This is a genomic window from Rhodococcus sp. (in: high G+C Gram-positive bacteria) (genome assembly GCF_049286785.1).
GTDB lineage: Bacteria > Actinomycetota > Actinomycetes > Mycobacteriales > Mycobacteriaceae > Rhodococcus_F.
The window spans coordinates 1-50149 of sequence record NZ_JBAQEO010000890.1 but is presented as its reverse complement, the minus strand read 5'-3'; the positions used below and the strand labels follow the sequence as shown (position 1 = coordinate 50149).

Sequence of the window (50149 nt, the reverse complement as noted above, 5' to 3'; positions counted from 1 at the left end):
ACCCCAGCTTGGCCGCGATCTTCTGGCGGTCCTGTTCCGGAACCGCAGCGGCATCGACGATGCCGAGCGGGTTGCCATGGCGTCCTTTGTCGTCGGTGAAGACCCGGACGACGTCTACATGGATAGGCATTGACGCACCCTACCGCTCGCCGAAGAGCGAAGAACCCCGCGTGCGGTAATCCGTACGCGGGGTTCTTCTGCTGGAGTGGTGGGTCAGACGGTCGCGGGAGCGAGAGTCTCGCTGGCCTCGACGGCCTGGGCGACGCCCGCCACGATCGACGCGGCGCGGATCGCCTCGAAGATCACCTCACGGTCGACACCTTCCTCCCGGAGGGTGTTCTCGTGAGCCTCGAGGCAGTGGTTGCAGCCGTTGACGGCGGAGACCGCCAGCGACCACAGCTCGAAGTCGGCCTTCTCGACACCCGGGTTGCCGATGATGTTCATCCGCAGTCCGGCACGCAGGTCGTCGTACCTACCGCCGAGGTAACCCTTGGTGCGGTAGAAGACGTTGTTCATGCCCATGACCGATGCGGCACCCAGAGCTGCGTTGTAGGCCTCGGCCGACAGCGTGTCGGCAGCCTCTTCCGCGATCTGCCCGAGGGTGGTCGCCGACTTGGATGCGGCAGCGGTGGCGAGGAGGGTGCCCCACAGCTGCTGCTCGTTCAGAACGGTGCTGCGCGCAATGGAACTCAGGTTGAGCTTGAGGTCCTTGGCGTACTCGGGAAGCGAGTTCTTGAGGTTGTCGACACTCATGCGAGGGCGGCCTTCACCAGGGCACCCGCATCGATGGTCGGGTCGTTCTTCTTCCAGTTGCAGGCGCACAGCTCGTCGGACTGCAGTGCATCGAGGACGCGGAGGACCTCGTCGACGTTGCGGCCCACGGAACCGGCGGTCACGGAGACGAACTGGATTTCGTTGTTGGGGTCGACGATGAAGGTGGCGCGATCCGCGACACCGTCGGCGTTGAGAACACCGGCTGCCGTGACGAGCTCACGCTTGAGGTCCGAGAGCATCGGGAACGGAAGGGTCTTCAGGTCCTCGTGCTGTGCACGCCACTGGAAGTGCACGAACTCGTTGTCGACGGAAGCGCCGAGCACCTGTGCGTCACGATCGGCGAACTCGTCGTTCAGCTTTCCGAATGCAGCGATCTCGGTGGGGCACACGAAGGTGAAGTCCTTCGGCCAGAAGAAGACGACGCGCCACTTGCCGGCGTGATCGTCGCTGGTGACCGTGGTGAAGTAGTCGTCGGGCTGCTGGGCGTCGACCTTGGTGAGGTCGCCACCGATGACGGCCTTCAGGTTGTACGCGGGAAACTGGTCGCCGATGGTGAGCAGAGCCATATTCGTCGTCCTCCTACTTGTCGGGGAAACACGCGGCGCAGCACAACCATGACCGGGGTGATGGTTGTGGTCCGCGTGACCGGAACCGCGGGTCGCATGGGAACGACCGGCGCTTTTCTGGTGTGATTCCATTTTGCACGAAAGTAGTCGAAAGGTAAAGGTGATAGATCGCACTAGACTGATAGGTATGGCTGATCAGAGTTATCACCCCACACTGTCGCAGCTGCGTGTGTTCGTCGCGGTGGCCGAATGTCGCCATTTCGGCACCGCCGCAGCACGTCTGAGTGTGAGCCAACCCACACTTTCGCAGTCGCTGGCGGCTCTGGAAGCGGGACTCGGTGTGCAGCTCATCGAGCGCAGCACCCGCCGTGTTCTCGTCACCGCCGCCGGTGAGCGACTCCTCGGTCAGGCGAAGGCAACCCTCGAGGCGGCGGACAGTTTCGTGGCCACCGCCGCCGGTGTCGGGGACCGGCTGACCGGGCCTCTGCGCATCGGACTCATCCCGACCGTCGCACCCTACGTCTTGCCTGCCGTCCTGCCCGCGTTGCGGGAGCAGATACCTTCGTTGAAACCCCAGGTGATCGAGGATCAGACCGTCCGGCTCCTCGAGGCGTTGCGGACGGGATCACTCGACGTCGCGGTGATGGCGCTCCCCAGCGGAGGTGCGGGACTCGTCGATATGCCCCTCTACCATGAGGATTTCGTGATGGTCGTGCCGGACGGGCACGCACTCGCGGGCCGTACCGACATCTCGCCGCGTGCACTCGACGGCCTTCCGCTCCTACTCCTCGACGAAGGACACTGCCTGCGCGATCAGACACTCGATCTCTGCCGCTCGGCGAACGTCCATCCGGCGGCGGGAGACACCCGTGCCACGTCACTGTCGACTGTGGTGCAATGTGTCGCCGGTGGGCTGGGCGTCACCCTGGTGCCGGAGTCTGCTGTACGGGTCGAGACCGGGAAAGGGCAACTGGCGACCGCTCGGTTCGCGGTCCCGGCGCCGGGACGGACGATCGGCCTCGTCTTCCGTTCCTCGAGTGCACGGGCAGATGCCTATCGCCAACTGGCAGATTTGGTGAAGTCCGTGGCGCCGGGAGAACCTCGGTAGGTTATTTGCGCTTCTTCCGGGCCTGACCCGGACGGCCCTTCGCGGCACCACCCGTCGACCGGACACTCTTGCCGTTCGAGGTCGCGGCTCTGCGTTCACGTTTGAGTCTGGCCTTGTCCGCCGCCTTGAGCGACTTGGCCGGCGCCGATGCCCCCCGGGAACTGTTCGTCGTGCGTCCCCGCACGATGCCGATGAATTCCTCCACCAGGTCGGTGGTTTCGCCCCGGGGCCAGGAGAGCGCGATCACCGACTCCGGTGCATCGGTCACCGTTCGATAGGTCAGGTCCTTGCGATGGTGGAGCCGGGCGAGTGACTGCGGGACGACGAGAAGACCCACACCAGCTGCCACCCACTCGATCCCATCCGCTGTCGTTTCCGGGCGCTCCTCGGCCGGCTTTCCGGGCCGGCGCTCCCATTCGAGCGCGTCGTCGAGGGGATGCAGCATGGTCTCGTCGGCCAGATCGTCGGTGGTCAGCTCCTGCACGGCGGTCGCGACGTGGTCGTTCGGGACCACGACCACCGGTGTCTCCGCATACAACGTAATGGCATCGAGCCCGGTGCGGTCGATCGGCAGCCGGACGAGGGCCATGTCCACGGCGCCCTCGCGCAGGGCGTCGGCGGCGCCCTGCGGTGTTGTCGCGACGAGCGACAGAGCGACATCGGGCAGCCTGTCGTTCCAGATCCGGACCCACTTGGTGGGTGTCACCCCCGGTACGTACGCAAGCCGGAACGAGCGTGGTGCCTCCGCGTCTGTCACTCCGTCAGGCTACTCGGTAGGGGAGCGGGCCCACCGCAACCCTGCGCCGTATCCTGAGGGAATGACGTCGCACAAAACCACCCAGACGATGAAGCCCGCAACCGCGGCGAAGAAGCTGGGTGTGTATCTCGAGGCCACCCCTACGGAGTTCCAGGATGGTGTCGTCTCACGCGACGAACTGGCCGAACTGCAGTCCGACCCACCCCAGTGGCTGCAGGATCTGCGCCGGGACGGTCCGCATCCGCGATCGGTGGTCGCGGCCAAGCTCGGCGTATCCATCGCCGGCCTCGCACGCGGCGGAGTCACCGAAGCGCTCACCACCGAGCAGATCGATGCCCTGATGTCCGATCGGCCCGAATGGCTTCAGCAGGAGCGGGCCACCCAGGCCGAGGTTCGCCAGGAGGCGATCCGAATCAAGGAGAAGACCGCGGCACGGCGAAACCAGCCGCGCCGGTCCCGTTCCTGACCTTCTAACCCGGCACGACGGCGAGAGCGTCGAACACCACCTCACCCGCGGCATCCGACTCGGGGAGGTCGACGACAGCCGTCAACGCCCACCCCTGATCACCCTCGGGGTCCTCCAGAACCTGCCGCACCCGCCAGAACTCGGATTCGACTTCCACCTGGAAGAGTAGCGGTCCACGGGCGGAGGGCCCCGTTCCCAGGGTGTCGTACTCGTCGAAGTACGGCACAAGCTGTTCTTCCCATTCGTCGGCATCGATGCCGTCACCCAGTTCGGCGAGTTCCGCCCACCGTCTCCGAGACGCGAGTTCGATGCGCCGGAACATGGCGTTGCGCACCATCACCCGGAAAGCCCGCGTGTTCGCGGAGATCGGCCGCACGATGTCGGCTCCGAAGGCCACCTGCTGGTCGTCCGACTCGGCTCCCGGATCGGTGAGGGACTCCCATTCGTCGAGCAGGCTCGAGTCGACCTGGCGGATGAGCTCACCCAGCCACTCGATGAGATCATCGAGTTCCTCTGTCCGCGATTCCGTCGGAACCGTCTGACGTAATGCCCGATACGCGTCCGCAAGGTACCTGAGAACCAGGCCTTCCGACCGGGCCAGACCGTAGTGGCTGATCAACTCGGCAAACGTCATCGCCCGTTCCACCATGTCGCGCACCACCGACTTCGGCGACAACGCGAACTCGGTGATCCATGGGTGCCCGCCGCGGTACATCTCGAATGCCGGGAACAGAAGTTCGCCGAGCGGCTTGGGCCAGGTGACCTCCTCGAGCAGTTCCATCCGCTCGTCGTACTCGATGCCGTCAGCTTTCATCTGTGCCACGGCCTCGCCGCGCGCCGAGTGTTGCTGCGCCATGAGAACCTGCCGCGGATCGTCGAGCGTGGACTCGATCACCGAGACGACGTCGAGTGCGTAGGATTCGGATTCCTTGTCCAAGAGCTCCAGTGCGGCGAGGGCGAACGGCGAGAGCGGCTGGTTGAGAGCGAAATCGCGTTGCAGTTCCATCGTGAGCCTGGCCATCCTGCCGTCGGCGTCAGGCTCGTCGAGTCGCTGGACCACGCCCGCATCGATCAGCCCGCGATACAACGACAACGCCTTGAGAATGTGCCCCCGCTGAGCGGGCCGCGACTCGTGGTTGTCCTCGAGAAGGTGCCGCATCGACTGGAAACAGTTGCCGGGCCGTGCAATCACGTTGAGCAGCATGGAGTTCGACACGGAGAACCGCGACGTGAGGGGTTCGGGCGAGGCGGCGACCAGGCGGTCGAATGTTGCCTCGCTCCAGGACACAAATCCGTCCGGCGCCTTCTTGCGTTGCACCTTGCGGCGCTTCTTCGGATCGTCGCCCGCTTTCGCGAGGGCACGGAGATTCTCGACCTCATGCTCGGGGGCCTGCACGACGACGGTGCCGAGCGTGTCGTATCCGGCGCGGCCGGCGCGGCCCGCGATCTGGTGAAATTCGCGCGCCCGAAGATGGCGGGTCCGGGTGCCGTCGAATTTGGTCAATCCGGTGAGGAGAACCGTGCGGATCGGAACGTTGATGCCCACGCCGAGCGTGTCCGTTCCGCAGATCACCTTCAGCAGCCCGTCCTGGGCCAGTTTCTCGATCAGCCGGCGATATTTCGGCAGCATCCCGGCGTGGTGGACTCCGATTCCGTGCCGGACCAGCCGCGAGAGCGTCTTCCCGAACCCGGTGGTGAAGCGAAACCCGCCCAGTGCTTCGGCGATGGCGTCCTTCTCCGCACGGGAACAGAAGTTCACACTGGTCAGTGCCTGTGCACGCTCGAGTGCAGAGGCCTGCGTGAAGTGCACCACGTAGACGGGGGCCTGATTGGTGGTTGCGAGTTCTTCGATGGTTTCGCTCACCGGTGTGGTTGCGTACGAATACATGAGTGGCACGGGGCGCTCGGTCCCGGCCACCACTGTGGTGGGACGGCCCGTCCGCCGTGTGAGGTCGGTGCGGAAGAAATCCACCTCGCCGAGCGTCGCCGACATCAGCAGGAACTGGGCGTGGGGAAGTTCGATGAGCGGAACCTGCCACGCCCAGCCGCGGTCGGGTTCGGAGTAGAAGTGGAACTCGTCCATCACCACCTGACCGATGTCGGAATCCGGTCCTTCGCGCAGCGCCAGGTTCGCCACGATCTCCGCGGTGGCGCAGATGATCGGTGCCCTGGAATTGACTGCGGCGTCACCGGTCATCATCCCGACGTTCTCCGCGCCGAACACCTCGCACAGTGCGAAGAACTTCTCACTGACGAGAGCTTTGATGGGAGCGGTGTAGAAGGTGCGTTTCCCGGTGGCCATGGCATAGAAGTGGGCACCGACCGCCACCATCGACTTTCCGGACCCGGTGGGGGTCGCCAGAATGACGTTGTTACCGGAGACGAGCTCCATGACGGATTCTTCCTGGGCGGGATAGAGCGTCAGACCTCGCTCATCGGTCCACGAGACGAAGGCGTCGAAAACGGAATCGGAATCCGCGTTCTCGGGGAGCAGGTCGGAAAGGAGCACTGCTACAGGCTAGCGGGAAGCCGGTTCGTCGCCGTCCGGCGAACACGACGCATGCCCTACGTCGCGCTCCGCTCGTCGGAGCCCATCGCGTCGAGCACCGCCATCCTGGTGGACGCGCTGCCGGTGATGGTGTCCTCGCCGACACCTGCGGTGAGTAGTTGACGCCACTTGTTCTCGTCGAACACCAGCGGATGTGTGTCGGCGAGAAAACCCTCGAGAGTGCGCAGGAACCGCAGAGGATCGTCGCGGAAGGGAAAGTGACCGGCACCATGGAAAACTTCGAGATGCGAGTGGGGCATCGCCGCGTGGGCCAGATGGGCGTGGCTGACCGGTATGACGGCATCCTGATCACCCCAGATGATCTGAACGGGAAGGTCTTCGGTCAGATAACAGCGATCGAGCATCGTGACCACCTGCCCGCGCCAGTCCACGACGGCCCGCAAGGTACGCAGGTACGCCGCGTACGCGGTGGGGTCGGGTAGTTCTTCCAGGACCCGCACCAGATCCGGCGTGTCGTGCAGGATGGCGCCCGGTCGTAGAGGCGTTCCGTTCAGCTGGCTGAGCACATTGCCCAGCAACCGGACGGTGGGCATCGCCCCGGGAAGGCGCAGGATCTTCAGTGCCTCGTTGAACACCGGAACCGACGCCAGTCGCAGGAGGGGATGCACATCCTTGGTGACGCCACCGGACGAAACCAGAACGAGCCGATCCACCATGTGCGGGAACTGATAGGCGAACTGCATCGCGACACCGCCGCCGAGGGAGTGTCCGACGACGGTGACATGGTCGATACCGAGCGTGGAGAGCAGATCCCGCATCCCGTTGGCGTAGGCGGCCACGGAGTAGTCGGCGCGGGGCTTGTCGGACCGTCCGTGACCGAGGAGATCCGGTGCGATCACGGTGTACTTCTGCGCGAGGTGAGGAATGATCTCGGTCCAGGTGGACGAGTTGTCACCGATCCCGTGCAGGAGGAGCACTGCAGGACCGTCACCCGCCATGCGGAACGCGCGGCGGTACCCATGAATCGTACGGAAGATGATCCGCGTTTCGGCATCCGGAACGGGCCTGAGCTTGCGTACGCGAGTACCGCTCATGTCGCCTCCTTACTTGGGTGCGTCCACCGGATGTCGAAGCAGCGATCACTTGCTCGGAACGACGCTATTGCACCGGGGCCTCACCAACAACCGCAGCGGGCGCAGCAGGCACAGGGCTGCGCCAGGCATGCGGTCAGGCGTCGTCCCTCGTGCCGTCCGCACCCGTCTGGTCGCCGTTACCGTCCTGCCGGGATTGTTCGGCGAGGAAGCGCTCGAATTCGGCGCCGAGTTCGTCGCCGCTCGGAATGTTCTCCTCGCCGGCGAGGAGGGTGGACTGCTGTTCCTGTGCCGTCACGTAGGCGTCGTACTGCCGTTCCAGTGCATGAACGACGGTCTGCACCTCTTCGCTTCCGGCGATGTGCTCGTCCACCTGTTCGCGTACGCGCGCCGCGGCCTCGCCGAGCGCGGCCAGGGGCAGATTCAGATCGGTGACCTCACTCACGTTCTCGAGCAACGTCTCCGCGGCGCCCGGGTAATCGGTCTGGGCGAGGTAGTGCGGAACGTGAACGGAGAAGCCGATCGATTCGTGTCCGTGCTGGGCCATCCGCAGTTCGATCAGCGAGGACGCGCTGCCGGGCACCTGAAGTTCTCCGGTCCACCGCTGGTGATCCTTGATCAGCTCCTTGTTGGTGGAGTGCGCTGTGACGCCGAGAGGACGGGTGTGGGGAATCGCCATCGGGATGGCATTGATCCCCACCACCCGACGTACGCCCAGTTGCTCCGCGAGCAGCCGGACGGCGGTGGTGAACCGTTCCCACCGCAGGTCCGGCTCCATGCCCGCCAGCAACAGGAACGGTGTGCCGGCGGTATCCTCGAGCGCATAGAGATTGAGCTCGGGCTGGTCGTAGTCCGAGAAATGGTCGGACTTGAACGTCATGGTGGGACGCCTCGATCGATAGTCGATGAGGTCGTCGACCGCGAAGGACGCCACCAGTTCCGACTCGAGGCTCTCCCGGAGATGTTTGGTGGCCAGCTTGACGGCGTGACCTGCGTCGGAGAAGCCCTCGAGACCGTGTATCAGTACGGGCCCCTGACCGTCCGCGGAAGACAGTTGCGGTGCCGGAAACTCCAGTTCGTACATCTTCGACTGCTCGTCCATTACAGACCTCTTCTCCTTTGTGCCTGGTCTCCAGTGTCCACTATCGGGGTCCGGCGTCGATACGCCGCACAGTCGAGTGGGAGGACATCCCTGTGTCAACGACCCGGAGGCGCCTGATATTTCCGCGTCCGGTGGGGTTTGTTCGTCGTCGACAGCGATCATGACGGGTCGGCCGAAACCCCGCCCCCTTTCCTCTGCCTCCCGGCCGCCCCGGGGCCGGCGTGGCAGAGTGTGAAGAGGCTCGGATCTTCGAGCGTGCCGCGAAAACCGACCGGGAGGTCCATCTTGAGGTCTCGACGCACACCGGTGCCGGCGGCGGTCGTCGTGCCGATCCTCTCGGTGTTCGCCGCCGTCTCCGTCCTCACCGGGTGTTCCTCGACGGTGTCGGGTGTGGCGCAGCCGCACACGGTAGTGAGGGCAGGCTCGGTCTCGGAGAAGGGCCTGTCGAAGCTGCTGATCGAGCCGTCCGAGTTCCCGGCACCGTACGAGGCGATCGTGCTACCACCGCAGGCGGTGTCGATGGCAGCCCCCGATCTCACCGGTGTGCCGCAGGGCGCGGTGGTCGATCCGCTGGAGTGTATGCCCCCGGCGCAGGACTACGGGCCGACGGGCACGGCCATGGCCGTCGGGACCGACAACGCGAGACGGTCGACCATCTCGGTGGAACTGATGAAGACCGACGCCCCTCTCGACGAACTCGCAGCGCAAACGGAAGAATGTGGAGAAATCACCGTGACCGCGAGCGGGGCCGAATCCACCGTCACCACCGAGATCACACCTGCCCCGCCGATTCGGGCCGACGACTCCCTCGCGTTGCGTCGAACCGTCAAGTCCGGCAAAGGCGGCGACAAGGTCACGCAGTCGATGCTTACCTTGTTGGCGCAGGTGGGTGACGTGCGGGTGTCGGCGACGCACATGTCATTCGGTGACGCGAAGGCGGACACGGCGGCGCTCGACGAGGTATTCACCGCGGCCGTCCTGAGGGTGCAGAACCGCTGACGCGCGCTCTAGCACAGGGTTATGACCCGAATGCCGTCCGATCGCCGGTGCGGTGCACGCCGCGGGATGGTTGTCCACAACCGGCCGCCCATCCACAGCCCGATCTGTCGTCCCAGGTCGTGCGTCGGAGTCGCTCCGTCACCGGGCAAGAGTCGGGGCATGACGATTCCCTCATATCCGCACGGTTTCGAGTTCTCCGACGACAGCCACACGAATGCGGACCAGTGGCGGGGGCCCGCCCGGGTACGACTGTCGGATCCGGGTGACCTGCTCGCCGCGGTTCCAGGGCTCCTCGGATTTCCCCCGGAACGCTCGATCGTGGCCGTGTGCCTGTCCGGTCGGCCCGTCTCCACGCTCGGCGCGGTAATGCGTCACGACCTGGTCCTGGGCTGCAGCGGAACCCCGACGGCATCGATGAGGGCGGCGCTGGAGCATTTCGGCTCGGTGTTCGAGCGGGAGCAGGCCACCGGCGTCCTCGTCGTGGTGGTCGACGACCGTTTCGCGTACCCGGACGAGATGACCTCGCGGCGCGAACTGTGCGCTGTCATCGAGTCGCTCGAGAATCTGCTCGCGACCACCTCCACCGAACTGCTCGATGTCTTCATCACGGCCGAAATAGCCGAGGGAGCCGAATGGTTCAGCTATTTCGGGGATGGGCGCGGGTTGCAATCGGATCCCATGGCTTCTCACATCGCGCTGGCACGGGTTCTGGAGGGACGGGCGATCCGGTCCTCCCGCGAAGAACTCGAGGCGACGGTCGAGGCGGGACCGGCGCTGGAACGCAGGCACATCGCAGAGCTGATCGAGATCATTCGCGAATCGGTCGATCTCCGTCGAGAACTCGCGCGCCGTTCGAACCCCCTCCGGGGCGATCGCCAGGAGCTCGAATCCGTGCTGGCACACATCGCGCGGGTGTCCGCAGGGGAGCCGCTGCTCGCCCCCGAATGCGCCGAACTGGCACTCGCATTGACCAACCCTGCCGTGCGGGACAGTCTCCTCGCTCTCGCGGTCGGAGACTTCGCGGACGATGCGGAACAACTGTGGACGTTCCTCGTCCGCTGTCTACCGGATCCGGAGCGGGCAACGGCGGCAGCACTTCTCGGATACAGCGCCTATGTGCGCGGCGAAGGCCCCATGGCGGGCATCGCCCTCGCCGCCGCGCTCGAGTCCGATCCCGACCACGGTCTCGCCCAATTGCTCGACACGGCACTGCAATCGGGCCTGCGGCCGGTCCAGGTCAGAGAGTTGGCGTCGATGGGGTTCGACCGGGCAGCCGAACTCGGGGTCGCCCTGCCGCGGGCAACGGATGACTGAACGGGTGTCACCGTGCGGCGGCGTGGGACCTGTCGCCGAGTTGCTGGAGGAACGCCCAGGCGTCGGCGACTATCTCGTCGAGGTCGGTGTGCTCGGGGTGCCATCCCAGTTCGGCGATCGCGCGATCACTCGAGGCGACCAGTATCGCTGGATCGCCGGCCCGGCGCGGTGCGTCCTCCGCTGCGATCGGACGACCGGTGACCCGGGCACACGCCGAGATGACCTCGCGCACACTGAACCCTGCGCCGCTTCCCAGGTTGTAGATGCGATGCCGCCCCTCCACCGAGGACTCGAGTGCCAGGAGGTGCGCCTCGGCGAGATCCAGAACGTGAATGTAGTCGCGAATCGCGGTGCCGTCCGGAGTCGGCCAGTCGGTTCCGAAGATCGAGATCTTCTCCCGCTGTCCGAGCGCCACCTGCAGCACGAGTGGAATCAGATGCGTTTCGACAACCCGATTTTCACCGGCTCCCTTGTACGCACCCGCGACATTGAAGTAGCGAAGGCTTGTCGCGGCAAGGGAATGCGCCACGGAGTACGACGTGATTGCGTGGTCGATCGCGAGTTTGGTGGCCCCGTACGGATTGGTCGGGCGGGTGGGATCGGCTTCGGTGATGGGCGAATGCTCGGGTTCGCCGTACGTGGCGGCGGTCGAAGAGAACACCAGACGCCGTGTTCCCGACAACCGCATGGCCTCGAGAAGTTCGAGAGTGGTGACCACGTTGCCGCGCCAGTACTTTTCCGGGTGCTCGACGGATTCGCCCACCAGAGACTGTGCCGCGAAGTGCAGAACCCCGTCGAAGCGTGGTGCACTTCCCGTGCCGAGCACCTCGTGTATGACCGTCGCGACGTCACCCTCCACGAAGTCCGCCCCGAGAGGAAGCGCGTCCGCATTCCCGGTCGAGAGGTCGTCGATGATGACGACATCGTGACCGCGTTCGAGCAGAACGGTGCTGCAGGCGCTACCGACGTACCCGGCACCGCCGGTAACAAGAAGCTTCATCGATTATCCCTGAGCCTGCTTGACCTGTACGGCGTGTGCCATTTCCTCGGACAGTTCGAAGCCGCTGTGGCCGGGCACACCGATCGTGACCGAACCCGGTCTGGTCTCGACTGTCACGCGCGCATCGGGGACGACACCGGCCTCGCGGAGCCGGCTGATGACGTCCGGGTCCGATTGGACGTGTTCCGCAAGACGTCGTACCACCACCGCGGTCGGTGCTCCGTGCGGCACATCCGTCAGCCGGATCAGTGTCTCCGGGGGATCCACCGGCCGATCCAATCCCAGTTGCGACAGTCCGGGAATCGGGTTGCCGTACGGGGATGTGGTGGGGTTGTGCAACACCTCCACCAGGCGGCGCTCGACTTCCTCACTCATCACGTGCTCCCAACGGCAGGCCTCGGCGTGGACGTCTTCCCACTTGAGTCCGATGACGTCGACCAGGAGTCGTTCGGCGAGGCGATGCTTGCGCATGACAGACACCGCCAGTTCGCGTCCCTTCTCGGTCAGTTCCAGGTGGCGATCGCCCGCCACCAGGAGGAGTCCGTCGCGCTCCATTCGGGCGACGGTCTGGCTCACCGTCGGCCCGCTCTGCTCCAGTCTTTCGGCAATCCGAGCTCGAAGAGGAACTACTCCCTCTTCCTCCAAGTCGTAGATCGTCCGGAGATACATCTCCGTGGTGTCGACCAGATCCTTCACGCTCACACCCCTTCGTCGGGCATGATTCTACCGGTGATCACCACTGTCCGGTCCCGTCACGTCGGGCAGCGCGTCGGAGTGCGTTCCGGGTGGGTCTGCTCGCGCCCTCCCGGGCCGACCAGTAGCGTGAGTTCATGACCGCGTCGATCAGTTCCGGAGAGGACCCGACCGCATTCGACTCGCACCGTGTAGTCGTGTGGAGCCCGGACTATCTCAGCTATCGGTGGAGTACGGACCATCCGATGAATCCCACCCGGTTGGAACTGACGATGGCGCTCGCGCGCAGCATCGGAATCCTCGAGGGTGCCGAACTGCTTCGTCCCGACCCGGCGTCGGATGCCGAACTCCTGCGGATCCACACACCGGCCTATGTCGAGGCCGTCAAAGAAGCCGGTCACTCCACGAGGTCCGGAGTGCTCGGTGCGAGCGCACCGCACGGGCTCGGCACCGAGGACAACCCCGTGTTCCCGCAGATGCACGAGGCAAGCGCGATCCTGGCGGGCGGCACGCTCGCCGCGGCCCGCGAGATCGCTGCGGGACGAACGCGTCGGGCGGTCAGCATCGGGGGAGGCATGCACCACGCCATGCCCGACTGGGCGTCGGGATTCTGCGTCTACAACGACGTCGCGATCGCGATCTCCTGGCTGTTGGACAACGGCTTCGACAGAGTCGCCTACATCGACGTCGATGCGCACCACGGCGACGGCGTCCAGCATGCGTTCGCCCACGACCCGCGCGTGCTCACTATCTCGATGCATCAGCATCCCGCGACGTTGTGGCCCAACACCGGCTGGTCGAGTGAGGTGGGTGCCGGTGCCGGTGAAGGTACCGCGGTCAATCTTCCCGTCCTCCCCGGTACCGTCGATGCCCTGTGGCTGCGCGGCTTTCACGCCGTAGTCCCCGGCGCCATCGCGGCGTTCCGTCCGCAGATCGTGATCAGTCAGTGCGGGGTCGACAGCCACCGCGAAGATCCGCTCGCCGACCTCGCGCTGACGGTCGACGGTCAACGGGCCTCTTTTCTCGCCATGCGTGAGCTTGCGGACCGGTACGCCGAAGGCCGCTGGCTCGCAGTGGGTGGTGGCGGCTACGGCCTTGTGCGCGTCGTTCCCCGTGCGTGGACGCACCTGATCGCCGCGGCGCTCGATCGTGAGATCGATCCGACCCGCGTGGTGCCCGAGGACTGGCGGCAACGCGCGCATGCCATGGCGCCCGCAGTCGACCTTCCGGCCACCATGGGAGACGGCGGCGATGTCGACTACCTACCGTGGGACGGCCCCGGAGGCACGCCGGAAACAGGTGTCGCATCGGTAGATCGGGCGCTGACACGGATAGATTCGGCGGTCGCTGCCACCCGCCGCGCTACCTTCCCCCTGCTCGGACTCGACCCGGAGGATCCACGTGACTGAGTCGACGGACGGCGCCCCTCAGCCGACGACCGGCGGGGACGAGGAGAGCCTGGACGCGGCGCACAATTATCCGCCGCACTGGGTTGTCGACGTCCTCGCCGCGGACGGCGGGGCCGTGGCACTGCGGCCGATCGTGCCCGAGGACGCGGACAAACTCGTCGCGTTCCACTCGAAGCTGTCCGAACGCACGCGGTACCTCAGGTACTTCGGTCCGTACCCGACGATGTCGAAGCGTGACATAGTTCATTTCACGACGATCGATCATCACGATCGGGTGGCATTCATCGCCGTGCTCGGCGACGAGATCATCGCCGTCGGCCGCTACGAACGACTCACGAACGAGGGCGACGGCAGATCGGCGGAGGTGGCGTTCGTTGTCGCGGACGCGCACCAGGGACGCGGACTCGGTCCTATCCTTCTCGAACACCTCGCCGCCGCCGCAGCCGAGAACGGGTTGACCATGTTCGTCGCCGAGGTGCTCGCGGAGAACCGGAACATGGTGACGGTCTTCCGGGAAGCCGGCTACCAGGTGAGCCGTAGTTTCGAAGGTGGTGTGCTCAGGCTCGAATTCGCCATCGACCCCACCGAAGCCATGGTCTCCGTGCGGAATTCGCGTGAGCGGGCAGCCGAGGCCCGGAGTGTGCGTAATGTGCTGAGCCCGCGCTCGGTTGCTGTGATCGGTGCGTCGAGCGACACGTCGAAGGTGGGAAGCGCCGTGCTTCTCAACCTGCTGAGGTCGGGTTTCACGGGTCCGGTGTATCCGGTCAACGCCGAGCACCGTTCGGTCCACGGGGTGCGGGCGTACCCCACGGTCCGTGACATCCCGGACGAGGTCGATTTGGGCGTGGTCGCCGTTCCTGCCGAATCCATCAACGCGGTTCTCGACGACTGCCTGGCCAAGGGTGTGAAAGCACTGGTGGTCGTGTCCTCCGGGTTCGGCGAGACCGGTCCGTCCGGACAGAACTCGGAAAGACGCCTCGTGCATGCCGCGCGGGCGCACGGAATGAGGCTCATCGGTCCCAACGCTCTCGGCGTGGCCAACAACGACCAGGCGGTCTCACTGAACGCCACCCTTGCGCCGGTGCTGCCCAGCCCTGGAAACGTCGGATTCTTCTGTCAATCCGGCGCTCTCGGAATTGCCATCCTCGACGAGGCGGCTCGCAGCCGAATCGGATTGTCCGTCTTCGTCTCTGCCGGCAACCGTGCCGACGTGTCGGGCAACGACCTTCTCCAGTACTGGGATTCGGATCCGGCGACCGAGGTGGTGTTGCTCTACCTCGAGAACTTCGGTAATCCGCGCAAGTTTTCACGTATTGCCCGTCGCGTGGCGAGAAACAAGCCGATCGTCGCGGTCAAGAGCGGCCGGCACGCCGTCCCGCCGGTTCTGGCCGCGACCGGTGTGGAGATGGACGATTCGATCGTGCGCGCCCTGTTCGAACAAGCCGGTGTCGTCCAGGTCGGATCGATCTCACAGTTGTTCGACTGTGCACTGCTGTTCGGTTATCAACCCCTGCCTGCCGGCCCGCGACTCGCCGTGGTGGGCAACTCCACCGCGCTGGGGGTGCTCGCGGCCGACGCCGCTCGCAGTGAAGGGCTGCAGGTCGGTGAACCGGTGGACCTCGGGCCGCAGGCGGGTCCCGAGGAGTTTGCGACGGCGGTACGGGATGCCTTGGCGTCCTTCGACGTGGACTCCGTGATCGCCGTGTTCGTTCCGCCGGTCGCCATTCCCGTCGAGCCGTTCGCGCAGGCACTCAAAGACGCGGTGCGGGGTGCCGACAAGCCCGTCCTGACCACCTTCCTCGCGGCCGAGGGAGTCCCGGATGTCTTGGCGGTGCGTGGTGAGGAGGGCCACCCGATCCGGGGTTCGGTTCCTTCGTATCCCGGCCCTGAGCGGGCGGCTCTGGCCTTGGCCCGCGCCTGGCGGTATGCGCAGTGGAAGAGCAAGCCGGTATCGAAAGTAGTGCGCCCCAACCGGATCGATCCGGAGAAGGCCAAGGCGCTTGTGTCCGGCTGGCTCGAGGCGTCGCCGGGGCGCTGGCTCTCGGACGTCGAGTCCGCGCAGTTGCTCGCGTGCTATGGGGTCGAGGTGGTGGAGTTTCGTTCCGTCACCGACGAAGACGAAGCGGTGGCCGCCGCGGACGAATTGGGATACCCGGTGGCAGTGAAGGCGACCGGTGAACTGTGGCGGCACCGGCCCGATCTCGGGGGAGTGCGGCTCGATCTGGTGGGTCCCGACTCCGTCCGGCTCGCCTACCACGGTCTCGCCGCGGCTTCCGGCGAACCACTCCTGCACGTGCAGAAGATGGCTACCAAGGGAATCGGCTGCGTGATCGGGGTGCAGGACGACCCGTCGTTCGGATCGCTGATCTCGTTCGGTCTCGCGGGTGTCATCTCCGATCTTCTCGGAGATCGTGCCTACCGGGTCCTGCCGTTGACGGAGGACACCGCCACCGAATTGATCGACGCACCCAAAGCTGCCCCGCTTCTGTCGGGCTACCGCAATGCTGTGCCCGTGAACAAGTTGGCACTCGTCGATCTGGTGCAGCGGATCTCCGCACTGGCCGATGACCTGCCGGAGGTCCGGGAACTGGCATGCGAACCGGTCCTCGCGTCTGCGGAGGGCGCTCAGATCACGGATTCACGGGTGCGTATCGGCCCGGAACCGAGCTTTGCCGATCTCGGGCCCCGCCGCTTGCGGTGACCGAGTAGTCCCGAATGCATGAGCCGACAGCACCGCGCCGGTGTTCGGAATCGAACACCGGCGCAGTGCTGAGACGCAGTATCAACTGGCGTAGGAGCGAAGCCGTTCCGCGCGATCCCCCTCGCGCAGCTTGCCCATGACCTCACGCTCGATCTGGCGCACCCGCTCGCGGGAGAGACCGAACAGCTTCCCGATCTGGTCGAGCGTGCGGGGCTGACCGTCATCGAGTCCGTAGCGCAGGCGGATCACCTGCTGCTCACGTTCGTCGAGCGTCGCCAGGACGCTGCGCACGTCGCTGTGTAGCAGGCCGGCGATCACGGCGTTCTCCGCGGACGTGGCCTCGGAGTCCTCGATGAAGTCACCCAGGGGAGCCTCCTCGTCGCTGCCGACCGGCATGTCAAGGCTTACCGGGTCACGGCTGTGGTCGAGCAGGTCCGCGATCTTGTGCGCCGGAATACCCGACTCCTCGGCCAATTCGTCGTCGGTGGCCTCGCGCCCGAGCTGCTGATGGAGCTCACGTTTGATGCGAGCCAGTTTGTTCACCTGCTCCACGAGATGCACTGGTAGTCGGATCGTGCGGCTCTGGTCGGCCATGCCGCGGGTGATGGCCTGACGGATCCACCACGTCGCATACGTCGAGAACTTGAAGCCCTTGGCGTAGTCGAACTTCTCCATGGCACGGATCAGGCCGAGGTTTCCCTCCTGGATGAGGTCGAGCAGCGGCATTCCACGCCCGGTGTAGCGCTTCGCGAGCGACACGACCAGACGAAGGTTGGCTTCGAGAAGGTGTGCACGGGCGCTCTGGCCATCACGCACGATCGTCGCCAGGTCACGCTTCCTGGCGGGGGAGAGGCGCTTGCCGGTCTCGAGTACGTGAGCGGCGTAAAGCCCAGCCTCGATTCGCTTGGACAGCTCTACCTCGTCTGCGGCGGTCAGCAACGCGGTGCGGCCGATCCCGTTCAGGTAGACGCGGACCAGGTCGGCTGCGGGGCTCTGAGCGTCCATATCGGCAGCACTGGGGCGAATGCGAGTGGTGGTGCTGGGGCTTGTCATGACTTGCCTCCTCATCGGTGGTGTCTCATAGGGATCAACGCACCGAGGGGTCGGGAAAGTTCCCGGACCCTATTTGACGGGAAGGCTGTGACCTGCAGCTACGTCGGTTGTGTCCTGAGAAGTTGCTGAGAACACGTATAAGGGGGATCGCCGGGGAACAGCGTGACTACGCCGGCAGCACCAGGCCGTGGCGAACGAGAGAATGCACGAGCGGTACGGCCGACTGCGCGAGTTCCTCGGCCGGGGTGTCGTACGCGGCGGACAGCAACTCGATCAACTCACCCAGCACGAGGCCGTCGCCGCGCATGCCCGCGAGAAGGGCCGCGACGAGTTCGTCCACCTCGTGTTGCCACGCCGGTCCGTTGCCGCGGTGTAGACGTGTCACCACCTGCTGCCAGCCCTCCTCGCTCGGAAGGTAGACCCGCTCCAGGGCGGTGCCCCCGTCGACGCGGAACCGCGCGGTGAGCACGTCGTGATCGCGAAGCCAGGCCACCCTGTCGAAGTAGGCGAGAGCCTCGGCCCCCAGGGGATCGCTGAAACCGTGGGTGAGGTCCTCGGCCAGCACATCGCTGGGTTTGTCGGTCCGGCGCAGGTAGACGAATCCGAACCCGATACCCGCCACGTCCGCGTCGGCCAGATGGTCCAGCCATTCCTCGGCGATCCGGGACGAGGCCGGGTGCCGGGTGTCGAGCCCGCCGTCACGCATCCAGGTCCCCACATACAGCGCGGGGTCGGCGACATCGCGCTGGACGATCCAGGCGTCGATTCCGTGCGCGGGTATCCACGAAGAGACACGGGCGCGCCAGTCCTCACCGGACACATGGATCCAGGACGCGAGGAGGGCTGCGGTTCCGCCGGGGGCCAGATACTCGGCGGCGTGGGACATCATCAACCGGCTCGCGCCGTCGAGGTCGAGACCGGAGTCGCGGTAGGTGTGTCCCACCTCCGCGCGCCCGACGACGAACGGGGGATTGGCCACCACCTGGTCGAAGGTGCGCCCCTCGACGGGTTCGAACCAAGACCCGGCCAGCAACTCGGCCTGCTCTTCGTTGAGGGCCATGGTGACCGCAGCGAGGTCGACGGCCCGCGGATTGAGGTCGGTCGCGGTGACCGATTCCGCGTAGGACGCACCGTGCAGGGCCTGGATGCCACAGCCCGTCCCGATGTCGAGCAGCGTTCCGACCGGCGCGGTGGGGGTGGCCTGCAGCAGCGACAGTGAGGCGTGGCCGACACCGATCACATGGTCGACGGCCGTGTCCCGGGGACGAAAGGATCCGTCGAGGTCGGAAAGTACCCACCGGGTACCGCCGCCGACATCCATGGGCCGCAGGTCGAGCGCCGCACGCACGATGTCGCCTTCGGACTCGAGCAGCCCGGCGCTCACCGCGTCGTCGAGGGACACAGGTGCCAGCGCGGCACCCACTTCCCCTGCCGGGCAGTCGTCATTCAGCAGGAACAGACGGATCAGCGTTCCCAGCTCCCCGCACGACGCGCTCGCACGGCGCACGGGAACCGGCTCGTTACGGCTCAGCGCGGAATGGACCTCCGGGCCCAGCTCGTCCAACAGGGTGTCCGTGTCGTACCGGTGCCGAACGAGAGCCTGCCGCAGAGGGGCACAGATCGACAACAGCTTGTTCCGGTTCACGGAGGCATTGTTGCAGTCAGCCCAGCCCCCGAAACGCGCTGCCCTCGAAACGCGCTGCCCTCGAAACGCGCTGCCCTCGAAACGCTCAGCCGTCGATGGTGCGGTGCGGCGGCGCAGGAAGCGCCGGGGAATCGCTCACGCGGGGTGTGTAGCGGCTCGGTTCGTCCTTGGTGCGCGGCGGACGGTCGTTGGCAATGAGGACCGCGATCCACGGCAGTGGGATCGACCCGGCGATGATCGCCACCGAGATCAGCGCGTTTCCCCAGATGCCGTAGGCGGCCGCGGAGAAGATGAGGGCGGGGAACCGGAAGGACATGATGATCAGGTACTTGCGGACCCGTGCACGATGCTGCTCCTCGATGGATTGCGCAGCTTCTGTGATGAGAACCGGTTTATCCGGTGAGCCGGCCTGGTCGGACCCGCCGAATCCCGCACTTCGTGCCATGCCCTCCACTGTTCCACTCCGGACGCGCGAATGCACATGCGGGTGCGGCATTATTGAGTGGTGAGCACTCAAACGAAGGAACGGCCCGACGTCACCACCGACGAATCGACCGATGACGACCGCCCCAAGTTCTTCCACTACGTCAAGAAGAACAAGATCGCGGAAAGCGCGGTCATGGGCACGCACGTCGTCGCGCTGTGCGGCGAGGTGTTTCCCGTGACGAAATCCGCGAAGCCCGGATCGCCGGTGTGCCCCGACTGCAAGAAAATCTACGAGGGGTTGCGCAAGGGCGAATGAGGTTCCGTCGGCGCGGACGCCGTGGTGGGTGTGTCGGCCTTCGGCGCCTCATCGGACCCGGACCTGTCCTCCGGGTCCGTTCGCGTGAGTTCTGCGCCCATGATCTTGATCGGAGCGGTGGCGATCCTGCGGGTGAGGTTGGTCACGGGACCGGCTGTGGACGTCCCTTCTGTCTGAGCGGCGATCCATTCCCGCATCTGGTCCATGCGGGTGGCCCGCGCAGGCCAGAACTCCTGGATCGTGGCATTGAACTCCGCGCCGAGAACCACGGCGAAGCCTAGGAAGAACGTGAACAGGAGAAACGCGATCGGCGCCGCCAGAGCGCCGTACGTGTAGCCCGTTCCGGTCACCCACGCGAGATACCAGCGGAGGCAGATGCTCGCTCCGAGGAAGAAGGCGCCTGCCACCAGGGCGCCTCCGAGCAGTCGATGCCAGGGCAGCGACTTGGGCAGCGCCACTTTGTACAGCGTCGTGAGCCCCACGATCAGCAGCAAGGCGACCGCCGGATAGTAGAAGGTATCAACCAGCTCGGTCCCCATCGGTCGCCAGGCTTCGGGGAGGACCTTGACCACGAGTGTCGGCCCCAGTGCGACCAGGGGCAGTGTGAAGACCGCGAGGACCAGGAACACCACGTAGAGCAACAGCGCGAACAACCGCTGCCAGACCGGGTGCCGTGCCTCCTGTTGCCCGTGCGCGTCGACGATCGAGTCCACGAATGTGGAGATCGCGGAGGATCCCGCCCACAGCGACAGCAGGAAACTCAACGACACGATCTCGGGGCGGCCCTGGCCGAGCACGTCGCCGACCGTCGGCCGAATGATCTGATCGACGACAGTGTCGCTGAAGACGGACCCGCTGAAGGTGATGATCTTGGACTGGATGATGTCGACGGTGTCCGGCCCGAACCATCCGCCGACGTAGCCGAGCATTCCCAGCAGACCGAGCAGGAGGGGCGGCAGGGACAGTGTCTGCCAGAACGCTGCCGTGGCCGCCTTCCCGAAGATCGAGTCGTCCCAGGCCTTGCTCAGGGTGCGTCCGATCACGCTCAGCGTGCGGCGTAGCGGATGCCACCCCGGCCGGGGGTGGGCATCACCGCGCTCCGGCGCTGTCGGGGGCGTTTCGGTCATGATGCTTCCAGCATCCCTGACGACACGCCGAGATGCCCACTGCTGGTGTCCTCGTGTCGGGGTGACTCTTCCGACACGGGCGCGCTGTACCCGTCGCACGATGCGGGTGTGGTCGGTATGTGGCGCTAGGCTCCCTAACGGTCAGCGGCTGTGGGGTGCGTGCCTTGGAAGTCGAACGAATACAACGAATACGAGGAGTGCGAGCAAACGGTGCTGTGCCAGCGGAGGGCCGCCAAGTGAGTGCTGAGATAGTGAGCGCAGAGGTGGCGTCCGGTGACCTCTCTGCGGCCGGCACAGCGAAGCCTGCGGTAGCGCTGCGCGCATGGCAGCGTCGTGCGCTGACCAAGTATCTGTCGACCGGACCGCGCGATTTTCTCGCGGTGGCGACACCGGGTGCGGGTAAGACCACGTTCGCTCTGCGGGTGGCAACGGAATTGCTGCGGGACCGCACGGTCGATCAGGTGACCGTCGTCGCGCCGACCGAACACCTCAAGCACCAGTGGGCCGAATCCGCCGCGCGGAGTGGTATCGCCCTGGATTCGCGATTCTCGAACTCGACCGGGCAGACGTCCAGCGACTATCAGGGCGTGGTCGTCACCTACGCGCAGGTTGCGTCGCATCCGTTCAAGCACCGGGTCCGCACCGAGAGCCGGCGCACGCTCGTAATTCTCGACGAGATCCACCACGGCGGTGACGCGAAGAGCTGGGGTGAGGCCATCCGTGAGGCGTTCGGCGACGCCACGCGGCGCCTTGCGCTCACGGGTACGCCGTTCCGGAGCGACGACAGCGCGATCCCGTTCGTGACGTACGAGCCCGACCGCGAAGGGTTGATGCGGTCGAAGGCCGATCATGCGTACGGGTATTCGGATGCGCTCGCGGACGGTGTCGTCAGGCCCGTCGTGTTCCTCGCGTACTCCGGCGAAGCCCGGTGGCGAAACAGCGCGGGCGAAGAGTTCTCGGCGCGCCTGGGCGAGCCGCTGAGCGCGGAACAGACGGCCCGTGCGTGGCGGACGGCCCTGGATCCGGGGGGCGACTGGATTCCCGCGGTACTGCACGCCGCCGACACTCGGCTGGGACAGCTGCGGTCGGGCGGCATGCCCGACGCCGGTGGTCTCGTCATCGCTACCGATCAGACGGTCGCGCGCGCGTACGCGCAGACCTTGCAGGCCGTGACGGGCGAGGACCCCGTGGTCGTGCTGTCCGATGATCCGACGGCATCGAAGCGGATCGCGGAGTTCGGGGCCAGTGCGCAGAAGTGGATGGTTGCCGTCCGGATGGTGTCCGAAGGTGTCGACGTCCCCCGGCTCGCCGTCGGCGTGTATGCCACCAGCGCGTCCACTCCGCTCTACTTCGCGCAGGCCATCGGTCGTTTCGTGCGTTCCCGTCGACCGGGGGAAACAGCGAGTGTGTTCCTTCCCTCGGTGCCGGTTCTCCTCGACCTGGCCAGCCAGCTCGAGGCGCAGCGCGACCACGTCCTGGGCAAGCCGCATCGTGAGAAGGAAGGTTTCGACGACGACCTTCTCGCCGACGCCAACAAGCAGAAGGACGAGCCCGGCGAGGAGGAGAAGGCGTTCACCTCGATCGGGGCGGACGCCGAACTCGATCAGGTGATCTACGATGGTTCCTCCTTCGGGACCGCCACGTTCTCGGGGTCCGACGAGGAAGCCGATTATCTCGGCCTTCCGGGGCTTCTCGATGCCGAGCAGATGCGTGCCCTGTTACGTCAGCGCCAGCAGGAACAGATCGACAAGCCGGAATCGGCGGCTCCGGCCCCGCCTGCGCCCGTTGCTCAGGTGGCGGACAGGGTTGCGGCCGCAGGGCAACTCGCTCAGCTACGTCGGGAGTTGAACGGTCTCGTCGCGATGCATCATCACCGAACAGGCAAACCTCACGGCACCATCCACGGTGAGCTTCGCAGGATCTGCGGGGGACCTCCGACGGCGATCGCCACGGTGGAACAGCTGACCGAGAGAATCTCCACCCTGCGGCAGTGGTGAGGGGGCAGCCCCGTCGAACAGAAGAGACCGGCGAGTGATTTTCACTCGCCGGTCTCGTCTCTGATGTGGTGAGCCCTGGGATGGGTCACCCGGGCTGACGTACTTAGATCGCCGCTTCGGTTTCGGACTCGATCGTGGCGTTCATCTCGCGAAGGCGATCTGCGTGCTCGGTGGCGTGGTGGCCGCAGAAGAGCAACTCACCTCCGGTGGGAAGCACCGCGCGAACGCGTGCTCCCGCACCGCACCGGTCGCACCGGTCGGCAGCGGTCAACGCTGGGCTGGTCAGTGTTCCGGGCATGACTCCTCCGTACTGGCTTTCGGCTGATGCCGAAGTCGCCTGGGGCCTTGGTCCGCCGCGTCGGGAGTGGCGCGGTAGATCTACTCTTACAGACGTTCGGCATTTACGCGTTGTTCCCATCCGCGTTTCTCAGTGTTGCATCACACATGTTCAGCGCCGAACACGCTGACAGGACGCCTGACGAGCGGGTTTTCGAAGAAACCGCACGGTCGGGGTTCGCTGACAGCTGATTCGTTGTCGCGGGTGTGGCGATAGTCTCGCTGATGTGTTGTCGCGGGTGCGGCGATAGTCTCGCTGATGTGAATCCCGAAGACGCGCATGCCGGCGACACCGACGAGTTGGTTCACCTGTGCAGTCGCGACGAATGGCAGGCTGCGCGGCGAGACGGGGTGCGAGTCCCGGACACCTTCGCAACCGACCGGTTCGTGCACCTTTCGGCTCCCGCCCAGGTGCACCTCCCCGCGAACAGACTGTTCGCCGGGCGCACCGATCTGGTGTTGCTCAGAGTGGATCCGGCTGCACTGGGCGCACCTGTGAAATGGGAAGCGGGGGTTCCTGCGGATCCGACGTCGATGAGGTTTCCGCACCTGTACGGACCGCTTCCGATGAGCGCGGTGACCGCCGTCGATCACTACCTGCCGGACGAAGACGGATATTTCCCCGCGTTGCCCTGATTTCCCCACGTTTCCCCGAGTGCCACAACATCGACTGTGGCCGATTCGGACATGCTCAGACGCGCGTGTGTGCCGTGTGCGCCAGTGTCCGGAGTCGGGGCTACCGTGGACCCATGAACGTAGAAGTGACGCCTCTACCGGGCATCGGGGTACGCAAGGACTTCGTCGTCGCCTCCGGTCGCCGGATCGGTGTCATCTCCCATCGGGACGGGCGCATCGATCTGATCGTGTCGAAGCAGGAGGACCCGGACGCGTGCGCGGCTTCCCTGCCGCTCACCACGGAGGAAGCCGCGGTTCTCAGCAATCTGCTCGGGGCTCCGCAGCTGGTCGCGCAGCTCGAGGAGGAGCACCGTGATATGCCCGGTATCCGCACCAGACAATTGGATATCAAGGAGGACTCGCGGTTCGACGGGCGAACGCTCGGTGACACGGCGATGCGGACGCGCACCGGGGTGTCGATCGTGGCCATCATGCGGGCCGGTCAGGTGAACCCGTCTCCGAGCCCGGACTTCCTGCTCACCGGCGGCGACCTTCTGGTTGCTGTGGGAACTGCAGAGGGACTCGACGCCGCGGCCAAGATCTTGACTCACGGCTGACGGCCAGTGAACACAACCACTCTCGCGCTCATCGAACTGGGCGCGGTGTTCTTCTCGCTCGGCCTGCTCGGTCGTCTGGCCGCACGATTCGGAATGTCGCCGATCCCGTTCTATCTCCTTGGCGGACTCTGTTTCGGTAACGGCGGGTTCATTCAACTCGGCGACATCAGCGAGTTCAGCCACCTCGCGAGCGAGATCGGCGTGGTGCTCCTACTCCTGCTACTCGGGTTGGAATACACCGCCTCGGAACTCGTCGTCGGTTTGCGCAGGTCCTGGATGGCAGGCGTCCTGGACCTGGTACTCAATGCTGCTCCGGGAGCTGTTCTCGCCCTGATGCTCGGGTGGGGAATCACCGGCGCGTTCGTCATGGGCGGGATCACCTACATCTCGTCCTCCGGGATCATCGCGAAGGTTCTCGGTGACCTCGGCCGCCTCGGTAACCGCGAAACGCCCGTCGTGCTGTCGATCCTCGTGTTCGAGGATCTCGCCATGGCTGTCTACCTGCCGATCCTCACGACCCTGCTGGCCGGTGTCAGCTTCGCCGGTGGATTCGAAGCCGTCGGGATCTCACTGCTCGCCATCTCGATCGTCCTCGTGATCGCTCTCCGCTACGGACGGTATGTCTCGATGCTGCTCGACAGCCCGGACAGCGAAACCTTGCTCCTCAAACTGCTCGGCGCAGCCCTTCTAGTGGCGGGCATCAGTTCGGCCATGCAGGTGTCGGCGGCGGTCGGTGCCTTCCTGCTGGGAATTGCGATCTCAGGATCCACCGCCCACAATGCGAGCCGAGTTCTCGAACCGCTGCGCGATCTGTTCGCGGCCATGTTCTTCGTTGTGTTCGGTCTCAACACCGATCCCACGGAGATACCACCCGTACTCGGTTGGGCCGCGCTCCTTGCGGTCGTCACGGCTTTGACCAAGATGATCACCGGCGCGTGGGCCGCAAAGCAGCAGGGGGTAGGACGCCTGGGGCGGGCCCGGGCCGGTGCGGCATTGATCGCCCGCGGTGAATTCTCGATCGTGATAGCCGGACTCGCCGTGTCAGCGGGGGCGGTGGAGAACGAACTCGTAGCGCTCGCGACCGCGTATGTGCTCCTCATGGCCGTCATCGGACCGGTGGCGGCACGTGTGATCGAACCGGTCGCGAACGGCTGGATGCGGGTTCGCCCGGGAGTGTAGAAGTCCGGTATTCACGACAGCGCGGTGTGTACGACGATGCTGCCCCCGGTTCGGGTGAACCGGGGGCAGCATCGTCGTGTCGAGGTGTATCAGTCGAGGTAGTCGCGCAGGACCTGCGACCGCGAGGGATGGCGCAGCTTGGACATGGTCTTCGACTCGATCTGCCGGATGCGCTCACGGGTGACCCCGTAGACCTGGCCGATCTCGTCGAGGGTGCGGGGCTGGCCGTCGGTGAGTCCGAAGCGAAGCCGGACCACGCCCGCCTCGCGCTCGGAGAGAGTATCGAGAACCGACTGCAGTTGATCCTGTAGCAAGGTGAAGGAGACGGCGTCGACGGCCACCACAGCTTCGGAGTCCTCGATGAAGTCGCCGAGCTGACTGTCGCCTTCGTCGCCGATGGTCTGGTCGAGTGAGATGGGTTCACGCGCGTACTGCTGGATCTCCAGCACCTTCTCGGGCGTGATATCCATTTCCTTGGCGAGCTCCTCCGGAGTGGGCTCACGGCCCAGGTCCTGGAGGAGTTCACGCTGGATACGGCCGAGCTTGTTGATCACCTCGACCATGTGCACCGGGATGCGGATGGTGCGGGCCTGGTCGGCCATGGCGCGGGTGATGGCCTGACGGATCCACCAGGTGGCGTAGGTCGAGAACTTGTAGCCCTTGGTGTAGTCGAACTTCTCGACTGCACGGATGAGGCCCAGGTTGCCTTCCTGGATCAGGTCGAGGAATGCCATGCCACGGCCCGTGTAGCGCTTGGCCAGCGAAACGACGAGACGGAGGTTCGCCTCGAGCAGGTGGTTCTTGGCGCGGTTGCCGTCGCGGCAGATCCAGCTCATGTCGCGACGCTGAGCCGCGGGCAGCTTCTCTCCGGAGTCGGCGAGTTCCTGCATGATCTGAGTGGCGTACAGGCCCGCCTCGATGCGCTTGGCGAGCTCCACTTCCTCCTCGGCGTTGAGGAGGGCGACCTTGCCGATCTGCTTGAGGTACGCGCGTACCGAGTCTGCCGACGCGGTCAGTTCCGCGTCCTTCCGGGCCTGGCGAAGAGCCTCGGACTCTTCCTCGTCCCACACGAAGTCGCCGGAAGCCTTGTCCTTGTCGGACGGTTCCTCGGTCTCGTCGTCCTCCCCGACCGCGACGACCTCCACGACGTCCGACTCGACCTCGGCAAGATCACCCTCGGTGATGTCGATGTCCTCGATGCCGGCGGAATCGTCTTCGACCCCGTCCTCGGAGTCCTTGCCGGCACCCGCCTTCTTGCCACCCGCCTTCTTCGCGGCAACCTTCTTGGCGGGTGCCTTCTTGGCCGCGGCCTTCTTCGCTGGAGCTTTCTTCGCGGTGGCCTTCTTCGCAGGTGCGGCGGCGGGCGCAGTGCCGTTCGCTGCCTCTGCGACCGGGGCTTCCGGTCCTGACTCCGAAGTCGAATCAGCAGTCTGACGTGTATCGGTGGCTGCCACGTACGCCCTTTCGTGACGGTGTCGTGCGGCGTCACGCCAGAGTGGTAATCCGGCGGAGAGGTCTACTGGTTTCGCCGGCGCGCAGCCGGGCTCCTCCATTGTAACGACCTATCCGAATCTGTTAGGGAGCGATGCCCGTTTCGACCGCGAGAGCAGCGCCGACGATTCCGGCGGCGTTGCGCAGCGCCGCGGGTACGACAGGAGTCCTGTTGGTCAGATGCGGGATCCACTTCTCATGTTTGCGGCTTATTCCGCCGCCCGCGATGAAGAGATCGGGCCAGAGCAGATTCTCGAATCGGATGAGGACGCGGGACACCTCGGCGGCCCACTCCTTGTACGACAGATCGTTGTTCTCCTTGACTGAGGACGCTGCGCGGTGCTCGGCTTCCTTGCCGTCCACTTCCATGTGACCGAACTCGGTGTTGGGAAGAAGGTCACCGTTGTGCAGGACTGCGGAGCCGATGCCGGTGCCGAAGGTGAGCAGGATGATGACGCCTTTCGCCTCCTTGCCGGCCCCGAGTGCGTCCTCCGCGATTCCGGCGGCGTCGGCGTCGTTGAGGACGGTCACGGACCGTCCCCCGAGGGCGTCGGTGAACAGCTTCCTCGCGTCTGTGTCTATCCACTGCTTGTCGATGTTCGCCGCGGTTCTCGCGATGCCTCCGGTGACGACACTCGGCAGAGTCACCCCGACCGGACCCTCCCACGAGGCCTGGCGGACGATCTCCGCGACGGTCTCGGCGACGGACTGCGGTGTCGAGGGACTCGGAGTGGCCATCTTGATGCGGTCACCGATCAGCTTGCCGGTCCCGAGATCGACCACACCACCTTTGATGCCGCTGCCTCCGACGTCGACGCCGAATCCGGTCCTGGTCATGGCAAGTACTCCTCCGCGTCGGCGTCTCGCATGGTCGATGACGGCGCCCGTGCCAGGCGTCTCGTTGTCCGTCACACTAGTGGGTCGTGGCGGGTTCGGTGGGTGATGGAAGCCACGCGCACCCGCCTCCAGCGGTGGTGTGAGGCAGTGGACGTGTGTTCGGATGTGGGTGTGTATGCACCCGAGAGTCGAGATACCCCGCAGGGCCGTGACGTCATCGATCCGAGAGAACTTCTCGCGGTCGCCGTGACGGTCGCAGAGGAAGCGGCCGCGCACGTCCGCGCCCGCAGACCCGACGTCTTCGGGATTGTCGGAGAGCTCGCAGGATCCGGTGATTCGGTCGCGGCGAAGAGCACTCCCACGGATCCCGTCACGGTCGTGGACACCGAAAGCGAGCAGGTCATTCGCGCCCGTCTCGCTCGGTTGCGTCCGGACGACGCAATTCTGGGTGAAGAGGGTGGGGGAGAAGCGAACTCGGTCGCGGGCGTGCGCTGGGTCGTCGACCCGATCGACGGTACGGTGAACTTCCTCTACGGCGTGCCCGCGTACGCAGTCTCGGTGGCCGCCCAGATCGACGGCGTGTCCGTGGCCGGCGTGGTGGTGGACGTGGCAGCGCAACTGACGTACGCGGCGGCTCGGGGCTACGGCGCTACGATGACCGACGCCGCGGGGCGTGTCGACCGGCTCCGTTGCAACCCGGTCGCGGACGTGTCGATGGCCTTGGTGGCAACCGGTTTCGGGTACGGGGCCGCGCGGCGACGGGCCCAGGGTGCCCTGATCGGTGAGATCCTTCCCAGGGTGCGGGACATCCGGCGGATCGGTTCCGCGGCGCTGGATCTCTGCATGGTGGCAGCCGGGCGGGTGGACGCCCACTTCGAGCACGGACTGAGTCCGTGGGACTGGGCCGCGGGCTCACTGATCGCGACCGAGGCGGGCGCGCGAGTGCGGCTACCCGGGCCCCGGTCGTCGAGTGCCGACGGCGAAGTGGTGGTGGCCGCGGCGCCGGGCATCGCGGCCGCGCTCGACGCCCTGTTCGAGGAGTTGGGCGCGCACGAACCGATTCCGGAGGAGTGATCGCGGCATCAGCACCGTGCGGTCCGAGCCGCCTTCAGCAGATCGATGTCGAGGGGCTCTGGTTGCGTTCCGGGGGGCGGGTCCTTCAGGGAGCGCAGAACTTCTTCGGCATCGGCGTTGGGCGAGATCTTGCGGAAGTACGTGCCGAGCGCGAGATCGACGGTGTCGTCGGGGCGTGTGTCCTCGATGAGTTCGGCGCAGGGTGCCACCAGCCACAGCGCACTGGCGGCTGCGCGGCCGTTCGGTCCGAACCGGAGCTGGCCCTGGCACTGCATGTTCTGGTCGATGTAGATCGGGTCGTTGCCGGCCTGGACGTCCGGGGCACTTGCGAATCCGTAGTCGCTGAGCTGCGCTGCGACCTGAGCGGCCTGGCCGTGTTCGCCATTTGCGTTGAATACCCGGACCTTGGTTGCGGACAGGGCGGCAGGTTCTACGTCCAGGAGGGTGGCGGCGTTCACTCGCTCTCCCAGCGTCTGCTGTGGGGCGGCGGGATCGGTTGACTGTGCACGGGGCGGGGCATTACACGTCACCGTGGTGGCGACATCCTCCCCCTCGGTGAGGACACCGATCCAGATGATCGCGCCGAGCAACGCCAGCACCGCGAACACCACGAGGACGGGCATGGCCCGCCGTCGTCGAAACGGACGACCGTGGTCGTCGGTTGAGCTTCCTTCGGTGATGAGTGAAACCACGTTGTGCCTCGACCTCTCCTACGAACTGCGCATAGTACGTACCGCGGTACCGCGCACCGATACGGGGCCCGGCCACGCGTTGTGGCGCAGGTTCGAAGAATTACCTTAGATCCCTACCGCCACAGAGATCTGCACCAGTCCTCGCCATGGAATGTCACAACTTACTGTGATGTTGGTGACGATTAGCAGACAATTTGCGCGATCCGCTGAATCGGTTACAACTTTTGCTCTTCCTTCGGCTACTGTCTGGCGGCCCGAGTCGTTCACAGAGTGCACGACGAGGGTCGGAAGAGGAAGAGATTCGACGCGCGGATCGTGTTTCCCGGACCTGGATTCGGGCATCTTCCCGGCAGGCGATCGAACGCTGCCGAGGGGTGTGATCTGCGCCGAGGCGGTTTCCGGATGGATGGTCGACCAACAAATCGGTTCGACATCCCGCACGGGCCGGGATACACGGAAGAAGATGAGGGGTAGACGACATGGCAACTGACTACGATGCACCGCGGCGAACAGAGTCCGATGAGGTTTCGGAGGATTCGCTGGAGGAGTTGAAGGCGCGACGCAACGAGGCTCAGTCGGCAGTCGTCGACATCGACGAGACCGACACCGCCGAATCGTTCGAGTTGCCCGGGGCAGATCTGTCCGGTGAGGAGCTTTCGGTTCGGGTTGTGCCCAAGCAGGCCGACGAGTTCACCTGTTCCAGCTGTTTCCTCGTACACCACCGCAGCCGGCTCGCCAGCGACGCCGGCGGCGCACTCGTGTGCATGGATTGCGCTGCCTGACGGGCGCCGAACGGGAACCGGGGTGACGAGCGGATGGCGGCATGCCGCCATCCGATCAGTCGGTCTGCGGCCGGGTGCGGTCGATGACGGCCCGTAACTCGGCCGGCCGTCGCGTGCTGACCAGCCAGTAGGGCGTCGGGTCTTCCGGGTCGTTCAGGACTACGAGGACCATCGGCCTGATCCACACCCGATGGTGCACGAACGCGGCCGGGTCGAGCTGTCGTCCCATTGCCGCGCTCTTGGCAGAGCCGGGAACCTCGGCGACCCGGGAGATCACGTCGACCGGGAGCCGGGCCTGTCCCACGTGCAGATGAATGCCGTCCGGATCGTCGAGCACCGAGACACGCGAGCGGCTGAGCCAGATCATCGCCCAGGCCGGAAGCGGAAGCAGAACGAGGTACGGCAGCCAGGCGCGCAGTCCCGGCGCGCCCATGTGGATCTCGGCGGCGAGCAGACCCGCTACGAAGAACCCCGCTGCCCACCACCAGATCGGCACCCACAGGCGCTCGGAGTAGAGAGGGGTGGTGTATTCGGTGGGCACTGTCTCGGGCCTCGACGATTCTGACACCCATCCAGAATAGTCGCTGTCTACGAGTAGGCTCGGTGCACGTGAGCGACCTACCTTCCGGCCTTCCGCCCGTTGCCCTTCAGCGACTGGACCCCGATCTTCCGCTACCGGTCCGTGCACACCACGGTGATGCCGGCGTCGACCTGTTCAGTACCGTCGACGTGACCATCGATCCGGGACATCGTGTCCTCGTGGGCACGGGCATCGCCATCGCATTGCCGATCGGGACGGTGGGTCTCATCCACCCCCGGTCCGGGCTGGCAGCGAAGTCGGGTCTTTCTGTGGTCAACACCCCAGGAACCATCGACGCCGGTTATCGGGGTGAGATCAAGGTGTGCCTGATCAACCATGATCTCGACACCCCGATCGAGATCCGACGCGGAGATCGGATCGCGCAGCTGCTCGTCCAGCGAGTGGAGTTGGTCTCCTTCGTCGAGGTGGATTCGTTGGACGACACCTCTCGCGGCAACGGCGGCTACGGATCGAGCGGCGGTCACGCCAGCCTCGTCGGCAATGGCAGAGTCGGCAATGGCAGAGAAGGAGCTTGATCATGTTCGGACGTGGCAAGAAGAAGGAAGTCGCGGAGTCTCCCAGCTCGTTCGACGACGCCCTCGAAGGCGACGCCGGGGAAGAGAGCGGGTTCGAGGACGAATATGACGCGGTGGGTGAAGTAGACGGCGGCCCGTACGACATCGACGACCTCGAATCGGACGCCGATCCGACGGTGGGAGCAGCGGGTCCCCGGCTCGACCTGGGTTCGGTTCTCGTCCCGATGCCGCAGGGCGCGCAACTGCAGGTGGAGATGGCGCCCGACGGTTCGCCGCAGGCGGTCCACCTCGTTACGCAGCACGGTCGCATCACCGTCGCCGCGTACGCCGCACCGAAGTCGCCGGGTCAATGGCGTGAAGTCGCAGGCGATCTCGCCGAATCGCTGCGCAAGGACAACGCGACCGTGAGCATCGAGAACGGTCCGTGGGGCCGTGAGGTCTTCGCCGTCACCCAGACCGCCGATCTGCGTTTCGTCGGTGTGGACGGCTACCGCTGGATGGTTCGCTGTGTCGTCGCAGGCCCCAGTGGGGGTAATACCGCGGATTCCGAACTCGTCGCGACCGCGAGGACGATATTGCGCGACACCGTCGTCAAACGTGGCAACGACCCGCATCCGGTGCGGACACCGCTGCCCGTCGTGCTGCCGGCCGTCCTTGCGCAGCAGCTCGCCGCCGCGCATCAGCAGCAGCTGGCCGCGCAGCAGGGTGGGGCATCGCAGGGAGCTGTGCCCCAGGCCCCTCAGTCGGAGCCGCAGACGGCGCCTCCCGCCGAAGCGCCTGCACCTGCACCTGAACCACCACCGCAGCGGCGGGGCGAATCGGGATCCGCGATGCAGCAGCTGGGTCGCTGAGACCCAGTCGACGCCGAGACCAGTCGACGCCGAAGTCCCGACACCGAGCGCGCCGGTCAGCCGGCGTCCGATACCGAGTCCAGGGCGTGCAGAGCGGCGGAACCCAGCGTCGCGGGGTCTGCGCCGATTTCGTCGAGAGTCGTCGTGACCAGACCGGCATGGGGGAGCAGCCGCGCCCAGGTCCGGGCCACCTCGATGGGATGAACGGCGTCGTCCGTGGCTGCGGCGATCCCCACCGGCACCTCGATGCGTGCGAGGTCGTCCTCGCCGGGCGCCCGGTACGCTGCGGCCTCCTCGAGGGCCCCCGGCAGGTGCGGCCATTGCGATCGCCATGACTTCGCCAGTTCCCGGCCCAGCCACCCGGGACTCGAGGCGACCATCTCGGCCGTGACCTGATCGATCCCGTCGGCACGTAACCGGGCGGCGGTGAAGCGGGCGCTGGCTGCCGCCGGCGCCTGCTCCGCGGAGCCGGTCCAGGCGGGGAGCGCGGCGAGCACACCGACGACGGAGCCGGGGTGGGCGCCTGCCCACTGGAGCGCGACCGCGGCACCGATGGAGACACCCCCGATCAGGATGCGCCCATGCCGGGCCGCGGCGGCCTCGAGGGCGTCGACGTAGCTGCCGACGACCTGCGTGGGGTCGGGTTGGACTGCCAGGATCTGCACACCACGCCGGGCCAGCGGATCGCGGAAGGCGCGGGTGACGAAGTCGGCGTCGGACCCGGTTCCCGGGAGAATCACGGCCGTCGTGGGCCTGCTGTGGGTGGGCATGAGTCGATCTTGCCCGGTATGGCGCGGGGACCTTTCCCGTGGTGTGGTTGGGGCGAAACAATGGGTCTACAGTGGCCGATACACAGTCCTACAAGTGGCGCGAAGATCTCGTGCCACACATGCTCCAGGAGCGCGCAATGGCACCCGCCACGGCAGGATATTTTCGTCGGTTCACCCGCAAGCTGACCGAGGATCTCGAACAGCTCGACGCCGAGGAGATGGCCGAGACGTCACAGGCGTCCGGCGCACAACGTGCCTGCGACTGCAGCCGCGGTGAAGAAGTCACCATGTTGGGCCGGCTGCGCAGTGTCGAGGCTTGTCCGAAATCCGGGAACGCCAGCATCGAGGCGGAGTTCTTCGACGGCACGGAACAGGTGAAACTGGTCTGGATCGGCCGCCGGCGGATCCCCGGAATCGAGCCCGGAAAGACCCTGCTCGTACGGGGACGAATAGGCGACCGTGACGGCCAGAAGGTCATCTTCAACCCCTACTACGAGCTGCGGGGCGATTCCTAGAACCGTCTCTGTGGCACTCTCGTCAGAGTGACCGAAACGAAGCAGCAATCCATTCTCGAACAGCTCGGTGGCTTGAGCGGGCTGATCTATTCGTCTCTGCCCATCCTCGTCTTCGTTCCGGTCAACGGGGTGTGGGGCCTCGGCCCGGCCATCTGGGCGGCTCTCGGAGTCGCCGTGGCGATCCTCGTGTGGCGGTTGATACGGCGGAGCCCCATCCAGCCGGCGGTGTCGGGGTTCTTCGGTGTCGGGATCTCCGCGTTCATCGCCTACCGCACCGGCGACGCCAAGGGATACTTCCTCTTCGGGATCTACACCAGCCTGGCGTACGGTGCGGTGTTTCTGCTTTCGATCGTCGTTCGCTGGCCGCTGGTCGGCGTCATCTGGGGATTCCTGAACGGTCACGGAAATCTCTGGAAGCGGCACCGCGCCGCGGTTCGCTCGTACGACATCGCGACCATGGCGTGGGCCGTGGTGTTCGGTGCCCGGTACCTCGTGCAGTCGCAACTCTACGATTCGGATGAGACCGGATGGCTCGCGGTTTCCCGCATCGCCATGGGATGGCCGCTCGCCGGATTGGCACTTCTCGTCACGATCTGGGCGGTGCGCAAAGCGGATCGGATCGTGGAGCCCGGACCGTCGGTGGACGACCTCGAGATGACCATCGCGGTGACGGAGAATGCACCCGAGGACACCGCGCGCCCCGACGAGAAGTGATTGCCTAGGTAAGTCCGACAGCGGCCCGGAGTTCGTCTTCGACTTCGACCGACGCCACGAACAGCAGTTCGTCGCCGCCCTCGAGCGGGTCGTCCTGTTGCGGGACGATCACGCGGCCCCCCCTGAGGATGGTGACCAGGGCGGCGTCCCGGGGCAACTGCAGTTTGCGGACGGCCTTTCCGGCCAGGGGAGTGTTGTCGGGCAGAGTGACTTCGACGAGGTTGGCCTGACCTTGCCGCAGGGTCATCAGGCGAACCAGGTCTCCCACGGACACCGCTTCCTCGACCAGCGATGCCAGCATCCGGGGCGTCGAGACCGCGACGTCGACACCCCACGACTCGTCGAACAGCCATTCGTTGCGGGGGTCGTTGACGCGGGCGACGACGCGGCGGACGCCGAACTCGGTCTTGGCGAGCAGGCTCAGCACGAGATTCGCCTTGTCGTCCCCTGTGGCGGAGATCACCACCTCGTACGTTTCGAGCGCAGCACTCTCGAGACTGCTGATCTCGCACGCGTCGGCGTGCACCCACGTCGCGTCGGGTACCGATTCCTGTTCGACGTGCTCGAGTTTCCGCTCGATCAACATGACCTCGTGTTCGCTGCGAATCAGTTCGCGTGCGATGGAGCGTCCTACGGCGCCGGCCCCGGCAATTGCGACTCTCATCGGTTGTTTCCGTTCATCTCTCGGTTCCGATCACAGGTCCGACGGCGGCGGATTCTCGGCGAGTGCGATCGCCTCGGCAACGGTTCCGGACACGGCCGCGATGTACACCTGATCGTCGGCCTGGAGAATGGTCTTCCGGTCGGGCAGGACCCCGGAGCCGAATCGGATGATGAAGGCGACACGCGAATTCGTGGCCGCCTCGAGTTCGGCGACCGGTCGTCCGACCCACTCCTCGTGCAGCGACAACTCCGCGACCGCAACGGTTCCTGACGGATCACGCCACTTGGCCGTCTGGGTGTCCCGGGTGAGGGTGTGCAGAAAGCGATCCGTCGACCAGGGCACGGTGGCAACGGTGGGGATACCGAGTCGCTCGTACACGGCGGCGCGCTTCGCGTCGTAGATCCGGGCGACGACACGCTCGACGCCGAAGGTCTCTCGGGCGACACGCGCAGCGATGATGTTGGAGTTGTCACCGGATGACACCGCGGCGAGTGCTTCCGCTCTCTCGATACCTGCCTTGATCAGGACGTCCCGATCGAAGCCCATCCCGACGACGGTGCGCCCGGGAAAGTCCGAATCGAGTCGCAGGAAGGCGGCGGGGTCACGGTCGATGACCGCGACCTCATGTCCGATCCGGGTCAGCGCGCCGGCGAGGGACGAGCCGACCCGGCCGCATCCCATGATGACCACATACACCTGTGCACTCCGTTCGTGGACTCGGGCGCCATGCCTGTCATACGCGGTGTCTCGAACACGCGGACCGAGTCGAACCGTACATTGCCCGGCAGTAAGAGCAACTGCGACAGTGATCGCAATCCGGACACATTGGTGGTCGGGGGTTCAGGTTTTCTCCGGACGGCTTACGCTTTGCCGGTGTCAAAGCTCTCGACCGCCACCAAGCGGCTACTGCTCGGCAGGCCCTTCCGGAGCGACAAGCTCGGGCACACCCTGCTCCCCAAGAGGATCGCACTGCCGGTGTTCGCTTCGGACGCCATGTCGTCCGTGGCGTACGCGCCGGAAGAAATCTTCTTGGTGTTGTCGGTTGCGGGTATCTCCGCCTACGCCTACACACCGTGGATCGGTCTCGCCGTTGCCGCGGTGATGGCGGTCGTGGTGGCCAGCTATCGGCAGAATGTGCAGGCCTACCCGTCGGGCGGCGGCGACTACGAGGTGGCGACGGTCAACCTCGGTCCCACGGCAGGTCTCACCGTCGGTAGCGCGCTGATGGTCGACTACGTGCTGACCGTGGCGGTATCGATTTCGTCGGCGGCATCCAACATCGGTTCGGCGGTGCCGTTCGTCGCCCAGCACAAGGTGCTGTTCGCCGTGGCTGCCATCGCCTTGCTGACCGCGATCAACCTGCGGGGTATCCGCGAGTCGGGTATCGCGTTCGCGATTCCGACATACGCGTTCATCTTCGGCATGGTGCTGATGCTCGCCTGGGGACTGTTACGGATTTACGTCCTGGGTGAGGATCTGCGGGCCGAATCCTCCGGCTTCGAACTCGCAGCGGAAGACTCCCACCTGTACGGCATCGCGTTCGCGTTTCTCATCGCGCGGGCCTTCTCCTCCGGTTGTGCGGCGCTGACCGGTGTGGAGGCCATCAGCAACGGGGTGCCGGCGTTCCGGAAACCGAAGTCGCGCAATGCGGCCACCACTCTGCTCATGCTCGGAGTGATCGCCATCGTGCTGCTGATGGGCATCATCATCCTGGCTCAGAAAATCGGGATCGTGTATGCGCACACGCCTTCGGAGCAGCTGATCGGTGCGCCGGAGGGCTATCACCAGAAGACCCTGATCGCACAGATCGCGGAGACGGTGTTCGGCGGATTCCCGATCGGGTTCTACTTCATCGCCATCGTCACGGCGCTCATTCTGGTGCTGGCGGCGAACACGGCCTTCAACGGCTTTCCGGTGCTGGCATCGATCCTCGCGCAGGACCGCTACCTGCCGCGCCAGCTTCACACCCGTGGCGACCGTTTGGCATTCAGCAACGGCATCCTCTTCCTCTCCGGCGCGGCGATCGCGTTCGTCGTGGTGTTCGGCGCCGAGGTGACCAAACTGATCCAGCTGTACATCGTCGGCGTGTTCGTGTCGTTCGTGCTCAGTCAGACCGGCATGATCCGGCACTGGACCCGGCACCTGGCGACGGAGAACGACCCGTCCCAGCGCCGGCGGATGCAACGATCGAGAATCATCAACTCCATCGGGCTAGGAATGACCGGTGCGGTGCTGATCATCGTCCTGGCCACGAAATTCGCTGCCGGGGCGTGGATCGCCATCGTCGCGATGGTCGCGATCTTCGTACTCATGAAGATGATCCGGAAGCACTATGACAGCGTCGCTGCCGAACTCGAGGAAGCGGAATGGGACGGGGTGCTGCCGAGCCGTACACATTCGATCGTCCTGGTGTCCAAGCTCCACATGCCGACGCTGCGCGCGCTCGCCTATGCGCGGGCCACCCGGCCGGACACACTCGAGGCGATCACAGTCAACGTCGATGAACCCGACACTCGCGCACTGGTACGGGAATGGGAGAAGAGCGACGTCACGGTACCCCTCAAGGTCATCGAGTCCCCGTACCGCGAAATCACCAAGCCCGTCCTCGACTATGTGCGTCGGGTCCGTCGAGATTCGCCCCGCGACATCGTGACCGTGTTCATTCCCGAGTACGTGGTGGGCCACTGGTGGGAGCAGATCCTCCACAACCAGAGTGCGCTACGACTCAAGAGCCGCCTGCTGTTCCAGCCGGGCGTGATGGTGACCAGCGTGCCCTGGCAGTTGAGCTCCTCGGCGAAGGCGAAGCCGCTCGACATCGCGTACACCGCCGGTGCCAGCCGTCGCGGATACGAGGCGGACGACAAACGAAGGGGTGACAAACGTTGAGTGAGAACTGGTCGGGTCGTCACCTCGAGCTACGACTGGGGAATCCCGGGCACGGCGGATTCGTCGTGGCCCGGTACGAGGGCCGAGTGGTGTTCGTACGGCACGGACTGCCAGGGGAGCGGGTCATCGCCCGTGTCACCGAGGATCGTGGGGGCTCCTTCTGCCGTGCCGACGCGATCGAAATCCTCGACGCGTCGCCGGAACGAGTGGCGCCGGTGTGTCCGGTGTCGGGGCCGGGCGGTGCCGGATGCTGCGACTTCTCCCACGCGAGCCTGCACCTGCAACGCGAAATGAAGTCGCAGGTGGTCTCCGAACAACTGGTGCGTCTCGCGCAGATCGAGCGTGAGGTCGATGTCGAGGAGTTACCGGGCACGGGTGACGGAACGGGCTGGCGGACGCGGGTGCGGCTGGCTGTCGACGCCGATGGACGCGCCGGTTACCACCGGCACCGCAGTTCGGGCATCGTGACCGAACTCGCCTGTCCCCAGATCGATCTCCGTGCCTACGACGGTCTGAGCGATCGCTCCTGGGCACCCGGCGGTGAGGTGCAGATCGTTCTGGACGGGGCGGGTGAACGGCATGTCGTGGAGATCGCGGCACCGAAGATCTCGAAGACCGGGCGTACCAATCCGGGTCGTCGCGGCGCGATGGCGCGGCGGGCAGCAGTCGGCGCCCCGCGGGCCGAACGAGTGGTGATCGGATCCGGCCGTCCGAGCGAGCAGGTGGCCGGTCGCCGGTGGACACTGGCCGCGACGGGTTTCTGGCAGGCGCACCGGGGGGCCGCCGAAACCTACTCGTCCGTGATCGCCGAGTGGGCCGAAGCCTCCGCGGGGGACATCGCGTGGGACCTCTACGGGGGAGTGGGAGTCTTCGCCGCGTCACTCGCGGGCGCGGTGGGTAGCTCCGGCCGGGTGGAGTCGGTGGAGTCTTCGCGGCAGGCGGTCGCGGACGGCCGGCAGGCGCTGGCTGATCTGCCGCAGGTGCACTTCCATCCGGAACGGGTGGAGCGGGCGGTTCCGGGTCTGGCCTCTCCGCCGCAGGTGGTGGTACTCGACCCGCCCCGGGCGGGAGCCGGTCGCGACGTGATCGGCATGGTGGCGTCCGCCGGCGCCGCACGGATCGTGCACGTCGGGTGCGATCCCGCGTCGTTCGGCCGCGACATCGGCCTTTACGTCGAGCAGGGATATCACCTGGCCGAACTCCGCGCATTCGATGCGTTTCCCCTCACTCATCACGTGGAGTGCATCGCCTTGTTGACACGAGTGCACGGTGCCGCACCCACCCGGCCGTAGGATGAGCCCGGACAATTCGGGCTTCGGGATGGGAAGAGAATGTCGGTACAGGCAGATACGGCGCAATCACTGATCGACTCGGTGTTCGCAATCGGGCGATCGCTGCGGGCGCTCGTCGCCACCGGCGCCGAGAGCCCGCTCCCGCCCGCGTTGACGAGCGTGCTCTTCGTGCTCGCCGCGCGGGGCGAATGCCGGCAGAACGTGCTGGCCGCGGAACTCTGTGTCAGCCAGTCCTCGCTCAGTCGCCAGATCTCGGAACTGGTGGACGGGGGATACGTCACTCGCACAGCCGATCCCGACGACAAACGGGCGTTCCGGATCCAGGTGTCGCCGTACGGAACCGAGATCCTGCGCGAGACCACCGAGCGCCGGTCCGAACGACTCCGCGGCATGCTCGAGGGCTGGAGTCAGGAAGAAGCATCGTCGGCGGTGGCGTCTCTCACCCACCTGAACGAGACCTTCACCGCATATCTCCAGAAGGGTCATCGAGTGCACGGCATTTCGGCGCCGTCGATCTCGGCGCCGTCGATCTCGATGGAGGCCGAATTACGCGGGTGATCGGTCGAAGAACGCATACGGATCCGGTCGTCACGACTTGCGGTTGTACAGGTGCATCGTGAGCGGTCCGAAGATGAGGACGAAGCCCGCGCACCAGCCGAAGACGACCATCAGGTCGGTCGCGTCCACCGCTCCGGCGTTCAACCCGCGAATGGCCGTCACCAGAGTGCTCACCGGGTTGACGCCGACGAACGACTGCAACCAGCCCGGCATCGTGGCGGGATCGACGAAGATGTTGCTGGCGAATGTCAGGGGAAACAGGATGAACATCGACACCCCCATCACCGCTTGCTCCGTGCGCAGCAGCATTGCGAGCATCGTCCAGATCCAGGACAGGCTGAACGAAAACACCAGGAGCAGAACAATGGAGGCCACCACTCCCACCGGTCCTCCGTCCGGGCGGAACCCGAGGATCAGTCCGAGCACCAGAACGATGATCGACGCAATCGTGTAGCGCACCACGTCACCGAGAAGTGCCCCCACCAGTGGCGAGGGACGCCAGATCGGGAGCGAACGAAACCGGTCGAATACACCCTTTTCGATGTCCTTGTTGAGGGTCAGCCCCGTGTACATCGTGATCATGACGACGGTCTGGACGAGGATGCCGGGCAGGAGGAACTGGATATACGCGCTCGTGGATCCTGCCAGTGCACCACCGAACAGGTAAGTGAACATCAGCGTGAACATGATGGGGAACATGGTGACGTCGAACAGCTGTTCCGGCAGGTGCTTGATCTTGAGGAGCGCCCGCCAGCCGAACGACAGGGAAGTCGACAACGCCGTCGGCCGCGGGGGGCGAGGCTGCGGCATCTTCAGGACGTCGGCGACAGCGGAAGCACTGCCGGCTTCCTGCTCGGTGGTGGATGTCATGACGCACGCTCCTCGGCAGGTCGGCCGGTCAGGGACAGAAAGACTTCGTCGAGGGTCGGTTGTCCCAGTGCGAACGTGCTGACCGCGATTCCTGCGTCGTCGAGTGCAGGCAGTGCACGCGACACGCGACTCGAATCATCGATTCGGGCACTGATCGCAGCCGGGTCGCTCTCCTCGATCACCGGGACGCCGAGAACTGCGCGGAGCACGGTGGCGGCCGCGGACCGGGTGGTGGGGTCGGTCACGCGGACGTGCACCGCGCCGGACCCGACTGAGGCCTTGAGTTCTCCCGTCGTGCCCTCCGCGATCACTCTGCCGTGATCGATGACTGCGACACGGTCGGCGAGCTGGTCGGCTTCGTCGAGGTATTGAGTGGTCAGCAGAACCGTGGTGCCACCCGACACGAGCGCGCGGATGATTTCCCACACCTGGTTCCGGCTGCGAGGGTCAAGACCTGTGGTCGGCTCGTCGAGGAAGATCATCTCCGGGGTGACGATTATGCCCGCCGCGATGTCGAGTCTGCGCCGCATTCCGCCCGAATACTTCTTGACCTGACGGTTGCCCGCCTCCACCAATCCGAACGCGTGGAGCAGTTGCTCGGACCGGGACCGGGCCGCGGCGCGGGAGTATCCGAAGAGCCGGCCGAGAAGCAGGAGATTCTCCGCTCCCGTCAGGTCCTCGTCGAGGGAGGCGAACTGACCGGTCAGCGACACCTTCTCGCGGACCGCCTCGGCTTCCGTCGCGACGTCGTGCCCGAGAACGGTGGCCGAACCGCCGTCGATGGGCAGAAGAGTCGCCAGCATCCGGATTGCGGTGGTCTTACCCGCACCATTGGGTCCGAGGACCCCGTAGACCCCGCCGAGCGGAACGGTGAGATCGAGGCCGTCGACGGCATGCGTCGACCCGAACCTCTTGACGAGGCCCCTCGTCTCGATGGCCGGCTGTGGCGGCGTCGGCATAGCATCCTGCTTTCGATGGGGAGTGTCGTCGGTCGGATCGGCGCCCCAAGCCTGTCCGATATTGCCCATTCGGGCAACGTCATTCCGAACGCCGCGATTTCACATGTCGTTACCTCGACGCAGGAACGAGCGGGGCATGATGTCCAATTGTTCGTATGCACCCATGGCGAGCCAGTCGGGTAGCGCCGCTCGCTCCGGGCAGGAAATATGTGAAGCCTGTCACCACTCGTGCGGTGGCGCGCGAGGCGGAAGGCGGCATTCGCCACGACACCGCCCACACGGTGTGTCGTGCACGCGCGCGGCTCCGTAGACTGGGTTCCACTGTGGCGTGAGACGAGCCACGCGGCAGCAGCACGTAAGCAGCGTGCAACACGGAGGGAGCGATCTCGTTGGGTGTTCTTGCCCGTATCCAGACGCCTGACGATCTTCGTCAGCTGAACTCGGCGGAGATGAAGCAACTCGCCGCCGAGATCCGCGAGTTCCTCGTGCAGAAAGTGTCGGCAACCGGCGGGCATCTCGGACCCAACCTGGGCGTCGTCGAGCTCACGCTGGCCTTGCATCGGGTCTTCGATTCACCAGCGGATCCGATAATTTTCGACACCGGCCACCAGGCCTACGTCCACAAGATCCTCACCGGCCGCAGGGACGGCTTCGAGAATCTCCGGAAACAGGGTGGGCTCTCGGGTTACCCGTGTCGGGCGGAGAGCGAACACGATTGGGTCGAGTCGTCACACGCCTCGGCGTCGCTGTCGTACGCGGACGGGCTGGCCAAGGCCTTCGAACTGACCGGTCAGGACCGGCACGTCGTCGCCGTTGTGGGAGACGGCGCGCTCACGGGCGGTATGTGCTGGGAAGCTCTCAACAACATCGCGGCGGGGAAGGACCGTTCGGTCGTCATCGTCGTCAACGACAACGGGCGGTCGTACGCGCCCACCATCGGCGGCCTCGCCGATCACCTCGCTTCGTTGCGGCTGCAGCCCGGGTACGAGCGCGTCCTCGACAGCGGCCGGCGGATCGTCAAGAAGCTCCCGTGGATCGGAAAGGCCGCGTACTCGGTTCTGCACGGCATGAAGGCCGGCCTCAAGGACGCGGTGAGCCCGCAGGTGATGTTCACCGACCTCGGGATCAAGTACCTCGGCCCGGTCGACGGGCACGACGAGGCGATGCTGGAATCCGCATTGCGCCGAGCGAAGGCTTTCGGTGGACCGGTGATCGTCCACGCCGTCACCCGTAAGGGCATGGGCTACGCACCGGCCGAGAATCATGTCGCAGATCAGATGCACTCCACCGGCGTGATCGACCCGGTGACCGGCAAGGCGACGAGCGCTGCCGCGGCCGACTGGACCTCGGTGTTCTCCGCCGAATTGATCGAACAGGCGAGTCGGCGCCAGGACATCGTTGCCATCACCGCCGCCATGGCGGGACCCACCGGACTGGCAGCGTTCGGGGAGATGTTCCCGGACCGCCTGTTCGACGTCGGGATCGCGGAACAACACGCTGTCACCTCCGCAGCCGGTCTTGCGCTGGGTGGACTGCATCCCGTCGTCGCCGTCTACTCGACGTTCCTCAACCGCGCGTTCGATCAGTTACTGATGGACGTTGCGCTGCTCCATCTTCCGGTCACGTTGGTCCTCGATCGTGCCGGGGTCACCGGCAACGACGGTGCCAGTCACAACGGCATGTGGGACATGTCGCTACTCGGCATCGTTCCCGGCATCAAGGTTGCCGCGCCGCGCGACTCGGCGACGCTGCGGGAAGAACTGGCGGAGGCGCTGGCGATCGACGACGGCCCGACCGCGCTGCGTTTCCCCAAGGGGTCCGTGGGTGAGGACGTGGTTGCCGTGCAGCGACTCGACGGCGTGGTCGACGTCCTGCGGGCGCCGTCCGGTACCCATGACGTGCTGCTCGTGGCCGTGGGTGCCTGCGCCGGACTTGCCCTGGGTGCGGCCGAACGCCTGGAGAAGCAAGGTATTTCCGCGACGGTGGTCGACCCGCGGTGGGTGCTGCCCGTACCGGAATCGCTGGTGAAGCTCGCCGAGACGTATGGCATGGTGGTGACGATCGAGGACAGCGGCCTTCACGGCGGGATCGGTTCGACGGTATCCGCCGCTCTGCGGTCCGCCGGTGTGGACGTGCCGTGCCGTGACCTCGGTGTCCCGCAGCGGTTCCTCGATCACGCGTCACGGAGCGAGATCCTCGCGGAGATCGGACTGACCTCGCAGGATATTGCCCGCCAGATCACCGGATGGGTTGCCGGTTTGACGTCGCGGCCGCTCACCGCGGAAGACTCGCCGAGCGACGTCGGCAAGCGCACCGGAACCCGCTGACCGATTTCGGGTTTGCCCTGCGGGCACCCGACTACCGTCAGATCTTCATGTCCTCTAGTTCCATGCCCTTGGTCTCGGGGATCTTGGACTTGACGAAGAAGAACGACAGCAGGGCGAAGAACGCAAACAGTCCGTAGAGGAACCACAGTCCTACCGAGCGCGTGAGCGGTGGGAACGCCAGCGTGACCGTGAAGTTGGCGATCCAGTTGGCGGCGGTACTGATGCCGAGCGCCACCGCGCGCATGCGGTTGGGGAACATCTCGCCGAGCATGACCCACATGATCGGGCCCCACGTGGCAGCGAAGAAGATCACGAAAAGGTTGGCGCCGATCAGCGCCACCGCACCCCACGGAGTCGGCAGTGCGACGTCGTCGCCGCTGCCGGTGGCTTGCGAGAACGCGACCGCGGCCAGCATAAGGCTGATGAACATCCCCAGCGAGCCGACCATCAGCAGGATTCGCCGGCCGATGCGGTCCACGAAGAGAATGGCGACGAAGGTCATGAGCACGTTGATGATCGAGGTGATCACCGACGTGGTGAACGACTGGTTCTCGGAGAAGCCAACCGACTTCCAGAGAGTGGTGGAGTAGTAGAAGATTGCGTTGATGCCCACGAGCTGCTGAAAGACGGCCATGATGATGCCGATCCACACCAGGGGCTGCAGCCCGAATCGCGGTCCGCGGATGTCGTCGAACGAGGCCGTCGATTCGCTACGCAGGGTGAGCCGGATCTCGGCGACGCGTTCGTGGGGGTCGAGTTCGCCGGTGATGTTGGCCAGAATGTCGGCCGCTTCCTGGTCGAGGTGCTTGCCCACCAGGTAGCGCGGAGATTCGGGGATGAGCAGGGCCAGGAGTCCGTACACCAGCGCCGGGATCACGCCGACAAGGAACATCCAGCGCCAAGCCTCGAGACTCAGCCACAATTCGTTCGACGCGCCACCGGCCGCGTTCTGCAGCACGGCGTCCGACAGCAACGCTGCGAAGATGCCGAGCGTGATCGCGAGCTGCTGCAGAGACGCCAACCCGCCCCGGTACCGGGCGGGCGCGATCTCGGAGATGTACGTGGGCGCAATGACGGATGCGATTCCGATACCGAGACCGCCGAGCACTCGCCACAGCATCAGGTCCGGAACGCTGAACGCGAGACCGGAACCGACCGAGGAAATAACGAACAGAGCCGAGCCGAGCATCATCACCTTCTTGCGACCCCACCGGTCCGCGAGCCGGCCCGCGAACCATGCTCCGAAAGCACATCCGAGGAGTGCGATCGCGACGGCGAAGCCGGTGAAGAAGTCGCCCAGCTCGAAGTGGCCCTGAATGGAGTCGACGGCGCCGTTGATGACGGAGCTGTCGAAACCGAAAAGGAAACCGCCCACCGCGGCGGCAACGGTGACGCCGATGACCTTCGCCCTGTGAGTGTCGGACGGCTGCGTCATCGCGTACCTGCTTTCGGCGTCGTGCTGCGGAAAGTCCATGCCGCCAATACGCTACGCGAGCAATCGCCGGGGAGGCTCGAGTTCAGGCCTCGGCTTGTTCGCCGCGGCGCGAGCCACACAGTCACCAACCCAGCCGAACCCGGTAGGGGGCAGTCCGGGATCGGCACGCCCGTGTCACGTCCGTGTCACGTCCGTGCGCCCAACACGCACACGCACCCCGAATGCGAATGATGTTCGACTCGGGGTGCGTGTGCGGGGAAGGGGTGCGTATTATCCGGGATTCGACGGAATCCGAGAGCCGATCAGGCGCTCGCGACTCCCGGTGCGAGGAACCGGCTGCCGTTGACGGCCTCGGACGTGCCGGTGCGGTCCAGGTACGGCGTGATGCCGCCGTTCCAGAAACCGAAGCCGCCACCGAGGATCAGGCAGAGATCGATGTCCTCGGGAGCGGCGACGACGCCCTCCTCGAGCATGATCCGGATCTCCTCGGCGAACGCGCGGCGAGTGCGTTCGAGCACCTCTTCGGCCGTGGACGGCTTGTCGCCCTGCGGCCAGAGCGCGGCGACCTCGGGGTCGACGACCTGCTTGCCGCCCTCATAGGACCACACACCCGGTTTGCGGGCCGCGACGAGCGCCTCGAGGCCGGGGGAGGAGACGAATCGGTCGGGATACGCAGCCTGCAGGGTCTCCCCGGTGTGCAGTGCGACAGCGGGACCGACGAGTGCAAGCAGGGTGAACGGGGACATCGGCATACCGAGTGCGCCGACGGCGTTGTCCGCCACCTCGAACGGGGTGCCTTCGTCGACCGCCGTCATGACCTCACCGAGGGTGCGGGTGACGAGACGGTTGAACACGAAGCCGGGACGGTCACCGCACAGCACAGCAGACTTCTTCAGCGACTTCGCCGTCGCGAATGCCGTGGCGAGAGTGGCATCGTCGGTATTCTCGCCGCGGATCACCTCGAGCAGAGGCAGCACGGCGACCGGGTTGAAGAAATGGAAGCCCACTACCCGTTCGGGGTTCTTCAACTCGGAGGCCATCTCCGTGATCGACAGCGACGACGTGTTGGTCGCGAGAATCGTCTCGGGCGAGATGTGCTGCTCGAGTTCGGCGAACACCTTCTTCTTGACATCCATGTTTTCGAAGACGGCCTCGATGACGAAGTCGGTCTTGCCGAACGCGGCCTTGTCCAGCGAGCCGGACACGAGAGCCTTCAGGCGGTTCGCCGCGTCCGGGGACAACCGGCCCCTGCCCTGCAGCTTGTCGATCTCGGTGTGGACGTAGCCGACACCCTTGTCGATACGCTCCTGATCGATGTCGGTGAGAATCACCGGCACCTGCAGTTGACGAACGAACAGCAACGCGAGCTGACTGGCCATCAGGCCCGCGCCGACGATGCCGACGCCGGTGACCTTGCGGGCGAGTGACCTGTCGGGTGCACCGGCCGGACGCTTGGCACGCTTGTTGACCAGATCGAACGCGTACAGACCGGCGCGCAGTTCGTCCGACATGAGCAGATCGGCGAGCGCCTCGTTCTCGGCGTCGAAGCCCCGGGTCAGCGACTCGCTGTCGGTGATATCGGTGGTGCGGGCCAGTTCGAGGAGCTCGATGGCCCGGGCGGGAGCCGGGGCGAAACCACGGGTCTTACCGTCGACGATGGCTTTCGCGCGGGCCACTGCCGCGTCCCATCCGGTGCCCCGATCGATCTCCGGGCGTTCGGGAACGATCTCTCCCGCAACGACCTTCGCGGCCCAGGCGAGGGACTGTTCGAGGAAGTCGGCCGATCCGAACACCACGTCGGCGTAGCCCAGTTTCAGCGCCGGTGCGGCCTTGATGGTCCGGCCGTTGTTGAGCGGGTTCTCGAGGATGAGCGTGACGGCACCGTCCGGGCCGATCAGGTTGGGCAGCAATTGAGTGCCACCCCAGCCGGGCACCAGGCCGAGCATGGTTTCCGGAAGTCCAAGGGCGGGAACGTTGTCCGCGACGGTGCGGTAGTGGCAGTGGAGCCCCACCTCGAGGCCGCCGCCCAGCGCCAGGCCATTGACGAACGCAAACGTCGGGACCGAGGACTCGCGGAGTCGCCGGAACACGTTGTGGCCGAGGGATCCCAGCTCGAGTCCCTGCTCGCGGCTGGTGACCGCGGGCACGCCCTTGAGGTCGGCGCCGGCCGCGAAGATGAACGGCTTGCCGGTGACCGCGATCGCCACGGGATTGGCGGCGAAAGCCTCGTCGAGTGCCCTGTCGAACGACAGGAGCCCGGCGGGGCCGAACGAGTTCGGCTTGGTGTGGTCGAACCCGTTGTCGAGGGTGATCAGCGCGACCGGGCCCTCGATGCCCGGGACCGCGACGATCTTGGTGAAAGCGTTCGTTACGACCTCGTCGGCAAATGCCGTTGATATGTCGGTCATCTACTTGGCTCCATCGAAGTTGGGGTTCTCCCAGATCACCGTTCCGCCCATGCCCAGACCGATGCACATCGTGGTCAGGCCGTAACGGACGTCGGGACGCTGGGCGAACTGGCGGGAGAGTTGGGTCATCAGGCGGACACCGGAGGACGCGAGGGGGTGCCCGCATGCGATGGCTCCGCCCCACTGGTTGACGCGCGGGTCGTCGTCGGCGATGCCGTAGTGCTCGAGGAACGCGAGAACCTGCACGGCGAAGGCCTCGTTGATCTCGAACAGGCCGATGTCCTCGATCTTCAGACCGGTACGGGCCAGCACCTTTTCGGTGGCCGGAACCGGGCCGATGCCCATCACGGCGGGATCGACACCCTGGAACGCGAAACCGACCATGCGCATGCCGACCGGCAGGCCCAACTCCCGGGCAGTGTCCTCACCGGCAAGAATTGCGGCAGTGGCGCCGTCGTTGAGACCGGCCGCATTGCCCGCGGTGATCCGGCCCGCGGGACGGAACGGCGTTTTCAGCTTCGCGAGATCCTCGAGCGTGGTGCCGGGACGGGGCGGCTCGTCCTCGGTGGCCAGGCCCCAGCCGGCAGCGCTGCGGGTGGCGACGGGTACGAGGGTGTCCGCGATGAAGCCCGCCTTCTTCGCCGCCTCGTACTTGTTCTGGCTCGCGACGGCATAGGCATCGGTGCGGGCCTTGGTAATGGTGGGGAAGCGGTCGTGCAGGTTTTCGGCGGTGTTGCCCATGACGAGTGCACTGGGGTCGACCAACTTGTCGGCGAGGAATCGCGGGTTCGGGTCTGCGCCCTCGCCCATCGGATGACGGCCCATGTGCTCGACGCCACCGGCGATGACGACGTCGTACTGGCCGAAGCCGATGCCGGATGCGGTGGTGGTGACGGCCGTCATCGCACCGGCGCACATGCGGTCGATCGCGAAGCCCGGAACGGTCTCGGGTAATCCGGCGAGGATGGCCGACGTGCGGCCGATGGTGAGCCCTTGATCGCCGGTCTGCGTGGTGGCGGCGATGGCCACCTCGTCGACCCGGGCAGGATCGAGCTGCGGGTTGCGACGGAGCAGTTCACGGATCGCTTTGACGACGAGATCGTCGGCGCGAGTATCCGCGTACATGCCCTTCGGACCGGCTTTCCCGAACGGGGTGCGGATACCGTCGACGAAGACGACGCTGCGTTGAGTTGTGGTGGATGGAGCCACGCGAATTCCTCCTGATGGAGCAGTGTGGTGCCGGATCACGGCCAGGCGTCCGGCCTCGGCAGCAGCCTACTCCTTGCATTACCGGCGGGTAACTTAGTGGTCCAGGATGACCGTCAACGTTGTGAAAACAGTTGTTTGACCAGCGCAAAGAGGCGTCGACGGAGGATTCCTGCACCCCCGGTGAGGAATTCCAGGTACCACCGATAGGCGTCCTCGCACGCCGGGATGCCCACCGGAACGGGATCGAAATGGGAGTTCCCCGCCGTTGTCCGGAAGGGGTCGGTGTCCTTACTCCGGGTGCAGCGACTTTCGCAGGACGGGCACGGTGAGGCGGCGTTGCCACGGACGGGCCCCGCCGGCCGTGAGCACGGCGTCGATCGCGGCTTCCGTATCGGCGTCGTCCGGCGATGACCAGTCCCAGCAGAGCCGCCGGACCAGTTCCGGTGTCACCAGGTTCTCCACCGGAACCGACACCTCTTCACTGAGTGCTGCCAGGCCGGCACGCGCCGCCGTGAGCCGCTCGGCGGCCTCGGGATCGTGTCTGGCCCACCGGCTCGCCGGTGGCGGTCCCGTGATCGCCGGAGTCTTGCTGGGCAGTTCGCTGTCCGGAAGCGCCCTGGCCACCTCGAGTGCCTGCAACCAGATACGTGAATGCCGCCTCTGACGAGGACCACCGAAGACGGGTAGCGCGCGCAACGCCTCGATGCTGCGAGGATCCTTCACCGAGGCATCGATGATCGCCGAGTCGGGCAGGACCCGGCTGGGGGAGACGTCACGCTGACGTGCGAGGTCTTCCCTCGCCTGCCAGAGCGAGCGAGCGGCCGCGAGCTGCCGCTGGGTCTTGAGGGCCGTGATGTGGGACGTGCGACGCCACCGGTCGGGCTTCGGCTTGGGAGGAC

At 65.7% G+C, this 50149-nt stretch carries 47 protein-coding genes and 1 pseudogene; 21 read left to right on the top strand and 27 right to left on the bottom strand.

Translation table 11 applies throughout. The annotated features are described in order from the left end of the window. The 3 genes and pseudogenes from WAW17_RS31805 to WAW17_RS31795 form a co-directional block, all read right to left on the bottom strand. Positions 1 to 130, bottom strand: a pseudogene (locus tag WAW17_RS31805) (PhzF family phenazine biosynthesis protein); the annotation flags it as partial. 83 nt (positions 131 to 213) lie between these two features. Then, a complete protein-coding gene (locus tag WAW17_RS31800) occupies positions 214 to 753 on the bottom strand; it encodes a carboxymuconolactone decarboxylase family protein (protein ID WP_422336810.1) in 540 nt (179 codons plus the stop codon). Further along, positions 750 to 1340 (bottom strand): peroxiredoxin, encoded by a 591-nt coding sequence (locus tag WAW17_RS31795; protein ID WP_422336809.1) that lies wholly within the window; start codon positions 1338 to 1340, stop codon positions 750 to 752. The genes WAW17_RS31800 and WAW17_RS31795 overlap by 4 nt, the downstream gene beginning before the upstream one ends. A gap of 187 nt (positions 1341 to 1527) precedes the next feature. Between WAW17_RS31795 and WAW17_RS31790 the strand changes: the two genes are divergently transcribed. Continuing rightward, a complete protein-coding gene (locus WAW17_RS31790; protein WP_422336808.1) occupies positions 1528 to 2448 on the top strand; it encodes a hydrogen peroxide-inducible genes activator in 921 nt (306 codons plus the stop codon). 1 nt (position 2449) lies between these two features. Here WAW17_RS31790 and WAW17_RS31785 read toward each other — a convergent pair whose 3' ends face one another. Continuing rightward, positions 2450 to 3205: a LysR family substrate-binding domain-containing protein gene (locus WAW17_RS31785; RefSeq protein WP_422336807.1), complete on the bottom strand. Its 756-nt coding sequence runs from the start codon at positions 3203 to 3205 to the stop codon at positions 2450 to 2452. 61 nt (positions 3206 to 3266) lie between these two features. Here WAW17_RS31785 and WAW17_RS31780 point away from each other — a divergent pair, with 61 nt between their 5' ends. Further along, positions 3267 to 3671 (top strand): DUF5997 family protein, encoded by a 405-nt coding sequence (locus WAW17_RS31780; protein ID WP_422336806.1) that lies wholly within the window; start codon positions 3267 to 3269, stop codon positions 3669 to 3671. A gap of 4 nt (positions 3672 to 3675) precedes the next feature. Here the strand turns inward: WAW17_RS31780 and WAW17_RS31775 are convergent, their stop codons facing one another. The 3 genes from WAW17_RS31775 to WAW17_RS31765 form a co-directional block, all read right to left on the bottom strand. Next, a complete protein-coding gene (locus WAW17_RS31775; protein ID WP_422336805.1) occupies positions 3676 to 6180 on the bottom strand; it encodes a DEAD/DEAH box helicase in 2505 nt (834 codons plus the stop codon). 56 nt (positions 6181 to 6236) lie between these two features. After that, the gene (locus WAW17_RS31770) at positions 6237 to 7274 is read right to left on the bottom strand and encodes an alpha/beta fold hydrolase (RefSeq protein WP_422336804.1); all 1038 of its coding nucleotides are present in this window, start codon (positions 7272 to 7274) and stop codon (positions 6237 to 6239) included. Positions 7275 to 7407: 133 nt separating this feature from the next. Beyond that, positions 7408 to 8373, bottom strand: a complete 966-nt coding sequence (locus WAW17_RS31765) for a proteasome assembly chaperone family protein (protein WP_422336803.1) — start codon at positions 8371 to 8373, stop codon at positions 7408 to 7410. A 285-nt stretch (positions 8374 to 8658) separates the two neighbouring features. Between WAW17_RS31765 and WAW17_RS31760 the strand changes: the two genes are divergently transcribed. Together WAW17_RS31760 and WAW17_RS31755 are read left to right on the top strand one after the other, a co-directional pair. Next, positions 8659 to 9372 carry a DUF5642 family protein gene (locus WAW17_RS31760; protein WP_422336802.1) on the top strand — a complete coding sequence of 238 codons (714 nt, stop codon included), beginning with the start codon at positions 8659 to 8661 and terminating at the stop codon, positions 9370 to 9372. Between the two features lie 159 nt (positions 9373 to 9531). Next, positions 9532 to 10686 carry a DUF4192 domain-containing protein gene (locus WAW17_RS31755; RefSeq protein WP_422336801.1) on the top strand — a complete coding sequence of 385 codons (1155 nt, stop codon included), beginning with the start codon at positions 9532 to 9534 and terminating at the stop codon, positions 10684 to 10686. 7 nt (positions 10687 to 10693) lie between these two features. Here WAW17_RS31755 and galE read toward each other — a convergent pair whose 3' ends face one another. Then, positions 10694 to 11686 carry a UDP-glucose 4-epimerase GalE gene (gene galE / locus WAW17_RS31750; RefSeq protein WP_422336800.1) on the bottom strand — a complete coding sequence of 331 codons (993 nt, stop codon included), beginning with the start codon at positions 11684 to 11686 and terminating at the stop codon, positions 10694 to 10696. A gap of 3 nt (positions 11687 to 11689) precedes the next feature. Beyond that, positions 11690 to 12382: an iron dependent repressor, metal binding and dimerization domain protein gene (locus WAW17_RS31745; protein ID WP_422336799.1), complete on the bottom strand. Its 693-nt coding sequence runs from the start codon at positions 12380 to 12382 to the stop codon at positions 11690 to 11692. A 134-nt stretch (positions 12383 to 12516) separates the two neighbouring features. Between WAW17_RS31745 and WAW17_RS31740 the strand changes: the two genes are divergently transcribed. After that, positions 12517 to 13788 carry an acetoin utilization protein AcuC gene (locus WAW17_RS31740; protein WP_422336798.1) on the top strand — a complete coding sequence of 424 codons (1272 nt, stop codon included), beginning with the start codon at positions 12517 to 12519 and terminating at the stop codon, positions 13786 to 13788. A 49-nt stretch (positions 13789 to 13837) separates the two neighbouring features. After that, the gene (locus WAW17_RS31735) at positions 13838 to 16489 is read left to right on the top strand and encodes a GNAT family N-acetyltransferase (protein ID WP_422336814.1); all 2652 of its coding nucleotides are present in this window, start codon (positions 13838 to 13840) and stop codon (positions 16487 to 16489) included. 81 nt (positions 16490 to 16570) lie between these two features. Here WAW17_RS31735 and WAW17_RS31730 read toward each other — a convergent pair whose 3' ends face one another. The 3 genes from WAW17_RS31730 to WAW17_RS31720 form a co-directional block, all read right to left on the bottom strand. Next, entirely contained in the window at positions 16571 to 17542 is a 972-nt protein-coding gene (locus WAW17_RS31730; RefSeq protein ID WP_422336797.1) for a sigma-70 family RNA polymerase sigma factor, read from the bottom strand. Between the two features lie 166 nt (positions 17543 to 17708). After that, on the bottom strand, positions 17709 to 19187 hold the full coding sequence (locus WAW17_RS31725; RefSeq protein ID WP_422336796.1) for a DUF7059 domain-containing protein: 1479 nt from the start codon (positions 19185 to 19187) through the stop codon (positions 17709 to 17711). Between the two features lie 85 nt (positions 19188 to 19272). After that, positions 19273 to 19632 carry a DUF3099 domain-containing protein gene (locus WAW17_RS31720; RefSeq protein ID WP_422336795.1) on the bottom strand — a complete coding sequence of 120 codons (360 nt, stop codon included), beginning with the start codon at positions 19630 to 19632 and terminating at the stop codon, positions 19273 to 19275. A 60-nt stretch (positions 19633 to 19692) separates the two neighbouring features. Between WAW17_RS31720 and WAW17_RS31715 the strand changes: the two genes are divergently transcribed. Further along, a complete protein-coding gene (locus WAW17_RS31715) occupies positions 19693 to 19929 on the top strand; it encodes a DUF3039 domain-containing protein (RefSeq protein ID WP_422336794.1) in 237 nt (78 codons plus the stop codon). On the opposite strand, the gene WAW17_RS31710 is transcribed toward WAW17_RS31715, so the two are convergent. Then, the gene (locus WAW17_RS31710; RefSeq protein ID WP_422336793.1) at positions 19902 to 21056 is read right to left on the bottom strand and encodes a YihY/virulence factor BrkB family protein; all 1155 of its coding nucleotides are present in this window, start codon (positions 21054 to 21056) and stop codon (positions 19902 to 19904) included. The genes WAW17_RS31715 and WAW17_RS31710 overlap by 28 nt on opposite strands. A gap of 263 nt (positions 21057 to 21319) precedes the next feature. On the opposite strand from WAW17_RS31710, the gene WAW17_RS31705 reads away from it, so the two are divergent. After that, a complete protein-coding gene (locus WAW17_RS31705; RefSeq protein WP_422336813.1) occupies positions 21320 to 23053 on the top strand; it encodes a DEAD/DEAH box helicase in 1734 nt (577 codons plus the stop codon). 103 nt (positions 23054 to 23156) lie between these two features. Here the strand turns inward: WAW17_RS31705 and WAW17_RS31700 are convergent, their stop codons facing one another. Beyond that, positions 23157 to 23351: a DUF7455 domain-containing protein gene (locus tag WAW17_RS31700; protein WP_422336792.1), complete on the bottom strand. Its 195-nt coding sequence runs from the start codon at positions 23349 to 23351 to the stop codon at positions 23157 to 23159. Between the two features lie 299 nt (positions 23352 to 23650). On the opposite strand from WAW17_RS31700, the gene WAW17_RS31695 reads away from it, so the two are divergent. From WAW17_RS31695 to WAW17_RS31685, 3 genes are all read left to right on the top strand, one after another. Further along, positions 23651 to 24025, top strand: coding sequence for a DUF952 domain-containing protein (locus WAW17_RS31695; RefSeq protein WP_422336791.1), 375 nt, complete (start codon positions 23651 to 23653; stop codon positions 24023 to 24025). Between the two features lie 113 nt (positions 24026 to 24138). After that, positions 24139 to 24621, top strand: coding sequence for a cation:proton antiporter regulatory subunit (locus WAW17_RS31690; RefSeq protein WP_422336790.1), 483 nt, complete (start codon positions 24139 to 24141; stop codon positions 24619 to 24621). 6 nt (positions 24622 to 24627) lie between these two features. Further along, the gene (locus WAW17_RS31685; RefSeq protein WP_422336789.1) at positions 24628 to 25800 is read left to right on the top strand and encodes a cation:proton antiporter; all 1173 of its coding nucleotides are present in this window, start codon (positions 24628 to 24630) and stop codon (positions 25798 to 25800) included. Between the two features lie 89 nt (positions 25801 to 25889). Here WAW17_RS31685 and WAW17_RS31680 read toward each other — a convergent pair whose 3' ends face one another. Together WAW17_RS31680 and ppgK are read right to left on the bottom strand one after the other, a co-directional pair. Further along, positions 25890 to 27254: an RNA polymerase sigma factor gene (locus WAW17_RS31680; protein ID WP_422336788.1), complete on the bottom strand. Its 1365-nt coding sequence runs from the start codon at positions 27252 to 27254 to the stop codon at positions 25890 to 25892. A gap of 121 nt (positions 27255 to 27375) precedes the next feature. Next, positions 27376 to 28128 (bottom strand): polyphosphate--glucose phosphotransferase, encoded by a 753-nt coding sequence (gene ppgK, locus WAW17_RS31675; protein WP_422336787.1) that lies wholly within the window; start codon positions 28126 to 28128, stop codon positions 27376 to 27378. A gap of 105 nt (positions 28129 to 28233) precedes the next feature. On the opposite strand from ppgK, the gene WAW17_RS31670 reads away from it, so the two are divergent. Further along, a complete protein-coding gene (locus tag WAW17_RS31670) occupies positions 28234 to 29202 on the top strand; it encodes an inositol monophosphatase family protein (RefSeq protein WP_422336812.1) in 969 nt (322 codons plus the stop codon). A gap of 8 nt (positions 29203 to 29210) precedes the next feature. Here the strand turns inward: WAW17_RS31670 and cei are convergent, their stop codons facing one another. Then, the gene (gene cei / locus WAW17_RS31665; protein WP_422336786.1) at positions 29211 to 29894 is read right to left on the bottom strand and encodes an envelope integrity protein Cei; all 684 of its coding nucleotides are present in this window, start codon (positions 29892 to 29894) and stop codon (positions 29211 to 29213) included. 479 nt (positions 29895 to 30373) lie between these two features. Here cei and WAW17_RS31660 point away from each other — a divergent pair, with 479 nt between their 5' ends. Next, positions 30374 to 30676, top strand: a complete 303-nt coding sequence (locus WAW17_RS31660; protein ID WP_422336785.1) for a DUF4193 domain-containing protein — start codon at positions 30374 to 30376, stop codon at positions 30674 to 30676. Positions 30677 to 30731: 55 nt separating this feature from the next. Here the strand turns inward: WAW17_RS31660 and WAW17_RS31655 are convergent, their stop codons facing one another. Then, positions 30732 to 31244 (bottom strand): DUF3093 domain-containing protein, encoded by a 513-nt coding sequence (locus tag WAW17_RS31655; protein ID WP_422336784.1) that lies wholly within the window; start codon positions 31242 to 31244, stop codon positions 30732 to 30734. A 35-nt stretch (positions 31245 to 31279) separates the two neighbouring features. On the opposite strand from WAW17_RS31655, the gene dut reads away from it, so the two are divergent. Both dut and WAW17_RS31645 read left to right on the top strand, forming a co-directional pair. Next, positions 31280 to 31792, top strand: coding sequence for a dUTP diphosphatase (gene dut / locus WAW17_RS31650; protein WP_422336783.1), 513 nt, complete (start codon positions 31280 to 31282; stop codon positions 31790 to 31792). A gap of 2 nt (positions 31793 to 31794) precedes the next feature. Beyond that, on the top strand, positions 31795 to 32643 hold the full coding sequence (locus WAW17_RS31645; protein ID WP_422336782.1) for a DUF3710 domain-containing protein: 849 nt from the start codon (positions 31795 to 31797) through the stop codon (positions 32641 to 32643). A 56-nt stretch (positions 32644 to 32699) separates the two neighbouring features. Here WAW17_RS31645 and WAW17_RS31640 read toward each other — a convergent pair whose 3' ends face one another. Beyond that, positions 32700 to 33413, bottom strand: a complete 714-nt coding sequence (locus WAW17_RS31640) for an alpha/beta fold hydrolase (protein WP_422336781.1) — start codon at positions 33411 to 33413, stop codon at positions 32700 to 32702. A 137-nt stretch (positions 33414 to 33550) separates the two neighbouring features. Here WAW17_RS31640 and WAW17_RS31635 point away from each other — a divergent pair, with 137 nt between their 5' ends. After that, a complete protein-coding gene (locus WAW17_RS31635) occupies positions 33551 to 33928 on the top strand; it encodes an OB-fold nucleic acid binding domain-containing protein (protein WP_422336811.1) in 378 nt (125 codons plus the stop codon). Between the two features lie 27 nt (positions 33929 to 33955). Next, on the top strand, positions 33956 to 34642 hold the full coding sequence (locus tag WAW17_RS31630; RefSeq protein WP_422336780.1) for a DUF3159 domain-containing protein: 687 nt from the start codon (positions 33956 to 33958) through the stop codon (positions 34640 to 34642). 4 nt (positions 34643 to 34646) lie between these two features. On the opposite strand, the gene WAW17_RS31625 is transcribed toward WAW17_RS31630, so the two are convergent. Together WAW17_RS31625 and WAW17_RS31620 are read right to left on the bottom strand one after the other, a co-directional pair. After that, a complete protein-coding gene (locus WAW17_RS31625) occupies positions 34647 to 35306 on the bottom strand; it encodes a potassium channel family protein (RefSeq protein ID WP_422336779.1) in 660 nt (219 codons plus the stop codon). Between the two features lie 30 nt (positions 35307 to 35336). Further along, entirely contained in the window at positions 35337 to 36002 is a 666-nt protein-coding gene (locus WAW17_RS31620; RefSeq protein ID WP_422336778.1) for a potassium channel family protein, read from the bottom strand. A 177-nt stretch (positions 36003 to 36179) separates the two neighbouring features. Between WAW17_RS31620 and WAW17_RS31615 the strand changes: the two genes are divergently transcribed. Genes WAW17_RS31615 through WAW17_RS31605 form a run of 3 tightly spaced genes read left to right on the top strand, consistent with a single transcriptional unit; the run spans position 36180 to position 40042 of the window. Further along, on the top strand, positions 36180 to 38192 hold the full coding sequence (locus WAW17_RS31615; protein WP_422336777.1) for an APC family permease: 2013 nt from the start codon (positions 36180 to 36182) through the stop codon (positions 38190 to 38192). Beyond that, positions 38189 to 39484, top strand: coding sequence for a class I SAM-dependent RNA methyltransferase (locus tag WAW17_RS31610; protein ID WP_422336776.1), 1296 nt, complete (start codon positions 38189 to 38191; stop codon positions 39482 to 39484). The genes WAW17_RS31615 and WAW17_RS31610 overlap by 4 nt, the downstream gene beginning before the upstream one ends. Positions 39485 to 39523: 39 nt before the next feature. Then, positions 39524 to 40042, top strand: coding sequence for a MarR family winged helix-turn-helix transcriptional regulator (locus WAW17_RS31605; RefSeq protein WP_422336775.1), 519 nt, complete (start codon positions 39524 to 39526; stop codon positions 40040 to 40042). 30 nt (positions 40043 to 40072) lie between these two features. Here WAW17_RS31605 and WAW17_RS31600 read toward each other — a convergent pair whose 3' ends face one another. Further along, complete coding sequence (locus WAW17_RS31600; protein ID WP_422336774.1) at positions 40073 to 40912, bottom strand: ABC transporter permease; 840 nt, start codon at positions 40910 to 40912, stop codon at positions 40073 to 40075. Next, positions 40909 to 41871: an ATP-binding cassette domain-containing protein gene (locus tag WAW17_RS31595; protein WP_422336773.1), complete on the bottom strand. Its 963-nt coding sequence runs from the start codon at positions 41869 to 41871 to the stop codon at positions 40909 to 40911. Before WAW17_RS31595 ends, WAW17_RS31600 begins: the two co-directional genes overlap by 4 nt. A 389-nt stretch (positions 41872 to 42260) precedes the next feature. Between WAW17_RS31595 and dxs the strand changes: the two genes are divergently transcribed. Then, the gene (gene dxs / locus WAW17_RS31590) at positions 42261 to 44198 is read left to right on the top strand and encodes a 1-deoxy-D-xylulose-5-phosphate synthase (RefSeq protein WP_422336772.1); all 1938 of its coding nucleotides are present in this window, start codon (positions 42261 to 42263) and stop codon (positions 44196 to 44198) included. A 37-nt stretch (positions 44199 to 44235) separates the two neighbouring features. Here dxs and WAW17_RS31585 read toward each other — a convergent pair whose 3' ends face one another. From WAW17_RS31585 to WAW17_RS31570, 4 genes are all read right to left on the bottom strand, one after another. Then, positions 44236 to 45672, bottom strand: a complete 1437-nt coding sequence (locus tag WAW17_RS31585) for a sugar porter family MFS transporter (RefSeq protein WP_422336771.1) — start codon at positions 45670 to 45672, stop codon at positions 44236 to 44238. 263 nt (positions 45673 to 45935) lie between these two features. Continuing rightward, positions 45936 to 48041 carry a 3-hydroxyacyl-CoA dehydrogenase NAD-binding domain-containing protein gene (locus tag WAW17_RS31580; RefSeq protein WP_422336770.1) on the bottom strand — a complete coding sequence of 702 codons (2106 nt, stop codon included), beginning with the start codon at positions 48039 to 48041 and terminating at the stop codon, positions 45936 to 45938. Next, on the bottom strand, positions 48042 to 49250 hold the full coding sequence (locus WAW17_RS31575) for a thiolase family protein (RefSeq protein WP_422336769.1): 1209 nt from the start codon (positions 49248 to 49250) through the stop codon (positions 48042 to 48044). It lies immediately after the preceding gene. Positions 49251 to 49538: 288 nt separating this feature from the next. Further along, positions 49539 to 50149 (bottom strand): HRDC domain-containing protein (locus WAW17_RS31570; RefSeq protein WP_422336768.1); only part of this gene is annotated, 611 nt, incomplete at its 5' end.

Excerpts from the sequence above, each read along its gene's own strand:
- WAW17_RS31770 (WP_422336804.1), bottom strand. The coding sequence starts at position 7,274 with ATGAGCGGTACTCGCGTACGCAAGCTCAGGCCCGTTCCGGATGCCGAA.
- WAW17_RS31780 (WP_422336806.1), top strand. The coding sequence starts at position 3,267 with ATGACGTCGCACAAAACCACCCAGACGATGAAGCCCGCAACCGCGGCG.
- WAW17_RS31585 (WP_422336771.1), bottom strand. The coding sequence starts at position 45,672 with ATGGACTTTCCGCAGCACGACGCCGAAAGCAGGTACGCGATGACGCAG.
- WAW17_RS31640 (WP_422336781.1), bottom strand. The coding sequence starts at position 33,413 with ATGCCCACCCACAGCAGGCCCACGACGGCCGTGATTCTCCCGGGAACC.
- WAW17_RS31625 (WP_422336779.1), bottom strand. The coding sequence starts at position 35,306 with ATGAGAGTCGCAATTGCCGGGGCCGGCGCCGTAGGACGCTCCATCGCA.
- WAW17_RS31600 (WP_422336774.1), bottom strand. The coding sequence starts at position 40,912 with ATGACATCCACCACCGAGCAGGAAGCCGGCAGTGCTTCCGCTGTCGCC.
- WAW17_RS31580 (WP_422336770.1), bottom strand. The coding sequence starts at position 48,041 with ATGACCGACATATCAACGGCATTTGCCGACGAGGTCGTAACGAACGCT.
- galE (WP_422336800.1), bottom strand. The coding sequence starts at position 11,686 with ATGAAGCTTCTTGTTACCGGCGGTGCCGGGTACGTCGGTAGCGCCTGC.
- WAW17_RS31720 (WP_422336795.1), bottom strand. The coding sequence starts at position 19,632 with ATGGCACGAAGTGCGGGATTCGGCGGGTCCGACCAGGCCGGCTCACCG.
- WAW17_RS31730 (WP_422336797.1), bottom strand. The coding sequence starts at position 17,542 with ATGACAAGCCCCAGCACCACCACTCGCATTCGCCCCAGTGCTGCCGAT.
- ppgK (WP_422336787.1), bottom strand. The coding sequence starts at position 28,128 with ATGACCAGGACCGGATTCGGCGTCGACGTCGGAGGCAGCGGCATCAAA.
- WAW17_RS31645 (WP_422336782.1), top strand. The coding sequence starts at position 31,795 with ATGTTCGGACGTGGCAAGAAGAAGGAAGTCGCGGAGTCTCCCAGCTCG.
- WAW17_RS31765 (WP_422336803.1), bottom strand. The coding sequence starts at position 8,373 with ATGGACGAGCAGTCGAAGATGTACGAACTGGAGTTTCCGGCACCGCAA.
- WAW17_RS31740 (WP_422336798.1), top strand. The coding sequence starts at position 12,517 with ATGACCGCGTCGATCAGTTCCGGAGAGGACCCGACCGCATTCGACTCG.
- WAW17_RS31795 (WP_422336809.1), bottom strand. The coding sequence starts at position 1,340 with ATGGCTCTGCTCACCATCGGCGACCAGTTTCCCGCGTACAACCTGAAG.
- WAW17_RS31595 (WP_422336773.1), bottom strand. The coding sequence starts at position 41,871 with ATGCCGACGCCGCCACAGCCGGCCATCGAGACGAGGGGCCTCGTCAAG.
- WAW17_RS31700 (WP_422336792.1), bottom strand. The coding sequence starts at position 23,351 with ATGCCCGGAACACTGACCAGCCCAGCGTTGACCGCTGCCGACCGGTGC.
- WAW17_RS31660 (WP_422336785.1), top strand. The coding sequence starts at position 30,374 with ATGGCAACTGACTACGATGCACCGCGGCGAACAGAGTCCGATGAGGTT.
- WAW17_RS31635 (WP_422336811.1), top strand. The coding sequence starts at position 33,551 with ATGGCACCCGCCACGGCAGGATATTTTCGTCGGTTCACCCGCAAGCTG.
- WAW17_RS31670 (WP_422336812.1), top strand. The coding sequence starts at position 28,234 with ATGGAAGCCACGCGCACCCGCCTCCAGCGGTGGTGTGAGGCAGTGGAC.
- WAW17_RS31800 (WP_422336810.1), bottom strand. The coding sequence starts at position 753 with ATGAGTGTCGACAACCTCAAGAACTCGCTTCCCGAGTACGCCAAGGAC.
- WAW17_RS31790 (WP_422336808.1), top strand. The coding sequence starts at position 1,528 with ATGGCTGATCAGAGTTATCACCCCACACTGTCGCAGCTGCGTGTGTTC.
- WAW17_RS31690 (WP_422336790.1), top strand. The coding sequence starts at position 24,139 with ATGAACGTAGAAGTGACGCCTCTACCGGGCATCGGGGTACGCAAGGAC.
- WAW17_RS31755 (WP_422336801.1), top strand. The coding sequence starts at position 9,532 with ATGACGATTCCCTCATATCCGCACGGTTTCGAGTTCTCCGACGACAGC.
- WAW17_RS31710 (WP_422336793.1), bottom strand. The coding sequence starts at position 21,056 with ATGACCGAAACGCCCCCGACAGCGCCGGAGCGCGGTGATGCCCACCCC.
- WAW17_RS31605 (WP_422336775.1), top strand. The coding sequence starts at position 39,524 with ATGTCGGTACAGGCAGATACGGCGCAATCACTGATCGACTCGGTGTTC.